Annotated in this window: 56 protein-coding genes (2 of these 56 cut by a window edge); 21 read left to right on the top strand and 35 right to left on the bottom strand. The window is 64.0% G+C overall.

Annotated elements, in window-relative coordinates; all coding sequences use genetic code 11:
* Window positions 1-1,312, bottom strand: the 5' portion of a protein-coding gene (locus JQ587_RS18380; protein WP_212426178.1) for a M3 family metallopeptidase. The gene continues 770 nt to the left of window position 1, outside the view; 1,312 of the gene's 2,082 nt are visible here — the first part of the coding sequence; it begins with the start codon at window positions 1,310-1,312; its stop codon lies beyond the left edge, outside the window.
* A 136-nt stretch (window positions 1,313-1,448) separates the two neighbouring features.
* Here JQ587_RS18380 and JQ587_RS18375 point away from each other — a divergent pair, with 136 nt between their 5' ends.
* The 6 genes from JQ587_RS18375 (at window position 1,449) to JQ587_RS18350 (ending at window position 7,973) form a co-directional block, all read left to right on the top strand.
* Window positions 1,449-1,703 (top strand): hypothetical protein, encoded by a 255-nt coding sequence (locus JQ587_RS18375; protein WP_194477991.1) that lies wholly within the window; start codon window positions 1,449-1,451, stop codon window positions 1,701-1,703.
* Between the two features lie 675 nt (window positions 1,704-2,378).
* Complete coding sequence (locus tag JQ587_RS18370) at window positions 2,379-3,521, top strand: type III PLP-dependent enzyme (RefSeq protein WP_212426177.1); 1,143 nt, start codon at window positions 2,379-2,381, stop codon at window positions 3,519-3,521.
* Between the two features lie 129 nt (window positions 3,522-3,650).
* A complete protein-coding gene (locus JQ587_RS18365; RefSeq protein WP_212426176.1) occupies window positions 3,651-4,238 on the top strand; it encodes a GNAT family N-acetyltransferase in 588 nt (195 codons plus the stop codon).
* 145 nt (window positions 4,239-4,383) lie between these two features.
* A complete protein-coding gene (locus JQ587_RS18360; protein WP_212297256.1) occupies window positions 4,384-4,773 on the top strand; it encodes a RidA family protein in 390 nt (129 codons plus the stop codon).
* Window positions 4,774-4,821: 48 nt separating this feature from the next.
* Entirely contained in the window at window positions 4,822-6,264 is a 1,443-nt protein-coding gene (locus JQ587_RS18355) for a homospermidine synthase (RefSeq protein ID WP_212426175.1), read from the top strand.
* 101 nt (window positions 6,265-6,365) lie between these two features.
* Window positions 6,366-7,973, top strand: a complete 1,608-nt coding sequence (locus tag JQ587_RS18350) for a lyase family protein (protein WP_212297258.1) — start codon at window positions 6,366-6,368, stop codon at window positions 7,971-7,973.
* A gap of 42 nt (window positions 7,974-8,015) precedes the next feature.
* Here the strand turns inward: JQ587_RS18350 and JQ587_RS18345 are convergent, their stop codons facing one another.
* The 12 genes from JQ587_RS18345 to JQ587_RS18290 form a co-directional block, all read right to left on the bottom strand.
* Entirely contained in the window at window positions 8,016-8,756 is a 741-nt protein-coding gene (locus tag JQ587_RS18345) for an acetoacetate decarboxylase (RefSeq protein ID WP_212297259.1), read from the bottom strand.
* Window positions 8,757-8,871: 115 nt separating this feature from the next.
* Window positions 8,872-9,210, bottom strand: coding sequence for a hypothetical protein (locus tag JQ587_RS18340; protein WP_212426174.1), 339 nt, complete (start codon window positions 9,208-9,210; stop codon window positions 8,872-8,874).
* Between the two features lie 99 nt (window positions 9,211-9,309).
* On the bottom strand, window positions 9,310-10,026 hold the full coding sequence (locus JQ587_RS18335; protein ID WP_212426173.1) for an MgtC/SapB family protein: 717 nt from the start codon (window positions 10,024-10,026) through the stop codon (window positions 9,310-9,312).
* Between the two features lie 30 nt (window positions 10,027-10,056).
* A complete protein-coding gene (locus JQ587_RS18330; RefSeq protein ID WP_212426172.1) occupies window positions 10,057-11,076 on the bottom strand; it encodes a WD40 repeat domain-containing protein in 1,020 nt (339 codons plus the stop codon).
* Complete coding sequence (locus JQ587_RS18325) at window positions 11,076-12,119, bottom strand: CobW family GTP-binding protein (protein WP_212426171.1); 1,044 nt, start codon at window positions 12,117-12,119, stop codon at window positions 11,076-11,078. The genes JQ587_RS18330 and JQ587_RS18325 overlap by 1 nt, the downstream gene beginning before the upstream one ends.
* Window positions 12,120-12,176: 57 nt before the next feature.
* The gene (locus JQ587_RS18320; protein ID WP_212426170.1) at window positions 12,177-13,040 is read right to left on the bottom strand and encodes a metal ABC transporter solute-binding protein, Zn/Mn family; all 864 of its coding nucleotides are present in this window, start codon (window positions 13,038-13,040) and stop codon (window positions 12,177-12,179) included.
* 2 nt (window positions 13,041-13,042) lie between these two features.
* Window positions 13,043-13,912: a metal ABC transporter permease gene (locus tag JQ587_RS18315; RefSeq protein WP_212426169.1), complete on the bottom strand. Its 870-nt coding sequence runs from the start codon at window positions 13,910-13,912 to the stop codon at window positions 13,043-13,045.
* 6 nt (window positions 13,913-13,918) lie between these two features.
* A complete protein-coding gene (locus JQ587_RS18310; RefSeq protein WP_212426168.1) occupies window positions 13,919-14,671 on the bottom strand; it encodes a metal ABC transporter ATP-binding protein in 753 nt (250 codons plus the stop codon).
* 2 nt (window positions 14,672-14,673) lie between these two features.
* A complete protein-coding gene (locus JQ587_RS18305; protein WP_212297266.1) occupies window positions 14,674-14,922 on the bottom strand; it encodes a hypothetical protein in 249 nt (82 codons plus the stop codon).
* A gap of 155 nt (window positions 14,923-15,077) precedes the next feature.
* The gene (locus JQ587_RS18300; protein WP_212297267.1) at window positions 15,078-15,578 is read right to left on the bottom strand and encodes a hypothetical protein; all 501 of its coding nucleotides are present in this window, start codon (window positions 15,576-15,578) and stop codon (window positions 15,078-15,080) included.
* Window positions 15,575-16,186 (bottom strand): permease, encoded by a 612-nt coding sequence (locus JQ587_RS18295; RefSeq protein WP_212426167.1) that lies wholly within the window; start codon window positions 16,184-16,186, stop codon window positions 15,575-15,577. Before JQ587_RS18295 ends, JQ587_RS18300 begins: the two co-directional genes overlap by 4 nt.
* Window positions 16,187-16,444: 258 nt before the next feature.
* The gene (locus JQ587_RS18290; protein WP_014491764.1) at window positions 16,445-17,041 is read right to left on the bottom strand and encodes a superoxide dismutase; all 597 of its coding nucleotides are present in this window, start codon (window positions 17,039-17,041) and stop codon (window positions 16,445-16,447) included.
* 236 nt (window positions 17,042-17,277) lie between these two features.
* On the opposite strand from JQ587_RS18290, the gene JQ587_RS18285 reads away from it, so the two are divergent.
* Together JQ587_RS18285 and JQ587_RS18280 are read left to right on the top strand one after the other, a co-directional pair.
* Entirely contained in the window at window positions 17,278-17,805 is a 528-nt protein-coding gene (locus JQ587_RS18285; RefSeq protein ID WP_212297269.1) for a GNAT family N-acetyltransferase, read from the top strand.
* Window positions 17,806-17,907: 102 nt separating this feature from the next.
* Entirely contained in the window at window positions 17,908-18,348 is a 441-nt protein-coding gene (locus JQ587_RS18280) for a DUF2147 domain-containing protein (RefSeq protein WP_212426166.1), read from the top strand.
* Here JQ587_RS18280 and JQ587_RS18275 read toward each other — a convergent pair whose 3' ends face one another.
* The gene (locus JQ587_RS18275) at window positions 18,349-19,503 is read right to left on the bottom strand and encodes a DUF3095 domain-containing protein (RefSeq protein ID WP_212426165.1); all 1,155 of its coding nucleotides are present in this window, start codon (window positions 19,501-19,503) and stop codon (window positions 18,349-18,351) included.
* A 231-nt stretch (window positions 19,504-19,734) separates the two neighbouring features.
* Between JQ587_RS18275 and JQ587_RS18270 the strand changes: the two genes are divergently transcribed.
* Window positions 19,735-20,115, top strand: a complete 381-nt coding sequence (locus tag JQ587_RS18270; RefSeq protein ID WP_212426164.1) for a hypothetical protein — start codon at window positions 19,735-19,737, stop codon at window positions 20,113-20,115.
* Between the two features lie 11 nt (window positions 20,116-20,126).
* Here JQ587_RS18270 and JQ587_RS18265 read toward each other — a convergent pair whose 3' ends face one another.
* From JQ587_RS18265 to JQ587_RS18245, 5 genes are all read right to left on the bottom strand, one after another.
* A complete protein-coding gene (locus JQ587_RS18265; RefSeq protein ID WP_212426163.1) occupies window positions 20,127-20,342 on the bottom strand; it encodes a hypothetical protein in 216 nt (71 codons plus the stop codon).
* A 127-nt stretch (window positions 20,343-20,469) separates the two neighbouring features.
* Window positions 20,470-21,192: an SDR family NAD(P)-dependent oxidoreductase gene (locus JQ587_RS18260; RefSeq protein WP_212426162.1), complete on the bottom strand. Its 723-nt coding sequence runs from the start codon at window positions 21,190-21,192 to the stop codon at window positions 20,470-20,472.
* Window positions 21,185-22,567 (bottom strand): class I adenylate-forming enzyme family protein, encoded by a 1,383-nt coding sequence (locus JQ587_RS18255; RefSeq protein WP_212426161.1) that lies wholly within the window; start codon window positions 22,565-22,567, stop codon window positions 21,185-21,187. The genes JQ587_RS18260 and JQ587_RS18255 overlap by 8 nt, the downstream gene beginning before the upstream one ends.
* Window positions 22,554-22,799: an acyl carrier protein gene (locus JQ587_RS18250; protein WP_212297276.1), complete on the bottom strand. Its 246-nt coding sequence runs from the start codon at window positions 22,797-22,799 to the stop codon at window positions 22,554-22,556. Before JQ587_RS18250 ends, JQ587_RS18255 begins: the two co-directional genes overlap by 14 nt.
* Before the next feature lie 152 nt (window positions 22,800-22,951).
* Window positions 22,952-24,766: a long-chain-acyl-CoA synthetase gene (locus tag JQ587_RS18245; protein WP_212426160.1), complete on the bottom strand. Its 1,815-nt coding sequence runs from the start codon at window positions 24,764-24,766 to the stop codon at window positions 22,952-22,954.
* A gap of 224 nt (window positions 24,767-24,990) precedes the next feature.
* On the opposite strand from JQ587_RS18245, the gene JQ587_RS18240 reads away from it, so the two are divergent.
* Window positions 24,991-25,971 (top strand): Bug family tripartite tricarboxylate transporter substrate binding protein, encoded by a 981-nt coding sequence (locus JQ587_RS18240; RefSeq protein WP_212426159.1) that lies wholly within the window; start codon window positions 24,991-24,993, stop codon window positions 25,969-25,971.
* Between the two features lie 70 nt (window positions 25,972-26,041).
* Here JQ587_RS18240 and JQ587_RS18235 read toward each other — a convergent pair whose 3' ends face one another.
* Window positions 26,042-26,326 (bottom strand): DUF3551 domain-containing protein, encoded by a 285-nt coding sequence (locus JQ587_RS18235; RefSeq protein WP_212426158.1) that lies wholly within the window; start codon window positions 26,324-26,326, stop codon window positions 26,042-26,044.
* A gap of 428 nt (window positions 26,327-26,754) precedes the next feature.
* On the opposite strand from JQ587_RS18235, the gene JQ587_RS18230 reads away from it, so the two are divergent.
* Window positions 26,755-29,889, top strand: coding sequence for an efflux RND transporter permease subunit (locus tag JQ587_RS18230; protein ID WP_212426157.1), 3,135 nt, complete (start codon window positions 26,755-26,757; stop codon window positions 29,887-29,889).
* Window positions 29,890-29,901: 12 nt separating this feature from the next.
* Here the strand turns inward: JQ587_RS18230 and htpG are convergent, their stop codons facing one another.
* From htpG to JQ587_RS18210, 4 genes are all read right to left on the bottom strand, one after another.
* Window positions 29,902-31,776, bottom strand: coding sequence for a molecular chaperone HtpG (htpG, locus tag JQ587_RS18225; RefSeq protein WP_212426156.1), 1,875 nt, complete (start codon window positions 31,774-31,776; stop codon window positions 29,902-29,904).
* Between the two features lie 124 nt (window positions 31,777-31,900).
* A complete protein-coding gene (locus JQ587_RS18220; protein ID WP_212297282.1) occupies window positions 31,901-32,332 on the bottom strand; it encodes a hypothetical protein in 432 nt (143 codons plus the stop codon).
* Between the two features lie 251 nt (window positions 32,333-32,583).
* Window positions 32,584-33,183: a nuclear transport factor 2 family protein gene (locus tag JQ587_RS18215; RefSeq protein ID WP_212426155.1), complete on the bottom strand. Its 600-nt coding sequence runs from the start codon at window positions 33,181-33,183 to the stop codon at window positions 32,584-32,586.
* 150 nt (window positions 33,184-33,333) lie between these two features.
* Window positions 33,334-34,140, bottom strand: a complete 807-nt coding sequence (locus JQ587_RS18210; protein ID WP_212426154.1) for a response regulator — start codon at window positions 34,138-34,140, stop codon at window positions 33,334-33,336.
* Window positions 34,141-34,357: 217 nt separating this feature from the next.
* Here JQ587_RS18210 and JQ587_RS18205 point away from each other — a divergent pair, with 217 nt between their 5' ends.
* A complete protein-coding gene (locus JQ587_RS18205; RefSeq protein WP_212297285.1) occupies window positions 34,358-34,591 on the top strand; it encodes a NepR family anti-sigma factor in 234 nt (77 codons plus the stop codon).
* Window positions 34,591-35,139 (top strand): sigma-70 family RNA polymerase sigma factor, encoded by a 549-nt coding sequence (locus JQ587_RS18200; protein ID WP_092288831.1) that lies wholly within the window; start codon window positions 34,591-34,593, stop codon window positions 35,137-35,139. Before JQ587_RS18205 ends, JQ587_RS18200 begins: the two co-directional genes overlap by 1 nt.
* A gap of 88 nt (window positions 35,140-35,227) precedes the next feature.
* Here JQ587_RS18200 and JQ587_RS18195 read toward each other — a convergent pair whose 3' ends face one another.
* From JQ587_RS18195 to JQ587_RS18160, 8 genes are all read right to left on the bottom strand, one after another.
* Entirely contained in the window at window positions 35,228-35,926 is a 699-nt protein-coding gene (locus JQ587_RS18195; RefSeq protein ID WP_212426153.1) for a nitroreductase, read from the bottom strand.
* Between the two features lie 112 nt (window positions 35,927-36,038).
* Window positions 36,039-37,283 carry an acyl-CoA dehydrogenase gene (locus JQ587_RS18190; protein WP_212297287.1) on the bottom strand — a complete coding sequence of 415 codons (1,245 nt, stop codon included), beginning with the start codon at window positions 37,281-37,283 and terminating at the stop codon, window positions 36,039-36,041.
* Window positions 37,284-37,400: 117 nt separating this feature from the next.
* Window positions 37,401-38,645, bottom strand: coding sequence for an acyl-CoA dehydrogenase (locus tag JQ587_RS18185; protein ID WP_212426152.1), 1,245 nt, complete (start codon window positions 38,643-38,645; stop codon window positions 37,401-37,403).
* Between the two features lie 121 nt (window positions 38,646-38,766).
* On the bottom strand, window positions 38,767-39,894 hold the full coding sequence (locus tag JQ587_RS18180) for an acyl-CoA dehydrogenase family protein (protein ID WP_212426151.1): 1,128 nt from the start codon (window positions 39,892-39,894) through the stop codon (window positions 38,767-38,769).
* A 113-nt stretch (window positions 39,895-40,007) separates the two neighbouring features.
* Window positions 40,008-41,879: an AMP-binding protein gene (locus tag JQ587_RS18175; protein WP_212426150.1), complete on the bottom strand. Its 1,872-nt coding sequence runs from the start codon at window positions 41,877-41,879 to the stop codon at window positions 40,008-40,010.
* A gap of 44 nt (window positions 41,880-41,923) precedes the next feature.
* Window positions 41,924-42,730, bottom strand: coding sequence for an enoyl-CoA hydratase/isomerase family protein (locus tag JQ587_RS18170; RefSeq protein ID WP_212426149.1), 807 nt, complete (start codon window positions 42,728-42,730; stop codon window positions 41,924-41,926).
* Between the two features lie 162 nt (window positions 42,731-42,892).
* The gene (locus JQ587_RS18165; protein WP_097657345.1) at window positions 42,893-43,651 is read right to left on the bottom strand and encodes an SDR family NAD(P)-dependent oxidoreductase; all 759 of its coding nucleotides are present in this window, start codon (window positions 43,649-43,651) and stop codon (window positions 42,893-42,895) included.
* 56 nt (window positions 43,652-43,707) lie between these two features.
* On the bottom strand, window positions 43,708-44,370 hold the full coding sequence (locus JQ587_RS18160) for a TetR family transcriptional regulator (protein ID WP_212297293.1): 663 nt from the start codon (window positions 44,368-44,370) through the stop codon (window positions 43,708-43,710).
* Window positions 44,371-44,527: 157 nt separating this feature from the next.
* On the opposite strand from JQ587_RS18160, the gene JQ587_RS18155 reads away from it, so the two are divergent.
* Both JQ587_RS18155 and JQ587_RS18150 read left to right on the top strand, forming a co-directional pair.
* A complete protein-coding gene (locus JQ587_RS18155) occupies window positions 44,528-45,700 on the top strand; it encodes an acetyl-CoA C-acetyltransferase (RefSeq protein WP_212426148.1) in 1,173 nt (390 codons plus the stop codon).
* A gap of 167 nt (window positions 45,701-45,867) precedes the next feature.
* Window positions 45,868-47,412, top strand: coding sequence for an acyl-CoA synthetase (locus tag JQ587_RS18150; RefSeq protein ID WP_212426147.1), 1,545 nt, complete (start codon window positions 45,868-45,870; stop codon window positions 47,410-47,412).
* A gap of 3 nt (window positions 47,413-47,415) precedes the next feature.
* Here the strand turns inward: JQ587_RS18150 and JQ587_RS18145 are convergent, their stop codons facing one another.
* Entirely contained in the window at window positions 47,416-47,958 is a 543-nt protein-coding gene (locus JQ587_RS18145) for a methylated-DNA--[protein]-cysteine S-methyltransferase (protein ID WP_212297296.1), read from the bottom strand.
* A gap of 139 nt (window positions 47,959-48,097) precedes the next feature.
* On the opposite strand from JQ587_RS18145, the gene JQ587_RS18140 reads away from it, so the two are divergent.
* The 5 genes from JQ587_RS18140 to JQ587_RS18120 all read left to right on the top strand — a co-directional run bounded on the left by JQ587_RS18140 (window position 48,098) and on the right by JQ587_RS18120 (window position 52,933).
* Window positions 48,098-48,916, top strand: a complete 819-nt coding sequence (locus JQ587_RS18140; protein ID WP_212426146.1) for an alpha/beta fold hydrolase — start codon at window positions 48,098-48,100, stop codon at window positions 48,914-48,916.
* Between the two features lie 2 nt (window positions 48,917-48,918).
* The gene (locus JQ587_RS18135) at window positions 48,919-49,731 is read left to right on the top strand and encodes an alpha/beta fold hydrolase (RefSeq protein WP_212426145.1); all 813 of its coding nucleotides are present in this window, start codon (window positions 48,919-48,921) and stop codon (window positions 49,729-49,731) included.
* Between the two features lie 157 nt (window positions 49,732-49,888).
* Window positions 49,889-50,566, top strand: coding sequence for a GntR family transcriptional regulator (locus tag JQ587_RS18130; protein ID WP_212426144.1), 678 nt, complete (start codon window positions 49,889-49,891; stop codon window positions 50,564-50,566).
* A gap of 111 nt (window positions 50,567-50,677) precedes the next feature.
* A complete protein-coding gene (locus JQ587_RS18125) occupies window positions 50,678-51,478 on the top strand; it encodes a phytanoyl-CoA dioxygenase family protein (RefSeq protein ID WP_212426143.1) in 801 nt (266 codons plus the stop codon).
* A 141-nt stretch (window positions 51,479-51,619) separates the two neighbouring features.
* On the top strand, window positions 51,620-52,933 hold the full coding sequence (locus JQ587_RS18120; protein WP_212426142.1) for an NAD(P)H-dependent oxidoreductase: 1,314 nt from the start codon (window positions 51,620-51,622) through the stop codon (window positions 52,931-52,933).
* Between the two features lie 238 nt (window positions 52,934-53,171).
* On the opposite strand, the gene JQ587_RS18115 is transcribed toward JQ587_RS18120, so the two are convergent.
* Window positions 53,172-54,950 carry a sulfatase-like hydrolase/transferase gene (locus JQ587_RS18115; protein WP_212426141.1) on the bottom strand — a complete coding sequence of 593 codons (1,779 nt, stop codon included), beginning with the start codon at window positions 54,948-54,950 and terminating at the stop codon, window positions 53,172-53,174.
* Between the two features lie 313 nt (window positions 54,951-55,263).
* Window positions 55,264-55,860 (bottom strand): hypothetical protein, encoded by a 597-nt coding sequence (locus JQ587_RS18110; protein WP_212426140.1) that lies wholly within the window; start codon window positions 55,858-55,860, stop codon window positions 55,264-55,266.
* A 347-nt stretch (window positions 55,861-56,207) separates the two neighbouring features.
* Between JQ587_RS18110 and JQ587_RS18105 the strand changes: the two genes are divergently transcribed.
* Window positions 56,208-56,353, top strand: the 5' portion of a protein-coding gene (locus tag JQ587_RS18105; RefSeq protein WP_212426139.1) for a GFA family protein. It continues 157 nt past the right edge of the window; 146 of the gene's 303 nt are visible here — the first part of the coding sequence; its start codon is at window positions 56,208-56,210; its stop codon lies off the right edge, out of view.

Here is a 56,353-nt window from a genome sequence, read left to right as displayed (position 1 = left end):
CGCGCAGCGAGGTCATCCAGGCGCCGGAACGTTTTGACGGCCGGGCGTAGTAATCGCCGTAGAACAGTGCCTTGTGCTTGCCGTCGGGGCCCTTCACCTCCCAGACCCGGACGTCGGGGTGCCAGACCGGCACATCCTTGCGCTCGGCGAAGGTGATGCCAAACAGCCGCGTGGCGCAGTCGAAGGCGGCGGCGATCATGTGGTCGAGCGTCAGATAGGGCTTGATCGCGGCGTCGTCGAAATTGGCGCGCTGGAGGCGGAGCTTTTCGGCGTAGTAGCGCCAGTCCCAGGGCGCGAGCTTAAAATTGCCGCCCTCCTCCGTGATCAGCGCCTGCATCTCGTCGCGATCGGCAAGCGCTCGGGCGCGAGCCGGCTTCCAGACCCGCTCGAGCAGGCCGCGCACCGCATCCGGCGTCTTGGCCATGGAGTCTTCGAGCCGGTAGGCGGCGAAAGTCGGGTAGCCCAGGAGCTTGGCGCTTTCCTCGCGCAGCTTCAGGATCTCGCCAATGGTCGTGTTGTTGTCGTTGGAATTGCCGTTGTCGCCGCGCGCCGTGAAGGCCTTGTAGACCTTCTCGCGCAGGTCGCGCCGAGCCGAGCTCTTCAGGAACGGCTCGGTCGAGGAGCGCGACAGCGTCACGATCGCCTTGCCCGCCATGCCGCGGTCTTCTGCTGCAGCCTTGGCGGCGGCCACAAGACTCTCCGGCAGACCCTGGGTGTCAGCCTCGCCGAGCTCCATGAACCAGTCCTGCTCGTCGCCGAGCAGATGGTGGCTGAACCCGGTCGCGAGCTGGGCCAGCTTCTCGTTGATCTCGGCCATGCGCGTCTTGGCCTCGTCGGACAGGCCGGCGCCGGCGCGGTGGAAGCGGGTGTAGGTGCGCTCCAGGAGGCGGAGCTGCTCCGGGTCCAGGCCGAGATTGGCACGGTTCTCGTGCAGCTGGGCGATGCGACCAAACAGCACGGCGTTCATCATGATCGGATTCCAGTGCCGCGCCATCCGCAAGGAGACCTCCTTGTCGATGTCCAGGATCGCCGGGTTGGAATGCGCCGAGACCAGATCGTAGAAGACCGCGGCAACCTTGTTCAAAAGCTTGCCGGACCGCTCCAGCGCCGTGATCGTGTTGGCGAAGTCGGGCGCGGCCGGATCGTTGGTGATCGCGGCGATCTCCGCGGAATGATCGGCGAAGGCCTGTTCGAAGGCCGGCAGGAAGTGCTCCGGCGTGATCTCGTTGAAGGGCGGGGTCGCAAATGGCGTCACCCAGGCCTTCAGCAGCGGGTTGATCTCGGAGTCCGTAGTTTGGCGGGTTTCTGACATCACAAGTCCCGATTTTTGAGCCGATTTGTTGGGGTCAGCTATAGCACGCGATGGGGCTTTTTTGGGCCATTTGGCCTTGCTCCCGCCCGCCTTTTCGGGGAGATTGCGGCCCTCGAAACTCCGGACCCAGATGCCCATGAACGCGCCCTCCTCGTCCTCCCGTCAGATCGTCTGGCCGAGCGTCATCACCGTCGTCAGCGCCGCCATCCTGATCGGCGCCGAAGTGTTCGGCGCGGCGTTTGCCGGCGGCTGGGCGCTCGCAATTCTGTTCGGGCTGGGCGATCAGGGCGCGCACATCTTGCAGGCCGTGCTGTTCGCACTCGGCGTGCTGGTGATGACCGCCTTCATCCGCGCCGCTCAGCGCGTCGAGCCGTTCTTCAAGCGCGGCTGACGCTTCGCGCGCCAGAGACGCGTGCACCCTGGCTGAAAAACTTAACGCCTGTTCATCTTCCGCGTCGCTCGCGCAACACTGCGCAAGCAGACGTTAGGCAATTCTGTTCGCAGCCTAAAAAAATTCTTGCGAAGCAGAGTCAAAACGCTTATGTGCGCTCTTGCCCAATTTCGCACGTGCCTGTGGTCGTGTGTCAGTCGGTAGGTATCCGGACAAGAGGCCGGACAGCCGCCAAGGGGTGAAGAAGCCGAGGGGCTCTTCGGAAGTGCGGAAGTCAAAGACCCAAAGGTCGAGCGACTGAAAGCAAACCCGGAGCGTCCAGCATCTCTCTCAAAGAGATGCCTTGTCGAAGGTGACTTCGCTCTTTGCAACCGTGACTGGCAGCCGGAGGCGAACCGGCGCACCCCGCTCTCAACGGGGGACGCGACTTAAAGCAACGACGGATCGGGCTTTTTTGGTCTCTACCGGCATTCCACCGCCGGCGCGGGCTACTGAAAAGGCTTGTCCTTCATTGCCAGGTGAGCGGGCGGGAAACTCTCCCAACCAATCCACGGCAGCACAGTCTGGTTTGAGTCTCTTGGCCTCGACGCGCCTCCATCGCGCGATGTGGCCGAAGCGCTCTTATCCGACGTCACGTTGATGCGGATCCCGTCGCTGGGACCGTTGGAGAGTGCCATGACCGAACGTATCCAGGAATTCCTGCGCAACCGCCGCAAGGAAGGTCTCGACACCGAGCCGTGCCTCGTCGTCGACCTCGAGGTCGTGCGCGACAATTACCAGACCTTCGCCAAGGCGCTGCCCGACAGCCGCGTGTTCTACGCCGTCAAGGCGAACCCGGCGCCGGAAGTGCTGACACTGCTGGCTTCCATGGGCTCCTGCTTCGACACCGCGACCGTCGCCGAGATCGAGATGGCGCTGGCCGCCGGTGCGACGCCCGATCGCATCTCCTTCGGCAACACGATCAAGAAGGAGCGCGACATCGCGCGCGCCTTCGCGCTCGGCATTCGCCTGTTCGCAGTCGACTGCGTCCCCGAGGTCGAGAAGATCGCCCGTGCCGCTCCCGGCGCGAAGGTGTTCTGCCGCATCCTCTATGACTGCGCCGGCGCCGAGTGGCCGCTGTCGCGCAAGTTCGGCTGCGACCCGGAAATGGCCGTCGAGGTGCTCGACGCCGCCAAGCGCCTGGGCCTGGAGCCGTGCGGCATCTCCTTCCATGTCGGCTCGCAGCAGCGCAAGGTGAAGGCGTGGGACCGCGCGCTGGCGATGGCCTCGCAGGTGTTCCGCGACTGCGCCGAGCGCGGCATCAACCTGACCATGGTCAACATGGGCGGCGGCTTCCCGACCAAGTACCTGAAGGACGTGCCGCCGGTTGTCACCTACGGCCGCTCGATCTTCCGCGCGCTGCGCAAGCACTTCGGCAACCAGATTCCGGAGACCATCATCGAGCCGGGTCGCGGCATGGTGGGTAACGCCGGCATCATCGAATCCGAGGTCGTGCTGATCTCGAAGAAGAGCGACGAGGACGAGGTGCGCTGGGTGTACCTGGACATCGGTAAGTTCGGCGGTCTCGCCGAGACGATGGACGAGTCGATCCGCTACGCCATCCGCACCCCGCATGACGGCGCAGACATGACCCCATGCGTGCTCGCAGGTCCGACCTGCGACAGCGCCGACGTGCTGTACGAGAAGACCCCGTATCCGCTTCCCGTCACGCTCGAGATCGGCGACAAGCTGCTGATCGAAGGCACCGGGGCCTATACGTCGACCTACTCGGCGGTGGCGTTCAACGGCATCCCGCCGCTGCGCACCTACCACATCTGATCCGCCTCTCGTTCTGAGGCCTGACGAACCCGGGAGCCGGCTTGCCGGCTCCTCACCCGACATTGCCATTCTGACGACGCTTGAACCCGCGTGCCTTCGTGCGCGGACTCACGCGGGGACTGACGCGCCATGACTGCTCCTCGGAAGCCACAAATTGCCCTCTCTTCGGAAGCCGCTCCGTTCGCGATCCGTGCGGAACGTGCTGCCGACGTCACGATGCGTGAAGCGCTGCTCGATGCCTGCTTTGGCGAGACCCGCCACGGCCGCACCTGCCAGCGCCTGCGCGACGGACGTGCGCCCGCCACAGGCCTAGCCTTGTCGGCGATGCGCGAGGGCAAGCTCGTGGGAACCGTGCGGTTGTGGCACGTCAGCGCCGGAGGCAGGCCCGCCCTGGTCCTCGGACCGCTGGCGGTCGACCCTGCCTGCCGCGAACTCGGGATCGGCGCCGCGCTGATGAATCAAGCGTTGGCCGCCGCCCGGGCGCGTGGGCACGCCGCCGTCATCCTGCTCGGCGATGCGCCCTACTATGCCCGCTTCGGCTTCTCGGCCGAGAAGACCGGTGCGCTCGCCCTGCCCGGCCCGTTCGAGCGCGACCGCCTGCTGGCGATCGAGTTCACCAACGGCGCGCTCGATGGCGTCGAGGGAATGATCGTCCCGACCGGGGCTGCGCTGTCCAAACGGAGGGCAGTTCGCAGCCTCGAGGCGCGCGCGGCCTAAGGGATAGCCTTGATGGCGGCGGCCAAGCCGCGCCACGCGGCAACGCCCGGCCGCGCTGCGCTAAGCCCGTTCCTTTGGGGTTGCGTGAGCCCCGGAAACGCCGTTTAACGCCACGAAATCCCCCCATTCAGCCGAGGCCGAACCCATGTCCCGTCGCCTGATTTCCACCGGCTCCCCCTTCGAGAAGACCGCCGGCTACAGCCGCGCCGTGATTGACGGCGAGTTCGCCTTCGTCGCGGGAACCACCGGCTACGACTACACCACGATGACGATGCCATCGGATGTCACGAGCCAGTCACGCAACTGCTTCAAGACCATCGAAGCCGCCCTGAAGGAGGCCGGCTTCGAGATGGCCGACATCGTCCGCGTGACCTACTACCTCACCGACATCAAGGACGCGGACGCGCATTTCGCCATCTGCGGCGAAGTCCTCGGCGAGATCCGCCCGGCCGCCACGCTCCTCGTCGTCTCGGCGCTCTACAAGCCCGAGATGAAGGTCGAGATCGAAGCCACCGCCAAGCGCCGCAGCGCCTGATCCAACCCTCACCAATTGTCCGCCAGCACGTTCCGGAGAAACCATCCCATGAGCCCCCCCTCGCAGATCTACGCGAAGATCACCGGCCCCATCGTCATGGTCGGCTTCGGCTCCATCGGCAAAGGCACCCTGCCGCTGATCGAGCGGCATCTCGATTACGACAAGTCACGGGTCACCGTGATCGATCCCAAGGACGAGGGCCGCAAGGCGCATTGCGAGAAGCACAATGTGCGCTTCATCCAGAAGGCCGTGACCAAGGACAATTATCGCGAACTGCTGACCCCGCTGCTCACCGAAGGCGGCGGCCAGGGCTTTTGCGTCAATCTCTCGGTCGACACCGGCTCCACCGACATCATGGAGCTCTGCAACGAGCTCGGCGCGCTCTATATCGACACCGTCAACGAGCCCTGGCTCGGCTTCTATTTCGATGCGTCGAAGGGCCCGGAAGCCCGCTCCAATTACGCGCTGCGCGAAGTGACGCTGGCCGCCAAGAAGGCGCGTCCCGCGGGCTCGACCACGGCCGTCTCCTGCTGCGGCGCCAATCCCGGCATGGTCTCCTTCTTCGTCAAGCAGGCGCTGCTCAACGTTGCCGCCGATCTGAAGCTCAATGCGCCCAAGCCGAAGACCAAGGCCGAATGGGCGGATCTGATGCGGCAGGCCGGCATCAAGGGCATCCACATCGCCGAACGCGACACCCAGCGCTCCAAGACGCCGAAGGAGCCGGACGTCTTCGTCAACACCTGGTCGGTGGAAGGTTTCCTGTCGGAAGGCGTGCAGCCCTCCGAGCTCGGCTGGGGCACCCACGAAAAGTGGATGCCGGAGAATGCGCGGACCCACGAAGCCGGCTGCGGCGCGGCCATCTATCTGATGCAGCCCGGCGCCAACACGCGCGTGCGCACCTGGTGCCCGACCCGCGGCGCGCAATATGGCTTCCTCGTCACCCACAACGAGTCGATCTCGATCTCCGATTACTTCACGGTGCGTGACGTGTCAGGCAAGGCGATCTACCGGCCGACCTGCCACTACGCCTATCACCCAGCCGACGACGCCGTGCTGTCGCTGCACGAAATGTTCGGCCGCGCCGCGAAGATGCAGGAGAAGCACCACATCCTGGACGAGAACGAGATCATCGACGGCATCGACGAGCTCGGCGTGCTGCTGTTCGGGCACGACAACAATGCCTATTGGTACGGCTCGCAGCTCTCGATCGAAGAGACCCGGGCGCTCGCGCCCTATCAGAACGCCACCGGCCTGCAGGTAACCTCCGCCGTGCTCGGCGGCATGGTGTGGGCGCTGGAGAATCCGAACGAAGGCATCGTCGAAGCCGACGAACTGGATTTCGATCGCCTGCTGGAAATCCAGCTGCCGTATCTGGGCCCGGTGAAGGGGTTCTACACCGACTGGACGCCGCTGACGGATCGTCCGGGACTGTTCCCGGAAGACATCGACACCAGCGATCCCTGGCAGTTCAAGAACATCCTGGTGCGCTGACAGGCGCACCTGTCCGGGCCGCGATGAACGGGAGGCTAATAGCCTTCCGCCAGCCCGGATGCTAACCAACCGCCCGGTCGCACGGCAACCGGGAGGTCCGCATGAAGAATATCGCCTGCATCGCGGGAGGCGTCAGCCTCCTGATCGCGTCCCACGCATTGGCCGCGGATACCGGTCAGTTGCCCTGCAAGACCACGCAGGAATGCAACGAAAGCGCCGCCAAGATCGGCGCCAACGCCCCCAGCGGCGCGCAACCCTCGACCAGCAAATCGGACGCAGCCGAGGACCAGTTCTACTGGCTCAACAAGATCAACAAGGCCTCCACCGTGATGCTGGTGGAGGAAGGCATCTTCCCGAAAAACACCGGTCAGCTGATCGCCGGGGGCGTGGACTACACGATCCGCCAGGCGCGTGAGCCCGATGGCAAGCGCCCGAGCGACGTCCTTCAGATCGAGAAGATCATGACCGACAAGGTCGGCGAGGAGGCCTCCGTCATCCACGCCGGGCGCAGCCGTCAGGACATGTACGCGACCTATCGCGCTGCCAAACTGCGGAACCAGACGCTGGATTTTGCCGAAGCATTGCTCGGCTTGCGTGCCAAGCTGCTCGCCAAGGCGGCTGACAATCTCGATGCATTGATGCCCGGCTACACCAACGGTGTGCAGGCGGTGCCGATCACCTATGGTCATTACCTGCTGGCCTATGAGGAATCGTTCGAGCGCGACCAGCAGCGCGTCAGCGAGGCCTATCGCCGGCTCAACCTCAGCCCGATGGGCGTCGGCGTCATGTCCGGCTCGATCTGGCCGCTGAACCGCACGCGCCTCGCCCAGCTGCTCGGCTTTGACGGCGTCGTCGAGAATTCGATGGACGCCAACCAGGTGATCCCATTCGACAACCAGCTCGAGGCCACCGCGATCGCCAATTCGGCCGCCATCCGCATCGGGGTGATGATGCAGGATCTGCATACGCAATACGCCGAGGTGCGACCGTGGCTTTTGCTGCAGGAGGGCTCGACCTACACCAGCAGCTCGATGCCACAGAAGCGCAATCCGGGTCTGATCATGCAGGCGAGGATCGCAGCTTCAGATGTGGTGGGGCTGTCGGGGGCAGTGTCGATCAGCGCCCACAACGTCATGTCGGGCATGGTCGATTCCAAGGCCCAGTCCGAGGATATCGGCCTGTTCCCGCGTGCCATCAAGATGGTCGCCGCGACCGACCGGGTGTTCGATGCAATCGTGGTCAACAAGGTCCGCGCCAAGGAAGAGCTGGAGAGCGACTGGACTTCGACAATGAACCTCGCCGAGCTGCTGTTGCAGGCGCACCAGATCCCGTTCCGCGTCGGGCATGGCTTTGCATCACAGATGGTCAGCTATGCGCGGCCGCTAGACCTCACGCCCAAGACCATACCCTTCAGCGAAGTGACCGACCTCTTCGCCAAGACGCTTGCCAAATTCAACATGCCGGCGAGACCCTTCCCGATGAGCGAGGCCGAATTCAGGGAGGTGATGTCACCGGAATGGATCGTGGCGCACACCAAGGGCGTCGGCGGTCCGCAGCCGGAGGAGACTGCACGTATGCTCAAGGTGGCCCAGCAGCGCCTCGATGCCGACAAGCTCTGGCTTGCCGCCCAGCGCGACAAGCTCGCAAAGGCCGATACCGCACTCGATCAGGCGTTTGCGGCGCTCTTGCCGAACGACGCGGTGCATTAATAGCGGGCCGGGGCGCGTCATGCCGCGCCCCGCCCACTCACGTCACTTCGCCATGTAGTCGAACGCCACGCTGCCGAGTCCCAGCGTCAAATCGGCTTTGAAGTGCAGCGCCGAGACCACCTCGCGCACCGGCAGCCGGGCGACATCGCAGAGCGCGTGAGGGAACAGGCCGAGCGCGGCGGGGCCTGTCCAGGCTTCCTTCAGCGTGATGTCCTCGAGATGGAAGCGCACCAGCTCGCAAATCCGCGTTGAGCCGTCGACGTGTGGGATGATCTTCAGGATAAAGTTCGGCGCCGCCATCGACTGCAGCACCACGTCATGGTCGACCTTGCGGTGCTTGTAGCCCATGGTCGCGGAGGCACAGAGCACCGAACCATAATGCAGCGAGCCGACCAACACATCGCTCTCGACCTCGATCTTCGGCCGCGCCAGCTTCTTCGGAAAGCCCCACAGCTCGCGGCCGCCGGCGATCGGCCCCTCGTCGTCGAGATACATCGCGTGGGTGTAGGCGCCCAGCTCGCCCTTGAACCGGACCGGGATCACCTGCCCGGTCTCGGTGTAGTCGCCGAAGCCGGTCGAGTCGGGCATGCGGATGAATTCGTATTTCACCACCGGCTCCGCTACCTCGAGTGGCTCGGGCACGATGGCGGCGAGGGCTTCGGGATCGGTCCGGTAGGTGATGATGAAATATTCGCGGTCGAAGAAGCGGTATGGCCCCGGCGGGAAAGACGGGTTGGTGAGCGGCATCGAATATGCGGTACGGCGAACGTCCTCGATCTTCATGGGAGCCCCATCTGTCGTTGGTTCGGCGGATTATGGAGCGAGCCGCGCGCCGAGGCGAGATCGTTAAATCGGTATCAGTTGTCACATACGTGTCAGAATAGGCTGGCCGTCGCGGCTACTTGTCCTTGATTGGCGGCGCGACCTTTTCGGCCGGGGCCGGTGGCAGCGCCGGCTTGGCCGCACCTGCCGCGCCCTGCGTCTGCGGATCGGGGCGCGCGGGTTCGGGCGCCGGCGTGGTCGGGCGCTCACCGCCGGGTTTGGCCTCGGCGGGCGTCTTGTCCCGATCGTTGGACGGCGTGCCCTGCAAAGGCTGTGTTGCCTGTGCCAGCTCCACCCTGTTCTGGGCGCGGATTTGCGCCAGTGACATCGCTGACACCACAACGCCTGCCGCGAACAGCGAACAGGCAATCGTCAGGTCGAGCTTCAGATTTCGCTTGTCGTTTGGGCCGGGCATGTCGATCACCGCCTTTGTCCGCGGGATCAACGAATTTCTGCGACGGCGGTTCCGCACCCGGCGAAGCGGGAACCGCTCAGTCGCGCCAAAAGGCCGCGTTTATTCCGTCGTGCTGACTTCCCAGGTGGCGTGGCGCACGCCGGGCAAGTGCTGGAGATCGGTCGCCAACGCGTTCAGCTCGTTCGGATCGACCGCGGTTGCGACCAGCTTTGCCACGATCTCCAGAATGTCGTCACCGATCTCGACGACATCGACATCGGCCACCGGATATTTCGCGACCTCGAGCTTGTCGACCAGGCGGTCGCGCATGTCGGGTAGCGCATCGGCCGCAACCGCGAGCTTGAAGTAGTAGGTCGCTTCGATCGCCTTCTCGTTCAGAGGGATGCGGTTGATGGCATTGACCAGCGGACGCAGCATGGTGTTGCCGGCGATGACAAACACGGTCAGCGCGACAGCCTGCGCAACCATGTCGGCACCGGCGCAGGAGCCGACCGCGGCCGAGGCCCACAGCGTCGCCGCAGTGTTGAGCCCGCGCACGTCCATGCCTTGCTTCATGATGACGCCGGCACCGAGAAAGCCGATGCCCGACACGACATAGGCGATCACCCGCACGGCACCGTCCGCGCCGTCCAGATGCATGGCGAGATCGACAAAGGCGGCGGCGCCAACCGCGACCAGCACATTGGTACGCAGGCCGGCTGTACGCTGGCGATACTGCCGCTCGGCGCCGATCAGCGTGCCCAGCACGAAGGCTGTGGTCAGGCTGACCAGCGTGTCGGCAAAATCAGCAAGCTGGAAAGTCGTCAGGAATCGCATGATTCCCTATACGGCCGGAATGATGACGGATTAAAGCTCCAGAAGTCCACCGTCCCCATTTTCGTCAGCGAACGCCAGCAGCGAGCCCTTGGCATTCCAGGCAAGCGCCGCGACGGGGGGCGTACCATTGCGGCGGACCAGAATCTCCGCGCCGTCCTCCATCCTCACCATCAGCACGGTGCCGTCGCTGTAGCCGGCGGCGAGGATGTCGTTCTTCGGATGGCAGGCGACGACAGACACGCGGGCCTGCAGCGGCGCGAGCATCGCGGGCTCCTTGCCCATCGGGCCGTCCTTGCTGCCGAACGGCCAGATGATGACGGTGTCGGCGCCCGAGGTCGCGAGCCCCTTGCCGCCCGCGCTCCAGGACATCGAGCGGACGCGGCCGGGATAGCCGGTCATGCGCATGTGCCTGTTGTCGGCGAGCCGCCAGCCGTGCAGCGCCGCCTCGTGCATCGAGGTGACCAGAAACTTGTTATCGGGGCTGAAGGTGACGCCGAGATGTGAGCCGGCCCAGGGCAGGAATTCGGCCGATCCTTCCATGTTCGGAAACCACAGCGTCGCGCCGTTGTAATGCGCGATCGCAAGCCGAAGTCCCTTCGGCGCGAAAGCGAGACCACCGACAGTCGAGGGCACCTCGAGCGACTTTTCGTCGTTCTTGCCGCTCTTGACGGTCGCCGTCTTGCCGGCCGACCAGGCGAAGGCGCCGTCGGCGTGCAGCGCCACCGCGTCGATCCAGCGCCGCTTCGGGTCGGTCGCGAGCAGCGCCACCTCGCCCTTGGCGTCGAGCGAGACGACCTTGCCGTCGTCGCCGCCCATGACAAGGCGCTTGCCGTCACTTGCCGTCGAGAGAATGCCGCCGCTGTGCACGGCAACCGTGGTGATCTCGCCCTTGGCGTCGACGAACGCGACATTCTCCTCGCCGCCGACGAAGGCGGCGCGGGGGCCAAGGAAATGCACCGAGGTCACGCCCATGCCGAGCGTAACCGGCTTGACCTTGTCGGTGACGGAGACGATCGAGGCGGAATCGGGGGCCGGCGTGAACTCTTTCATCACGAGACGATGCAGCTCTCGAAACCTTCGCGAATGGCCTTTTCCGGCAATTCACGGCCGATGAAGACGAGGCGGCTCTCGCGCGGCTCGCCCTCCTTCCACTTCCGCTGATGGTTGCCCTCCAGCATCATGTGGACGCCCTGGAAGACGTAGCGGTCGTCGTCGTCGTGGAAGGCGAGGATGCCTTTGGAGCGCAGGATCTTGCCGCCCTCGACCTGCACCAGGTTCTGCAGCCAGGGCATGAACACGTTCGGATCGAGCGGCTTGTCGGTCTTGAGCGACAGCGACTGCATGTCCTCGTCGTGATAGTGCTTCAGGCCATGACTGTGATCATGGTGATGATGGTCGTGATGATGGTGATGATCATGGTCGTGGTCATGATCGTCGGCCTCCAGGAAGTCGGGCTCGATGTCGAGGATACGATCGAGATCGAACGCGCCGCGGTCGAGCACATCCGCCAGCGCCACCGAGCAGCGCTCGGTGCGGTGGAGTTTCGCGTAGGGGTTGATACCGCGAATGCGGGCCTCAACCTCGGCAAGCTCGGGCTTGGTGACGAGATCGGTCTTGTTCAGCACGATGACGTCGGCGAACGCGATCTGGTTCTTGGCCTCGGGCGCGTCCTTGAGCCGGTCGGACAGCCATTTGGCGTCGGCCACCGTGACCACCGCATCGAGGCGGGCGTTCTTCTGCACGTCCTCGTCGACGAAGAAGGTCTGGGCGACCGGCGCCGGATCGGCAAGGCCGGTGGTCTCGACGATAATGGCGTCGAACTTGCCCTTGCGCTTCATCAAGCCGTCCATGATGCGGACGAGGTCGCCGCGCACGGTGCAGCAAATGCAGCCGTTGTTCATTTCGAACACTTCCTCATCGGCGCCGATGATGAGGTCGTTGTCGATGCCGATCTCGCCAAACTCGTTGACGATGACGGCGTATTTCTTGCCGTGGTTCTCCGACAGGATGCGGTTGAGCAGCGTGGTCTTGCCGGCACCGAGATAGCCGGTCAGGACGGTCACGGGGATTTTGGAGGCGGTCGCTTCAGACATAACAACTCCGGATCGGGCTTTTCCGCGCGACGCGAGGCGGCGGGGTGGCCCCCTGCCCTAATGGTCAAGCGCGCTGGTCAGGGCCTTTATATTGTGCCTGACCATGTCAATGTAAGTGGGTGCGGCCCCCTTTTCGCCGGTCAAACCGTCCGAAATCAAGGTCCCGCCGACCTTGGCGCCGGTCTCGGCCGCGATCCGGCGGATCAGGCGGTCGTCGTTGATATTTTCCAGAAATACCGCCCGGATTTTTTGGGTCTTGATCTGGCCGATGATGGCGGCGATGTCCCGCGCGCTGGGCTCGGTTTCGGTGGAGACGCCCAGGGGGGCGACGAACTGGACACCGTATTCGGCGGCGAAATAGCCGAAGGCGTCATGGGTCGAGATCACCTTGCGCCGTTCCGGCGGAATTTTGGCCACGGCGTCCCGGACCTCGCGGTCGAGGACTTCGAGCTTTTCCAGATAGGCCTTGGCCTGGGTGTGAAAGAACTCGGCATCATCCGGGTCAGCGGTGGCCAGCGCGTTGACGATGTCGGTCACGTAGACCTTGGCATTGGGCACGGACTGCCAGGCGTGGGGATCGGCCGCCGAGCCGAGTTTTAGCGGCGCAATGCCGGCGCTCGCCGTGACCACCTGAGCCTTGCTGCCTGCGGACTGCACGAGACGCGGCAGCCAGCCCTCCAGCCCGAGCCCGTTGACGATGACAAGCCTCGCCTCCGCGACCCGCTTCGCATCGGCCGGCGCCGGCGTGTAGACGTGGACGTCGCTGTCAGGACCGACCAGTATTGTCAGATTGATGCGGTCGCCGCCGACCGTACGAACGAAGTCGCCGAGGATCGAGAAGCTCGCGATGACATTGAGCCGGTCCGCGGCCTGCAGGGGCGAGGCGATCAGCAGCAAAGCAAAGAGCAGCAGGAAACGCACCGTCACGCCTCCAGATGCCGGCCGGGAAACATCTGCCTGACGATGCCGCCGACGCGGCCGAACAGGATGGAGACGATGTAGAACACCGTCGCCACAAGAATAATCGCAGGGCCCGAGGGCACGCGGGTCTGGAACGACAGCACGAGGCCGGCATAACCGGAGACAGCCGCGGCGATCACGGCGATGCAGATCATCACCGTGAGATCGCGCGACCAGAACCGCGCAATGCCGGCCGGCAGGATCATCAGGCCCACCGCCAGCAACGTGCCGAGCGCCTGAAAGCCGTTGACGAGGTTGATGACGACGAGAGCGAGGAAGGCGAGATGCGCAGGCCCGCCGGCGCGGCTGACGGTGCGCAAGAACAAGGGATCAACGCTCTCGATCACCAGAGGCCGATAGATCACGGCGAGCACCAGTAGCGTCACCGTGGCGTTGAAGGCGACCACCAGCAGCGTCTGGTCATCCATCGCGAGAATGTTGCCGAACAGCACATGCAACAGGTCGATGTTGGTGCCCTTGATCGAGACGATGGTCACGCCCAGCGCCAGCGAGGCCAGATAGAAGGTCGCGAGCGAGGCGTCCTCTTTCAGCCCGGTCGAGCGCGCGACCACGCCGGCGAGGATCGCCACCGCAAAGCCCGCAATCAGCCCGCCGGCCGTCATCGCGAACAGATTGAGGCCGGACAGCAGAAAGCCGATGGCCGCGCCGGGCAGGATCGCGTGCGCCATGGCATCGCCGACGAGACTCATCCGCCGCAGCATCAGGAACACACCTATTGGCGCGCCCGCCAGCGACAGCGCGATCACGGCGGCAAGCGCCCGCCGCATGAACTCGAATTCGGTGAACGGGCCGATCAGCGCATCATAGATCATCGGATATCATGCCGCCCGCCGGCGTCCATCCTCGGCGCAGGCCGTGGCACTGTCGTCAAAAGCCTCGCACATCCGCATCGCGACCATCAGGTTCTCCGGCGTCAGCACCTCCACCGTCGGTCCCCACGCCACGGGGCCCCGCGCCAAAATCAATGTCTCGCTGAAGTGCGCGCGCACCATCTCCATGTCGTGCAGCGCGGCCAGCACGGTGCGGCCCTCGGCGTGCCAGTGCTTCACCAGCGCGAGCAGATCGGCCGTGGTCTTGCTATCGATGGCGTTGAAGGGTTCGTCGAGCACGATCAGGCGCGCATCCTGGAGCAGCACGCGGGCGAAGAGAACGCGCTGCATCTGCCCGCCCGAGAGCGTTCCGATCGGGCGGTTCTCGAAGCCGTTGAGCCCGACGGAGGCGATCGCGCGCAGTATCTTTTCGCGCGCGGCCCTGCCGATGCCGCCGAACAGGCCAGTCCCGCGCCACAGCCCGGTGCCGACGAAATCGAATACCGAGATCGGGAAGGTGCGGTCGATGTCCGCGCTCTGTGGCAGATAGGCGATGTCGCGGGCGTCTAACCCGCCGAGATGGATGCTGCCGTCGAGCGGCTTGAGGATGCCGACAATGCCGCGCAGCAGCGTCGACTTGCCGGCGCCGTTGGGGCCGATCAAGGCGACCAGCGCGCCCGACGCGACCTCGCCGTTGAGATGGTGCACGGCCGGATGACGGTCATAGCCGAGTGTGACGTTGCGGAATGCGAGCTGTGCCATGGTCATCTCATCGCCAGCCATACGATGCCCCAGAGCACGGCGCAGACGGCCATGGCGGCCGCAAGACGGCCGGCCATGGTCATGCGCAGGATCGACCAGGGCGCGTCCTGGGCCGGATGCGGCGAGGCCGCGTCGTGGACATGGGCGTGGGTGTGGTCGTGCCCGTGCGTATGCCCATGGTCGTGGGAGTGACCTTCGGAATGGCCATGAGCATGGTCGTGGTGGTGGGCGTGGGACGCGGCGGGAACCATGCCAGAGACGTTATATTATAACATTACATCTGTCCACGACCCAGCGGCGTCATTCCGGGGCGCTACAGAGTAGCGAACACGGAATCTCGAGATTCTCCGGTGCGCAATTGCGCACCATAGGTCGATGCCTTGCATCGCAAGCGTCCACGCCTCGGTCAGGGCCTGCCGATCAGCATGGCGATGGCGGCGGCCACGAACGGGAACGGCACCGAGACGGCGCAGCGGAACCAGACGAAGCGGGCCGGCATGAACGGGATTTCCCACAGAATCACCCGCTGGAAGGCAAACAGGGCCCAGGCGACGACATAGGCGACCACCTGGGGTACCCCGCCGCCGGATTTCAGGGCGACCGTGCCGATCGAAAAGCCGATCACGGGACCGCCGGGGGTGGCCGCGCCGGCGACCACGGCTGTCGCCACCCCGAGCCAGCCGCTGTCGGGCCCCAGCCAGCCGGTGATCACCTCCTGCGGAATGATGGCTGCGATATAGCCGGAGCCGATCACGCCGAGTGCGATCCGCGGCACGATGTTGATGAAGTCCATCGAGCCTTCGCGCAGCGAGGCCTTGAACACCGGGGGACCACGGCGGAAGGCAATCAGGCCGACGCCGAACACCGAGCCCCACAACAGGATGTCGATCAGGAGCGCCGCGCTCATGCGGCATCCTCGTCGCTGTCGCGCTTCGGGTAGAGCCGGACATAGACGAAGCGACCGAGCGCGCCGGCAAGCACCGGCAGCGGCAGCGAGATCACAATCCGCCACAGCGTGAAGTCGGTGCCCATGATCGGGATTTCCCAGGCGACTGCGCGGCCGTAACCGATCAGGGTCCAGCTCACGACCATGGCGATGGTGGCGCCGAAATCGGCGCCGACCGCGAGCAGCGCGCTTGCCACCGGATAGGCGGTGAAGGGACCACCAGGCAGGATCGCACCAAAGGCGGTGCCGATCAGAAGGCCCATCAGGCCGGATTTCGGGCCGAGCGAGCGCGAGACTTTTTCATGCGGCAGGATCTCCGAGATGAAGGCGCCGAGCAGGCATCCCGCCAGCACACGCGGCAGGATGCCTCCAAACAGCGAGAGGTCGTGGGTGAGGATGTCGAGAACGCCATCGGCGCCGTCACGCCGCCAGACCAGTCCTGCGCTCACGGCCACCAGCACTGCGATGATGATCGTCGACCAGCCGATCGGCGTGCGAACGCGCCCCGGCCGCGGCTCGGACTCCGCGTCCTCGGCAGGCGCCGGACTGTTCGGGGAAGGTTCTGACAATGGGTGTGGAAGCTCGAGGGGGATGCCCGTCCTGATTAAGGGCGCGCCCGAGGTGATGCAAACGATGTGATGACAGACCCGTGCCCGCGCCACGCAGGGCTGGTTCGCACCAGCAAAAGGCGGCCGCGTGAGCGGCCGCCTTTTTTACTTCCGTCATTCCGGGGCGGCGAAGCCGAACTCTGGTGCGCCGTTGCGCACCTGAGAATCTCGAGATCCCGGGTTCGATGCTGCGCATCGCCCCGGGATGACGACAGCGCCTTACGCCTTGTCGAACAGGGACTCGACGTATTCCCAGTTCACGAGGTTCTCGACGAAAGCCTTGAGATAGTCGGGGCGGCGGTTGCGATAATCGATGTAGTAGGAGTGCTCCCAGACGTCGCAGCCGAGGATCGGCGTGGCTCCGTGCACCAGCGGGTTCTCGCCGTTCGGGGTCTTGGAGATCTCGAGCTTGCCGTTCTTGACCTGGAGCCAGCACCAGCCGGAGCCGAACTGGCCGACGCCGGCCGCCTGGAAGTCGGTCTTGAACTTCTCGAAGCCGCCGAGGTCCTCGTTGATCTTCTTCTCGAGCTTGCCCGGCAGCTTGGTACCGCCGCCATTGGGCTTCATCCAGCTCCAGAAGTGGATGTGGTTGTAGTGCTGGCCGGCGTTGTTGAACACCGCGGGATTCTTGCCGAACGAGCCCTTGACGATCTCCTCAAGGGATTTGCCTTCCCATTCGGTGCCCTTGAGCGCGTTGTTGCCGTTGGTGACGTAGGCCTGATGATGCTTGTCGTGGTGGAATTCGAGCGTTTCCTTCGACATGAACTGGCCGAGGGCGTCATAGGCGTAAGGGAGAGGGGGCAGCGTGAATGTCATGGGTTCTTGTCCGCAACTGGTGGGGAACGTTCTAACGGTCACCCCTTATAGAAGGTTCCTGCGCCGTTAAATACCGCCAATTTGCGAAAAGGCGCGATGCGATCGCGTGGATTGATTGCACAACTTCGCCGCAGGCAAGTGGATGTTGACCCAAGGGTGCTGCAAAATATCATTGCCTTTGAAGCGCTTATGACAGAACGAATGCACCACGCAGCCGGGGACCGCAAGGCAGAGCCATGAGCATCGAGATCGACATTTTGAACGGCGACGCCTCATGGCCGATCGCACAACCGCTTTTCAAGGCAGTCTATCCGAGCGATGTGGTAGAGAAGCTGCCCTGGGGCCATATCAAATGGGCGAATCCCGATCTCCGCGTACTGATCGAGACGCCTGAGGACGGCCTCGTCTGCCATGCCGGCATCTATTTCCGCACCATCACCTGGAATGGACAGAAGGCGCATGTCGGCGGCATCGGCGGCGTCTGTACGCGCGAGGATCGCCGCGGCCGCGGCTATGCTACCATGGCGATCGACGCAGCCGTGCATACCATGCGCGCCAACGAGGCGGTCCGCTTTGCGCTCCTGTTCTGCGAGCCGCACAATGTCGCGTTCTACGAGGCCCGCAAATGGCAGTCCTTCAAGGGCGAGGTCTATTGCGAGCAGCCGGAGGGGCGCGTCCGCTTCGATTGCACGGCGCCCTACGTGTTCGACATCGTGCGCGCGCCGACGCTCGGCACCATCGACCTTTGCGGCCTGCCTTGGTGAGACGTTCTCCGGGGCAAATGAACGCAGCAATGTGATTCCATCCAGCGTTGCACTATCCTGCTGGGCTGCTATGGAGGCGCCTCCATTTTCGGGGCTCTCTCCATGTTCGACCGATTCGCCATGCTCTCCGTCCTCCTGGTTGCTCTCCTCGGCGCGACCGTCGCGCATGCGCAAAGTGCCGATGCGAGCGGGACCTGGCTGACCCAGGCGGGCGATGCGCGCGTGAAGATCAGCAAATGCGGCGGCGGTATTTGCGGTGTCATCGTCTGGCTGCGCGAGCCGCACGACACCGCGACCGGCCAGCCCGCGACCGACAGCAAAAATCCCAATCCCGCACTCGCCAAGCGTCCGATGATCGGACTGCCGCTGTTCTCCGGCATGCAGCCTTCGGGCCCGAACAAATGGTCGGGCCAGATCTACAATGCCGACGACGGCAGCACCTATGCGAGCAGCGTCTCCCTCACGGGCGCAGAGACCTTGAGGGTCGAAGGCTGCGTCGGCGCGCTCTGCGGCGGCGAGACCTGGTCGCGGGCAGGACGCTAATTAGCTCGCGGCCGCCGCCATCGCCTTCAAGGCCGTCGCCGCCGAGGCGTAACCGCCGCGCGCGCCGTCGATGAAGTGCACGTGGTCGCTGCGCAGCGCCGAGGGCGTGAAGCAGGTCATCATCGCCGCGTCCTGCTGATAAAGGCCGTAGCGCACGATGCCCTCGCGGGCCGCCGTCGCGAGACGATCGCTCAGCGTACGCTCGAGCTCCGGCGTGCAGTCGAGGATCATGCGCAGGCCGTCGTCATATTTGCGAAAGTCGGAATTCTCGACCACCTGGCGCTTGTAGACCTTTGGCAGGAAGCCGCCGACCTTGATGTCGAAGCGCATCAGGACATAAGCGAAAAACGTAAAGGCGAGCAGGCTGGCGCGGCGCTTGAATAGCGACCCGCCACGGATCGCCCGGGCCTCGTAGTCCAGGCCTTGCGGCGGCCATTTCAGCGGCGGCCCCTGCGGCGGCACGGGACGGCCGGACTCCGGACTGCGCTCGACGAGATGGATGATGTCCTCGATCACCTTGCGGAACGCCAGCGGATCGGCGCCCGCCGCCGGCATCACCAGCACCGACAGGATCAGTCCGCGCGAGGCCGGAATCACCTCGAAGCGGCAGGACAGGCCCGAGAGATCGGGCTGCGTGCCCCGCGGCGCCTCGGTGACGGCGAACTCACCGCGCTTCATCGCGGCGTCGGCCCAGGCGAGCCCTCCGCCGGAGAACATCGCATAGGACAGATTGGCCGACGGGCCGAAGCGAGCGACGCGCACGTCCAGGCCCTGCGCGCGGATGGCGCTCACAGGCACCAGCGCAACACGCATCTTCAGATCGAGATCCTCCCGCACCCAGGTCGCGGTTGCGGCCAGCGCCTCGCGCGCAGCGTCGAGATCGCCAGGCGCGATCGCAAAACTTGCACCGTCGCCGCCGAACACGAAGGGAAATTCGCGCCCTCCCAGCGCGTTGGTCACGGCCGCGATCACGGCAGCGCCAGCCATGTTGACCGCCTTGTAGCGCTGCGCCGCGATCGCCTTGGTGGAATCGACGATGTCGGCGACGCCGATGCTCCAGTCCTCCGGCAGCGGGGAATAGAGCTTCGGCTCCATCAGGCTGGTGAAGCCGCGGAAGACAGGGATGCTGCTGTAAAAGGACTTGCCTGGGATCATCGCCTGATGCCGGATGGTTGGGAAGCGCGACCGAACGAGATACGTGGCAGGATCGATCCGGGTTCGCCGGGCGCCTCCTTTTCGAGGCCCGATCATTGGCCGAAATGATGCCGGACAACAAGGTCCCGCCGCGCCGCAATGCCGCACGTCGTTCTTGATCGGCATCAAACAGCCGGCCGGCAATCGCGCTTAGGGTTAAATCTTCTCAGAGGCTTGCACGGGACAATCGAGGTGTCTGACTTCGGCAGCAAGGATTCCACACCTCCGGTACGTCGACGTACCGACCTCGACATCATCAGTGCCGTCAAGATGCCGGAAGGGCTGACTGCGGCCGTGGATGCCTGGGCCGAGGCGCAGCATTTGTCGCGTGCGGGTGCGATCTGCAAGCTGGTCGAGCTGGGTCTCAAGATCGCCCCGGCGACGCCGACGTCACCACACGTCGCGGTCGCATCGGATGCCGCCAGGATCGAAGAAATCGCCGTGCACGAGCTCGAGGGACTGCTCGATCCCGCCCTGCCAGCCGACGAACGCGAACGCCGCATCCGCCGCTTGACCGAGGGGCCGCCGGAATTCTCGCACGAGCGGATTGATCTGCCGAAACCCCAGACGTAGGCGCCTGCGCGCTAGTGCAGCTTCTCATCCTGGCGCTTGCGCAAACCGGGTGCCGGCGCATCATGACAGCCGATCAGCCGCACGAATTGCTGCGGATACATTTCGTGGCCGTGGCTGCCGGAGTTTTGATGCGACATCGGCGGGCAACGGACATCGTCCGATTTCGCCGGCGATGGCTCCGCAGGTGTCCGGCCGTGACCCGCAACGGTCATATGAGGAGGGGCCATAGACTGCTCCCTGGCTTTTAGGGCAGTTCGATTGACGTAACCCAATCGATTACGAGACATCTTACGACCAAATCCGGCTCGATGTCATTGTGCCGGATCAATCCGATTGCGACGGCGGAGTTCCGCCTTAAGCCGTATTGCCTGCATCGATCGTGAACACGGTGCCGGTCACGTTACGGCCGCCATCGCCCAGCAGATACTCCACCATGCGCGCGACGTCGTCGGTCTCCGGCAGGCGGCGCAGTGCGCTGCGGCCGGCGATGCGCTTGCGGCCATCCTCGGAGAGGTTATGCGTCAGCTCGGTGTCGATGAAGCCGGGCGCGATCGCGTTCACGGTGATGCCGAGCTTGCCGACCTCGCGCGCGAGCGAGCGGGTAAAGCCGGTGGCGGCGGCCTTGGTCGCGCCATAGACCGAGAGCCCGTTATAGCCCGTCGTCGCGATGATCGACGAGATGCTGATGATGCGGCCGGCGCCATCCGCCATCATCTGGCGGGCGACATATTTGGTGAGGATGATCGGCGACAGCACGTTGAGCTGCACCAGCGCCTCGATCTCGGAATTGTGCATGGTGGCGAGCAGGCCCTCGGTACCAAGGCCCGCATTGTTGACGAGGCCATAGGTCGGGCCGAACTCGTTCCGCACAAGCTTTGCGAAAGCCGGGATCGCGTCGATCACGGCGAGATCGCAGGCGCGGAAATGCAGGCGTCCCCCGGAAGCGGCAATCGCGGCCTTGAGCTCGTCGCTCTCGCTCCGCGCCGCTGCAATCACGTTGTAGCCGGCGTCAACCAAGCGCTTGCCGATCGCAAGACCGATGCCGCGGCTGCCGCCGGTAACCAGGACATTATGCATCGGTGCGCGCCAGTTTGCCGGCCGGGGTGACCTCGAGCGCCTCGACGAAGCGGATCACCGCAGGCACCTTATGCGAGGCGAGCTGCGCGCGGCACTGATCCAGGATCTGGTCGCGGATTTCCTTCGCTCGCGCCTGGTCGGTGCCATCGGCGAGGACCACGTCGGCGACGACGATGCCACCCGTGATCGGGCTGCGCCGCGATTTTGCCCGCGACATCCGCACGTCGGGATGGCGGTTGATCGCCGCTTCGATCTCTTCGGGATGAACCTTGAGCCCACCGATATTGATGATGCCGCCACGGCGGCCGACGAAGTAGTAACGGTCACCGCGCAATTCCACGATATCGCCGCTGTCGACGAACCCGTCGCCGTCGGTGAGTGCGGCCGCGTTGCGGCCGATATAGGCATGCGCCGTTCGCGTCGAGCGGATGCGCAGCGAGCCGTCGACGACCTTCATCTCGACGCCGTTGCGGTTGCCGAGATAGTTGGCCGGAAAGCCTTCGAGCCCGTCATTGACGGCGAAGCCGACGCCGGCCTCGGTCGAAGCATAGGCATGGCCGACGGAGGAATTCGGGAATGCGGCCTTGAGGCCGTCGAGCACGGCCTGGTCGGCGATCTCGCCGGAGAGGCGAACATAGCGTGGGGCGAATTGCGCCGCCGAACCGCTCATCAAAAGCTTGCGCCAGTGCGAGGGCGTGCCGGAGATGTGGGAGACGCCGCGTGCATTCAGCCGGGCGATGTGGTCGGCAAGCGCCTCGTGCGGGTCCGACAATACCATCGAGCCACCCGAAAGGATCGCGCGGAGGAAAATCTGCAGGCCGCCATAGCGGCGGATGTCATAGAACGTGGCCCAGACCGGCGCGGGCCCCTTGGCGGGGCCTTCGGCAACGATCGCGCCGGTGAGTGCCTCCAGCGTATGACCGACGATCTTCGGCACGCCCGATGTGCCCGAAGTGAGCATCAACCATTCGGTCGCGCGCTCGGTCTGCGGGGGTGGCGTGGCTTGAAGCGGCAATTGTGCGGTGACGACCAGCGACACGCCGGTCGCGGCCCAGCGATCGGGCTCGTCGGTGACGACGGCATCGATCCCGGCATCCGCGATCAGCGCGTCCAGATGCGCGGGATTGAGATCCGGCGGGCACAACAGCATGCGACGTGCGATGCCGTCGAGCTCGATCATGGCAATGCCAGACCTGAGCTGGTCTGACAGCCTCAGCAAGACGGCGCGGCCGGACAGATCGCGCAAGCGGCCACCCAGCACGGTCCGCGACAGGATATCAGTCAGCGACACCACATGGTGCGCGTCCGACAGCGTACGGCCCTTTAGCTCCGCGCCGAGATAGTCACGGAGCGCAAAGATCTCACGCGGGGACATTTTCGTAGGCCCGCACGAAATCGCCTACGGTGGCGGGGAACGCAGCGTCCTCGGAAATGGTGAAGGGATCGACGCCGGTTTCGTCCTCGAGACGCGCGACCAGGATCGCGAAGGCGAGCGAGTCGAAGCCCGTTTCGTGCAGCGACAGATCGTCCGAGAGTGCGGGAAGCTTGACGTTCTGCTCCTTGGCGATCTGCTGGATCGCTTCGATGACCTTAGACCTTACCGACATGGCTTGCTCGCCTCTTGCTTAGTTAATCGATCGTATTTTCTTGCGGCGGCTCATGAAGACCGCCTCCCATGGCCGCTTGTTTACGCGACAGAAGTAAATGGCCTCTTCGACAATTCAGATAAAATTGGACCTATCTCTTGATTTTGCCGCGGCTACAGCCTGATCGTGCCGTCCAAGATCTGCGCATACGTCCCGGGATCGAGTGCGACATAGGCGCCGGAGTCCGGATCGCGCATGAACATCGGATCCGCCACCGCGCCCGGGTCAAAACCTTCGCGGGCGAGCTCGCCCTTCTTCTGCTTGAAAGTCTCGGTCGCATCGAGCTCGCGCGAGATCCGGACGAAGACGGGGCGGGCATAGACCGGCAGCCGCTGCGCGAGGTGCGCAGACAGTGCGGCGATATCAAATCCCTCGTTCACGACGATCGCGCTCATGCCGGCGCGGCCATCAGTGCCGGGAATGCTGACACCATAGGTGGTCGCATCGACCACACCGGTGAAATCGCGCACGGCGTCGTTGACCTCCGATGTCGCGACGTTCTCGCCCTTCCAGCGGAAAGTGTCGCCGATGCGATCAACGAAATGAAAGAAGCCCCCGTCGTCGAGCCGCATCAGGTCGCCGGTGCGGAACCAGGCATCGCCCTTGGCAAAGACGTCGCGCAGGATCTTCTTTTCGGTCTCGCCGGCGTCGGTATAGCCCTCGAAGCGGCCACCGCCCTCATCTGCCCTGCCGATGCGGCCGATGGCCTCTCCGGCTTCTCCGCGGGCGCAGGAGATGCAAAAGCCCTCGTCGTTACGCAGCGGCGCGCCGCTGTCCGGATCGAGCCTGACGAGCCCTGCAGGAAAGCGATGTGCAAGCAGCGGCGGGATACGCCCGATTGCGCCTGGCTGTCCCTCGACGTTGAACAGCGAGAAATTACCTTCGGTCGCGGCGTAGAATTCGAGAACGCGGGGAATAGCGAAGCGGCCCTGGAAATCCTCCCAGATGTCGCCGCGCAGGCCGTTGCCGCAGGCAAGCCGCAGCCGGTGGCGATTTTCGTATTCCGACGGCGGCGCCTTGAGCAGATAGCGACAGAGCTCGCCGATATACTGGAACAGCGTGCAGTCGTGCCGCACGATGTCGGGCCAGAAGTTCGACGCCGAAAACTTCTCGGCGATCACCACCGAACCGCCGGCGGCGAGCATGCTGCAGGGCGCGACAATGCCGCCGACCGAGTGAAACAGCGGCAGGCAATCGTAGAGCCGATCCTGTGGCATCGCGCCGGTGAGGCCCGCGAACCAGAACCCCCAGTTGAGAATGCGGCGATGGCTGATGCTGGCGGCCTTCGGCAGGCCGGTGGTGCCGGACGTGTAGATCAGCAGCGCGCGGTCGTCGATGGTGACCTCGCCGTGCTCCTCCGGCAAAAGCGGTCCGTCATCAAGCGCGGCGAGCGCAACGTCGATCGCGCGCTCACTTCGGGCATCGCCGTGGGTCCAGATCGTGGCCTCCGTCTTCAGATGCGGCGTTGCGCTCGCCAGCGTCTCGGCGAGTTCATGCGCGACGATGATATGCGATGGCTTGGCGACGTCGACGCAATGCGCGAGAGATTTCCCGACAAGCTTGGTGTTGATCAGCGCCACCACGCCGCCGACGCGGCTGATGCCGAGCCAGGCTGCGACATAATCGATGCCATTCGGCATGATCAGGCCGACAGTATCTCCCTTGGCGACGCCGACCGAGCGCGCCCAGCGCGCATAGCGGTTGGTGCGCTTCGACAAACCTTCATAGTCTAGCGTTGTGTTGTCCGTGACCAGCGCGATGCGGTCAGGCTGGCGTCGGGCCCAATCGTCGACGACGTCCGCGAACAGACGGCCTGGCAGCGTCTCGATCCTCGCGGTCAACTCGATCGCCTTCAGCCAGATCTTTGAGGCCGAGGGCGCGCGCGCGGCTTTGGGTTGCTCGATGACGCCGATGGTCATGCCGTTCATTCTTTCGGACGGTATCTGCTTGTGTCGGCAGATTAGCTCGCTCGTCCTGCGCAGGTGTTAAGAGACAAGGTAAAACTCGGTTAGCTCTCGATTAACTGCAATCATCCTTTACCAAGCCGACCGGAACGACGTGCGACCCGGCGCAATTCTTGCGATAGCAAATCCAGTCAGTCAGGTGCGCTGCGCGTGCCCCTCGCTCCGCGAGAGACGAACTGGAGGCCACGATGATTACCAGGCGACATTTCCTCCAGACCGCTGCGTGCGCCGTGGCGACACTTGCGGCGCCTCGCGCCTTTGCGATCGGCAACCCATCCTATCCGTCGCGGAGCGTGAAATGGGTGGTGCCCTATGCGCCCGGCGGGGCCACCGACGTATTGTCGCGGCTGATCTGCCAGCGCCTGTCCGAACGGCTCGGGCAGACCTTCGTGGTCGAGAATAAACCCGGCGCCGGAAGCAATATCGGCACGCAAGCGGTGATCACCTCCGCACCGGACGGCTACACGTTGCTGCTGACCTCGACCGCGAATGCGATCAACGCCTCGTTCGATCCGGCACTGCCTTACGATTTTGCCAAGGGCATCGCACCGGTTGCCGGCGTCGCGCGCATCCCCCTGGTGCTGGTCGTCAGCAATGACTTGCCGGTGAAGAGCGTCGCGGACTTCATCGCTTACACCAAGGCCAATCCCGGCAAGGCGTCGATTGCCTCATCCGGCATCGGTACCTCGCTGCACCTTTCCGGCGAGCTGTTCAAGTCGATGGCCGGCGTGCAATTCACCCATGTGCCGTATCGCGGCTCGGCGCCGGGCCTGACCGACGTGATGAGCGGCCAGATCCAGGGCATGTTCGACAATGTCACCTCGTCCTTCGAGCTGGTGCGCGCCGGCAAGCTGCGCGCGCTCGGCGTCACCACGCGCGAACGATCGGAGATCTTGCCCGAGGTGCCGCCGATCGCGGATTCGTTGCCCGGTTACGAGACGAGCTCGTTTTACGGCGTCGGCGCCCCCTACGACACGCCGCGCGAGATCGTCGACCTCCTCAATCGCGAGGTCGACGCGGCGCTGTCCGATCCCGGGATCAAGGCCCGCATCGCCGAGCTCGGCGCGATCCCGCTGCACGGCAATGCCGGCGAGTTCGGCGGCATGCTCACCGCCGAGACCGAGCGCTGGCGCAAGGTCGTGGAGCTGTCGGGGATCAAGAAGGATTAGCCTGCGGCCTCTGCACGGCAGGAGAACCGATTACCCTCACTAGGTGATCGCGCGGCACTAGCCGCTGCGGTCAGTACACCTTCTTGTGACGCTTGCGCGGCGGGGGCGGCGCATCAAAAGCGTAGTAGGGATTGACGTCGCAGCTGGCCGCGAGGCCCGATGCCGTCGCACGGCACTGCGGCAGCGATGTGAAGGAGCAGTCGAAATAATTGCCGCCACCAGCGCCGAAGCCACCGCCGCCGCCCGTGTAGACGTGCATGCACACCGGGTAGCGCGGATCATAAGTCTGAGCGCTGGCATCTGCCGCGACGAACAGCGTCGCAATGGCGGTGAGGGTCAGGAGGGGGACACGCATCGGACAAGTTCCTCGAATCGGTAACAACGGCAGGCGTTATGTCATTTCGATATGGCACAGCAGCGCGGAAGAAGCGACCGTTCCTACTCATACCTCTCCCGCTTGTGACAGGCAGCAAAAATGATGCGACACAGCGCCGTAACGATCCGAAACCGGGAAGAGGCTCCGCGTTCGACCTGCATCGAACGCATATCTTGCCACGTGCCATCCTTCGACAAAGGTCGCAGGCAGTTGACGCAGGAAATCGTTCGCAGGCCTGAGCGAACCGACTAGTCTTTCGACCACAACGCCGGCTCCGGACCGATGACGTTCCGGGGCGATCAACAAGCATATGGGCTGAAGGAAACGCACATCCGCGCTCGAACTCTCGAGCGCGGCTCCGCCGTGGGCGGCGAGAAGATGCGCTGGCCGGTCTGTGGTTTCAGGGCATGCAAGAGAGCATCTCGTCTCCGTTCATCCGCTATCCCATCGGCACCTCATTGCTGATGGCCGGCATCCTGTTCGTAGGTCTCGTGGCCTACCCCCTGCTGCCGGTTGCACCGTTGCCGCAGGTCGACTTTCCGACCATCCAGGTTTCCGCGTCGCTCCCCGGCGGCAGCCCCGAAACCATGGCCTCCTCCGTGGCGCAGCCGCTCGAGCGCCAGCTCGCGCAAATCCCCGGCATCACGCAGATGACCTCGACGAGCTCGCTCGGCTCGGCATCGATCACCATCCAGTTCGACCTCAACCGCCTGATCGACGCCGCCGCCAACGACGTGCAGGCCGCGATCAACGCGGCGAGCGGCCAGTTGCCGAAGAACCTGCCCTCGCCGCCGACCTACCGGAAGGTCAACCCGGCAGATTCGCCGATCATGATCCTGTCGGCGACATCGGAGACCCTGCCGCTGACGACTGTCAGCGACCGCACCGACGCCCAGCTCGCGCAACAGATCAGCCAGATTCCCGGCGTCGCCCAGGTGTTCGTCGGCGGGCAGCAGAAGCCCTCGGTGCGCATCCAGGTCGATCCGACCAAGCTGGTCGCCAAGGGCCTGTCGCTGGAGGACGTGCGCAGCCAGATCGCGATCGCGACCACGGACAGCCCGAAGGGCAATATCGACGGCACGAGGCGCGCCTACACGGTCTACGCCAACGACCAGCTGCTCGAGGCCGGTCAGTGGCAGGACGTCATCATCGCCTATCGCAACGGCGCACCTTTGCGGATACGCGACATCGGCGAGGCAGTGTCGGGACCGGAGGACATGAAGACCGCGGCCTGGGCCGACGGCAAGCGCGGGGTGTTCCTGGTCATCTTCAAGCAGCCCGGCGCCAACGTCATCGAGACGGTCGACCGCATCAAGCAGAAGCTGCCGCGGCTGATCGCGGCAATTCCGCCCGCGATCAGCATCAAGATCATCAGCGACCGCACCATCACCATCCGCGCCGCAGTCGACGACGTACAGATCACGCTCATGATCACCATTGTGCTCGTGGTAATGGTGATCTTCATCTTCCTGCGCAGCTTCTGGGCCACGATCATTCCGAGCATCACCGTGCCGCTGGCGCTGCTCGGCGCCTGCTCGCTGATGTGGGTATTTGGCTACTCCCTGGACAATCTCTCGCTGATGGCGCTGACCATCGCGGTCGGCTTCGTGGTCGACGACGCCATCGTGATGCTGGAGAACATCACGCGCTATGTCGAGCGGGGCGAGAACCCGGTCACCGCCGCCTACAAGGGGGCGGCCGAGATCGGCTTCACCATCGTCTCCATCAGCATCTCGCTGGTCGCCGTGTTGATCCCGCTGCTGTTGATGGGCGGCATCATCGGCCGGCTGTTCCGCGAATTTGCGGTGACGCTGTCGATGGCGATCTTCGTCTCGCTCGTCGTATCGTTGAGCCTGACGCCGATGATGGCCTCGCGTTTCCTGCGTTCCGACCACGAGGCCCGCCATGGCCGCTTCTATCAATGGAGCGAGCGGCTGTTCGAGCGCCTGCTCGGCGCCTATGAACGCGGCCTCGATCTTGCGCTGCGCCACAGCCTCATCACGCTCTGCGTCTTCTTCGCCACCGTCGCGCTGTCGGGGCTGCTGTTCGTCCTGATCCCCAAGGGCTTCTTCCCGCAGCAGGACAACGGCTTCCTCACCGCGGTATCGGAGATGCCTCAGGACATCTCCTTCGCCGAGATGAAGCGGCGGCAGGAGGAGCTCAATGCCATCGTGCAGGCCGACCCGGCCGTCGATTCCATCGCGATGTTCATTGGCGGGGGCGGCACGGCACTGAATTCGGGGCGCATGTACGTCACGCTGAAACCGATCGGGGAGCGCAACGCCAACGCGCAACAGATCATCGCGCGGTTGCGGCCGAAGCTCGCCGAGGTCGAGGGCGCACGTCTCTATATGCAGGCCTCGCAGGACGTGCGGCTCGGCGGCCGCGCCACCCGGACCCAGTTCGAGTTCACGCTCCAGGACGCCAATCTATCCGAGCTGAACACCTGGGCGCCGAAGATCCTCACGGAGATGAAAGGTCTGCCGGAGCTTCGCGACGTCGCCACCGACCAGCAGACCGAGGGCACGACGCTGCAGCTCACGATCAACCGCGACACCGCGGCACGCTATGGCATCCAGCCGCAGCTGATCGACGATACGCTCTACGACGCCTTCGGCCAGCGCCAGGTGGCGCAATATTTCACGCAGACCAACAGCTATCATGTGGTGCTCGAGATCACCCCGGCTCTGCAGGGCAAGCTGGACACGCTCGACAAGCTCTACATCAAGTCACCGCTGACCGGCGACGAGGTCCCGCTTTCAGTCATCTGCAGCTGGAACAACGAACCGGTGCGGCCGCTCGCGATCGCGCATCAGAGCCAGTTTCCGGCGGTGACGATCAGCTTCAACTTGGCCGAGGGCATTGCGCTGGGACAGGCGACCGCCGCCGTGGTACACGCGGCAGGCGAGATGGGGGCGCCGCCGACGCTGTCCATGAGCTTCCAGGGGACCGCGCAGGCATTCCAGCAATCGCTCGGCACCGTGCCGATGCTGATCCTCGCCGCACTCGTCGTGGTCTATCTGGTGCTGGGGGTGCTGTACGAGAGCTACATCCACCCGCTGACCATCCTGTCCACGCTGCCGTCGGCCGGCGTCGGCGCGATCGCGATCCTGATGATCTTCGGCTTTGATTTTAGCCTGATCGCCTTGATCGGCGTCATCCTCCTGATCGGCATCGTCAAGAAGAACGGGATCATGATGGTAGACTTCGCCATCGCCGCCGAGCGCGAGCAGCACCTGACGCCGGAGCAATCGATCCGCCAGGCCGCGCTGCTGCGCTTCCGGCCGATCATGATGACGACGATGGCGGCCCTGCTCGGCGGCGTCCCCCTGATGCTCGGCACCGGCACCGGCGCCGAGATCCGCCAACCGCTCGGCTACGCCATGGTCGGCGGTCTCGTCGTCAGCCAGGCACTGACCTTGTTCACGACGCCCGTCGTCTATCTCTACCTCGACCGCTTCTCCAACGCGCTGTCACGCTGGATGGAGAAGAAGCCGGAGGCGCAGGTTGAGGACGAGGAGCAGAAGGACGCGGCGGAGTAGGCGCGACTCGCGTCAGCCCAGCCCCTGCAGCACCAGGCGGTTCAGCCGCGCCGCGAACGCCGCCGGATCCTCCGGCAGCTCGCCGTCCAGGATCTGCGCCTGTTCGAGCAGGAGCAGACTGAGGTCGTCGACCGTGTTCGAGCCGGCCTGGGCCCTGGTGATCGCAGTGACCATCGGGTGGCGCAAATTGATCTCCAGGATCGGCTTGGTGCGCATGCCGCGGTTCTGCTGCGCCAGGATGCGCTCGAGCTCGCGGCTCGGGCCCTGGCTGTCGGCGACGAGGCAGGAGGCAGAGCTGGTGAGGCGGGTCGAGGCCTTGACGTCGCTGACGCGCTCGCCGAGCGCCGCCTTGATCACCGCGATGGTGGCGGCTTCATCCGCCTCGGGCTCGTCCTTCTTCGCCTCGTCCTTGTCGTCGACGCGCGGGATCAGGTCGAGATTGAGATCGCCCTGGCTCAGCGACTTCAGCGGCTTGCCCTCGAACTCCGTCGGCATCGAGGTCCAGAACGCATCGACCGGATCGGACAGCAGCAGCACCTCGATGCCGCGCGCGGTCGCAGCTTCCAGCCGCGGACTGGACTTCAGCCGCTCGATGCTGTCGCCGACGAGATAATAGATCTCGGTCTGGTTCGGCTTGAAATCGGCCACGACATCCTTCAGCGCGCGCTTCTCACCGGTCGTGGTGGTGAAGCGCGATAGCGCGAGCAGCTTTTCGCGGCGCTCGAAATCCTCGTAGATGCCCTCTTTCAGCACAGCGCCGAAGGCGTCCCAGATCTTTGTGAAGTTTTCAGCGTCCTTCTCGGCCAAGCTTTCCAGCTCGTTGACGACGCGGGTCGCCACGGCTTTGCGGATCTGCGCCAGTTGCGGATTGTTCTGCAGCATCTCGCGCGAGATGTTGAGCGGAAGATCCTCGCTGTCGACGACGCCGCGGATGAAGCGGAGATAGCCCGGCAGCAGATCCGCATCGTCGGTGATGAAGACGCGGCGGACATAGAGCTTGACGCGGCCCTTGCGGTTCGGCTCGAACAGGTCGAACGGCTTCGTCGACGGTGCAAACAACAGCACCGCGTAGGAATAGCGCCCCTCGGCGCGGTAGTGCAGCGTCATTGCCGGGTCGTCGAAGGCGGACGCGATCTGCTGATAGGCCTTCTTGTAGTCTTCCGTCGAAAGCTCGGACTTCGAGCGCTGCCACAGCGCGCTCGCCGAGTTGATCTGGCGCGGCTCGCCCTCTTCCGGCACGAGCTCGATCGGGAACAGGATATTGTCGGAGTAGGCGCCGACGATACGCTCGATCTCGTATGTTTCGAGATATTTCTTGGCGTCGTCCTTCAGGTGCAGGACGATCTCGGTGCCGCGCGTCACGCGTGCCGCGTCCTCGTCGCTTGCCCGCGCGATCTCGAAGCCGGAACCGCCGGATGACGTCCAGGTCCAGACATCGCTCTCGCCGGCGCGGCGGCTGATCACGACGATCTTTTCGGCGACCATGAAGGCGGAATAGAAGCCGACGCCGAACTGACCGATCAGACCGAGGCCGTCCTTGGCCTCCCTCAGCTTCGACACGAACGCCTTGGTGCCGGAGCGGGCGATGGTGCCGAGATGGTCGATCAGCTCCTGCCGCTCCATGCCGATGCCGTTGTCGGCGATCGCGAGCGTCGTGGCCGTCTTGTTCGGAATGATGCGGATCTTGAGGGCGTCGCCCTCGCCGAGCAGGGCCGGATTGGCGATCGCCTCATAGCGCAGCTTGTCGCAGGCGTCCGAGGCGTTGGAGACGAGCTCGCGCAGGAAAATGTCGGTCTCCGAATAGACGGAATGCACCATCAGGTGCAGCAGCTCGGAAACCTCGGCCTGGAAAGGCTGCGTATGCGTGGCCGTATCGGACGTCGTCATGCGTTTACCCGCTCAATCGGAAATGGAGAAAGCCGGGATATAGCGAGATGGGATAGGGGATCAAGTGGACGCACAAAGCCGCCCTCCCGAAAGGAGCGCGGCTTTGCATGAGGGCCGACGCGGATCAGGTCACGCAGCGGCCGGGCTGGAGCAGTTTTGCGACCTCGGTCAGGGAGCTGACCATCGGCTCGCAGGCAATCGTCGGCTTGCGGCCCGGCTTCAGCAGCGTCGGAGCCGGCTTCGCGTTGCCGGTCTCGATGACCGCGGGAACGCGCAACAGCACCGACGTATCCGGCAGGTCGTTCAGCCGCATCGAGACGGTGCGGGTGGGAACCGCAGCCGGCTTCAGGTCGCCGAGCCGGTCGGACTTGCTGGTGCGATTGACGTTGTGAGTTGCGACGTTGCGGCCGGGGATTTGGTTCGGCTGGTCGACGACAGCTTGCCAGCGGTCGGCCAGATCATGGCCGGAGGCCAGTTGCACGGCGCCGACCTGTACGGCGCCAAGCGTCGCAGCAATTGCGACGGCACCCAAAAATACCTTTTGAATCTGTGACATGATTGCTGGTCCCTCGCCCCATGGCGATCGCGGGAACAACGCGAGGGGAGGACCGGAGTTTCCCAGACGTTAAGATCACTTAACCGTGTGCCAAATTCACTGCACCCCGCACAAAAATATTTGCAACCGCCTGGAACGACTCCCGCACCTGGGAGTCGTTTCAACAGCCGGCTATTCCCCCCTGCCCCATAAGCCGGTGACGTAGGGCGCGACTGTGGTGATGCCAGTCGCGCCTTACTTTTGTCTGGCGTTCACTTCGCCTTCCCCGCGAGCCAGTCCCGCCCTTCGCCATAGAGCTTCTCGACCTCTGGCCCGATCAGGCCCGGCATGTCGCGCTTGACCTTGTAGCCGATCAATTCTTGCATGTAGGCGAGGTGGCGGTAGCCTTCCGGCAACGCGGCGAGGGTCTGCTGATCGAGGCGGAGCGTCGCGGCGGGATCGACCGGGTCAATCCGGTCTTTCTCGTAGATCGGCTGGCGGCGGACGATGCCCCACTTGCCCTGCCGCTTCTCCAGGAAATCGTAGAATCGGCCGGTGCAGACGACGTCGCAGAGCACGTCGTGCACCACGGCCCGCTGCGAGATCGTCATCTTGGTCTGCGCAATGGCCCGCTCGCCCGAAAGATCGATGCTGGTGCCGCCGAGGAAATGCAGGATGCGCACGCCCTTGGCAAAGCCTTCCTGGCTGACGCGCATGAAATCCCGTGCCGGCCCCTGAAACCAGGTGGCGGACATCCGACCCTCTTCATGCCAGACGGTGGCAAAGCGTTCCCAGTCACCAGCGTCGCGCCACACCGCCCAGTTCTCGACGAGGTCGCGAATGGCGAGGCGGTCGAGCAGTTGCTGGTCCATGGGCATCTCTCCAATTCGGGCGATGCGCGAGGTATGGGCGGCGCACGCAGCGCCCGTCAAGCGGGCACGAAAAATCCGGCGTGCCTCGCAGCACGCCGGATCAGATTGCCGAATGACGGATCGTTGCCTGTTACCGCCGCGGGCGCCTTGTTACGCCGCCGGCGCTTTGGGCGTGCGGTTGCGCGAGTTGCGCTGGAAGAACAGCGCCTGGCTCGCCACCGCCGAGACCATCGCGGGCTGGAACGGCTTTGAGATCAGGAAGGCCGGCTCCGGGCGCTCGCCGGTGAGGAAGCGCTCCGGATAGGCGGTGATGAACACCACCGGTACCTCGAAGGTGCGGAGCAGTTCGTTGACGGCATCCAGGCCCGACGAGCCGTCGGCGAGCTGGATGTCGGCGAGGATGAGGCCCGGCCGCCTGTTCTTGGCCAGCGCCACCGCATCAGCATGAGTGCGCGCGACGCCGACGACGTTATGGCCGAGATTCTTCACCAGGCTCTCGAGGTCCATGGCGATGAAGGTCTCGTCCTCGATGATCAGGACGTCGGTTGCGATCTCGGCCGCCATCTCGCGGCCGGCAGCATCGGCCAACCGCCGTGTCTCGGCGACATCGGTCGCGAGAATATAGGCGACTTCCTCTTCCGAAAATCCTTCGAGGGAGAGCAGCAGGAAGGCTTGCCGCGGCAGCGGCGTGATGTTGGACAGCCGCCGCTCCGGCGGCATCGGCAGCGTCGCCACCTCGGAATCGTCGTTCACGGAGACCGAATTCCAGATCTGGGTGAACAGCCGGAACAGGCCGGCCCGGGGTCCATGGGTCTCGTCGAGCACCGACGGATCTCCCAACATGGCCTCCAACATGGCTGCGACGTAAGCGTCGCCGGAGGCCTGGCTGCCCGTCAGGGCGCGCGCATACCGGCGCAACAACGGCAAATGTTCAGCAACGAGCTGTGAACGGGACATCCCCACTCCATTCATCATCGGGCCAACCTTGACGAACCAGATGAGGGGAGGCCCGGGTTCCCCTGCTGGGGCTGATTACGCCTCAGGAGAAGAAAAGTTCCGCGGAGGGGGGAACTTTTTGTCGAACCTGGAATTGAACTCGTCCAGGGAACGGCTCCCGGTTGAGAAAACTTCTCGATTTTGCAGTCACTTAACTCGGGGAAACGTGGAACAGGTCATGAAAGATCTCAAGTCTCAAGCCAGCAAAAGCACGACCCCCGGCAAGGGAGGCCTAACTCCGGAGATTCAATCCCGGATTGGGCACCAACTGCGCGCCATGTACGACGATGTCGTACGGCAAGGGGTTCCGGACCGGTTCGCGGAGCTCATCAAAAAGCTTGATGCGCCGGGAGCTGGATCCCAAAACGAGAGTGGAGCTGGGGGCTCCAACGACAACCATGGGAGGGATTAATGCCTCTCACGAACTCCCTGCGTGACGACATCCTGGCGGCCGTGCCGAGCCTGCGCGCGTTCGCGATCTCGCTCAGCGGCAATGCGGACCGCGCCGACGATTTGGTGCAAGAGACGCTGCTCCGCGCACTCGCCAACATCGACTCGTTCCAGCCCGGCTCCAACCTGCCGGCATGGCTGTTCACGATCCTGCGCAACCTGTTCCGCTCCGACTATCGCAAGCGGCGGCGCGAGGTCGAGGATGCCGAGGGCAATTATGCCAAGACGCTGAAGACACAGCCCTCGCAGAATGCCCATCTCGAGTTCGAGGAGTTTCGCACCGCGCTCGACAAGCTTCCGCAGGACCAGCGCGAAGCCTTGATCCTGGTCGGCGCCTCGGGCTTCTCCTACGAGGATGCGGCCTCGATCTGCGGCTGTGCCGTCGGCACCATAAAGAGCCGCGTCAACCGCGCGCGCTCGAAGCTCGCCGCACTGCTTTATGTCGACGGTGCCGAGGACTTCGGACCCGACGAGACCGTGCGCGCCGTCATCGGCGGCAGCGGCGGATAACGCGTCAATCGACTGAAGGCGTCAGCTGTGAGGACGGCCGTTTGCGCGGCCGTCTTCGCTCGCATGCGGGCAGCTGAACCTCGCGCGATCATTTCTCGACGAACATCACCGTGTCGGCGATCGTTGCGCGCGAGGTGCGATAGCTGTTGACCTTGTGCGCATTGTCGGCATAGCCGAACGAGATGCCGCAGACGACACGGCGATCGTCGGGCAAGTTGAAGTGGCGGCGGATCAGGCCGGAATGGCGGGCGAGCGCGGCCTGCGGAATCGTGCCAAGTCCGAGCGCCTGCGCAGCGAGCATGAAATTCGAGACATAGGCCCCGCAATCGATCGCACCGTAGACGCCGAGCGGCTCGTTGGTATGAATGATGGCGACATGCGGCGCGCCGAAGAAATTGTAGTTCTCCAGCGCCTGCTTGGCGTAGCCGATCTTGTCACCACGGGGAATGCCGAGCGTATTGTAGAGCTGGAAGCCGCTCTCGCGGCGGCGTTCGAGATAGACACCGACATATTCGCGCGGTGGCGTGAAATCATAATCATCGCCAAGACCGCCTGAGGCTTCCTTGTAGATCAGCTGGCGGAAGCGTTCCTTGGCCTCGCCGCTGGCGATGATGACCTGCCAGGGCTGGCTGTTGCACCAGGACGCGGTGCGCTGCGCGGTCGTCAGCACATGCTCGATGGTCGCGCGATTGACTTCCTTGGGAAGGAAGGCGCGAACGGAGTAGCGCTCGTTGAGGAGCTCTTCGAGCACGCCAATGCGATTGTTTTGAGTCACTTTAGCGTCCATGGATTGGTTCTCTTCGTAGGGTGGGTTAGCCGAAGGCGCAACTCACGTCTTTTGTTTCCGCGTCGGCAGAAGAGGTGGGTTACGCTGCGCTAACCCACCCTACGATGCCACATCACCGCCCCTTGGTCGGGATCTTGTTATAAGGCACGTCCTTGTCGACGCGGATGTCGCCCGGCAGGCCCAGCACGCGCTCGGCGATGATATTGCGCAGGATCTCGTCGGTGCCACCGGCGATGCGCATCGAGGGCGAGGACAACAACATCTGCTGGAATTGGCCGTGCACCGTCTCCTCATCGCTGCCTGTGAGCACGCCGGCCGCGCCCTGGAGATCCATGGCGTAGGTCGCGATGTCCTGCAGCATCATGCCCGAGACGAGCTTGCCGATCGAATTCTCCGGACCCGGCCGCTCGCCTTTCGACAGAGCCGAGATCGCGCGGTAGCTGGTGTATTTCAGCCCGCTCGACTTCACTGCCCAGCTCGCGAGCTTTGAGCGCACGGCGGGATCGTCGATCGCGAGCCCGTCTTCAAGCATGAGGTTCGAGCAAAATTCAAACATCTCAGGCACACCGGTTGCGAGCCGCGCGCCAATCGACATGCGCTCGTTCATCAGCGTGGTCAGCGACACGCTCCAGCCCTCGCCGACAGCGCCGAGCCGCTGGCTGTCGGAGATCACGACGTCGGTAAAATAGACCTCGTTGAACTCCTGCATGCCGTTGGCCTGCTTGATCGGCCGCACCTCGACGCCCGAGCTCTTCATGTCCAGGAAGAACATGGTGAGGCCCTTATGCTTAGGCACATTCGGATCGGTGCGGGCGATCAACAAGCCGTAGTCGGAATAATGCGCGCCGGAGGTCCAGATCTTTTGACCATTGACGACCCAATTGTCGCCCTTCTTCTCCGCGCGCGTGCGGAGGCCCGCGACGTCGGAGCCGGCCGACGGCTCGGAGAACAGCTGGCACCAGATCTCCTCGCCCGAGGCGAGCTTCGGCAGATAGCGGCGTTTGGCATCTTCGCTGCCCCAGGCCATCACGGTCGGACCGCACATGCCCTCGCCGATCTGGAACGGCTGCGTCAGCTTGCCGTAGACACCCTCTTCCTGCTGCCAGATCACGCGCTCGATCGGGGTGGCGCCGCGGCCGCCATATTCCTTCGGCCAGTGCAGGCAAGCCCAGCCGCCTTCCGCCTTCTTCTTCTGCCAGGCCTTGCCGACCTCAACCATGTCGTGCTTCGCAAGCCTGATGCGGCCAAGCGAGGATTTCGACAGCTCCTGCTCGAACTCCTTCGGCGCGTTGGCGTCGACCCATTTGCGTGCGGTCTCGCGGAATGCGGCTTCCTGCGGGGTGTCGTCGAAATTCATGGCGGCCTCTCTCTTTGTGTCATTCCGGCGCGCCCGAAGGGCGAACCCGGAATCTAGAGGTTAGTTACTCATTTCGAGATTCCGGGTTCGATGCTTCGCATCGCCCCGGAATGACGGCTAGTTTCTTCCTTTGGTCGGGATCTTGTTGAACGGCACGTCCTTGTCGACACGGATATCACCGGGCAAGCCCAAGACGCGCTCCGCAATGATGTTGCGCATGATCTCGTCGGTACCGCCTTCGACCCGCGTACCCGGCGCACGCAGCAGCATGGCCTGGAAGCGGCCCGCGAGCTCGGCATCATCGCCGCTGACCACGCCGCTCGCCCCCTGCAAGTCCAGCGCGTAGGTCGCGACATCCTGGATCATCGACCCCGCCACCAGCTTGCCGATGGAGTTTTCCGGCCCCGGCCGCTCGCCCCTCGACAGCGCGGAGATCGCGCGCATGCTGGTGTATTTCAGCCCGCTCGCCTTCACCGCCCAGTTCGCCAGCTTCGAGCGCACCGCGCGATCCTCGATCGCCGGACCGTCGTCGAGCATCAGGCTGGAGCAATATTCGAACAGCTCGGGGAAGCCGGTCGAGACGGCCGCACCGATCGCGCTGCGCTCGTTCATCAGCGTGGTCAGCGAGACGTTCCAGCCGTCGCCGACCTCGCCGAGGCGTTGGTGATCGGGAATGCGGACGTTGGTGAAATAGACCTCGTTGAAGTCCGAGGCGCCGCTCGCCTGCTTGATCGGCCGCACCTCGACGCCGGGGCTCTTCATGTCCAGGAAGAACATGGTGAGGCCCTTGTGCTTGGGCACGGTTGGATCGGTGCGGGTGAGCAAGATGCCGTAATCGGAATAATGCGCGCCCGAGGTCCAGATCTTCTGGCCGTTGATCACCCAGTCGTCGCCGTCCTTCTCCGCACGCGTGCGCAGGCCTGCAACGTCTGAGCCGCCGGCGGGCTCGGAGAACAACTGGCACCAGACCTTTTCGCCGGAGGCGAGCGGCGGCAGATATGTGCGCTTATGCTCCTCGCGCGCGAACGCCATCATGGTCGGCCCGCACATGCCGTGGCCGATGATGAACATGCGGGACAGCTGACCGAACGGCCCTTCTTCCTGCTGCCAGATCACGCGCTCGATCGGCGTCGAACCGCGGCCGCCATATTCCTTCGGCCAGTGCAGGCAGGCCCAGCCGGCATCGGCCTTCTTCTTCTGCCAGGCTTTTGCGACCTCGAGAAGGTTGGCGTTCTTGAGCACGGTGCGGCCGAGCGAGGATTTGCGCAGCTCGTCCTCATATTGCCTGGGCGCGTTGGCACCGATCCAGGCGCGCGCGGTGGCGCGGAATTCGGCCTCTTGCGGGGTGTCGTCGAAGTTCATGGTTATTCTCTTCTTCCGTCATTCCGGGGCGATGCGAAGCATCGAACCCGGAATCCAGAGGTTACTGACTCAGATCGGGATTCCGGGTTCGCGCTACGCGCGCCCCGGAATGACGACAACATCACGCCGCGTTCTTCTTGCGCATGCGGTCGATCAGCTGGTCTTCCCAATAGGTGAGACTGCCGAGCCCCAGCGCCATCGCATTAGCGCGGCGGTAATACATGTGGCAGTCGAACTCCCAGGTGAAACCCATGCCACCGTGAACCTGGATGTTGTTCTTGGCGCAGTGCTGGAAGGCCTGCGTTGCGCTGATGCGCGCAGCCGCCGCGGCTTCCGGCAGCTCAGCCGCGTTGGTCGAGAGCGCCCAGGCGCCGTAATAGCTGTTGGAGCGCGCCAGCGTCGCCAAGACGTACATATCTGCCAACATGTGCTTGACCGCCTGGAACGAGCCGATCTGGCGGCCGAAGGCGATGCGGTCGAGCGCGTAGTCGCGGCCCATCTCCAGCGCACGGTCGGAGCCACCGACCTGCTCGAAGGCGCAGAGCACCGCGGCGCGGTCGAGCACTTGAGACAAAATGCTCCAGCCTTCACCGGCTGCGCCGAGCGGCTCGGCCTTGGCGTCCTTGAAAGTGATCTCGGCTTGCCCGCGGGTCGGATCCAGATTGGTGAGATTTTTGACCTCGACACCGGCAGCCTTAAGGTCGACCAGAAACAGCGAGGTGTCGCCGTCGCGGCCGCTCGATCCCGTGCGCGCGGCAACCACCGCGAAGTCGGCGATCGCACCGTCCGGGACCGGCTTCTTGACGCCGTTGAGCACGCCATTCGCAGCCGCGAGCTTGACGGCCTTCGGCGCCGGATTGCCCTTGCCCTCGAACAGCGCCAGCGTGCCGATCGCATCGCCCGAGGCAATCGCGGGCAGCCATTTCTTCTTTTGCGCGTCGCTGCCGGCGATCAGCAGCGCCTCAGCCGCGAGATAGACGGTGGAGGAGAACGGCACCGGCGCGTTCGCCCGGCCCATCTCCTCCGCGATCACGCAGAGCTCGAGATGGCCGGCACCCGCGCCGCCAAATTCTTCGGGGATCGCAACGCCGAGGAACCCCATCTCCGCGAGGCCCTTCCAAAGCTCCTTATCGTATGGCGCCTTGCCATCAAGCACGACACGCACCGCCTTGGGCGAGCACTTCTCAGTGAGGAATTTGCGCGCCTGGTCACGGAGCTGCTTCTGGTCGTCAGAGAAATCGAAGTTCATGGCGGCTTACCCTTGTTTATTCGTTGTTTTCATTGATGCCGTCATTCCGGGGCGCGACAAAGCCGCGAGCCCTTAGGGCCATCCCGGAATGACGAGGTGAGAGAGCTGCGCACTCATCGAAGCACGATCACGTCCTGGTCCGGCGTGTCCGCATACAGCCGCTCCACCAGCGCGGAGCGGCGCTCCAGCCCGGCGCGCTGGTTGATGTAGCCCTTGTCGGTGAGTTCGTTGCCGTCGATCGAGGGCGGCTCGACCATCAGCATGGCGCGCGCGATGATGCGGCTGCTGGCACCTTCGCACTCCTTGTTGTGGGCCTGGAGCCCGCGCTTGAAGCACGCGACGACCTCGGGGTGTTTCACCGCCTCCTCGAAGCTGAGATCGGGATTGCCGACGAGTTGGCGGCAGGCATGCAGGTTCGGCCAGGCGAGAAGGCCAATGAAGGCGCGATCCTGCCCCGCGACCAGCGCGTCATGCACGACAGGCGTCGCGGCAGCGATCGCATCGGTACGCAGCGAGCCGACATGCACGAAGGTGCCGGTGGTGAGCTTGAAGTCTTCGACGACGCGCCCCGCAAAGATGATGCCCTTCACCGGATCGGTGTCGTCGACAAAGATGCCGGCATCGCCGATGCAGTAAAAACCCTCCTCGTCGAACATCTTCTTAGTGAGATCAGGCTGACCGAAATAACCGGGCGTCACGTTGACGCCGCGCAGGCGCAGCTCGTATTTCGAACCGCACGGCACCATTTTCAATTCGACGCCGGGGAACGGCAGGCCGATCAGGCCGACGCGCTCAGTATCCCAATAGGTGCCGGTCGAGGTCGGCGCGGTCTCGGTCGAGCCCCAGCCGGTGTAAAATACGATGCGCTCGCCGGTGGTTTTCACCGCGAGAGCCTGCATGCGGTCGTAGAGATCATCCGGCAGCCGCGCGCCGCCATAGGCCATAATCAATAGGTTCTTGAAGAATGAACGGCAGAGCGCGTCGTCCTTCTCCATGGCAGCGGCGAGCGCGGCATAGCCGGCCGGCACGTTGGCGTAATAGGTCGGCGATATCTCGCGGAGATTCTTGATGGTCTCCTCGAGCTGGCCCGGCATAGGCCGGCCGTCGTCGATAAAGAGCGTGCCGCCATCCACCAGCACCGGGTGGAACGCGGCATTGCCGCCCATGGTGTGGTTCCAGGGCATCCAGTCCAGCACGGTGGCGAGCGGACCGCCCGGCGTGCGCGGCCGCACCTGCATCATCATGGCAGCATTGGCGCACATCATCTCTTGCGTGTTGATGACGGCCTTGGGCATGCCGGTCGAGCCTGACGTGAACAGCAGCTTGCCGACGGTGTGAGGCGTGATCCTTGCGATCGATGCTTCGACATCAGCAGTCACGGGCGTCGCGGCGAGCTCGGCGAAGCTGACGCTCTTGATGTCCTCGCAGGGCCGCACGACATGAACGACGGTAGCGCCGTTGAGATCGAGCGCCTTCAGCGCGTTCTCGAAGATCGGGCCGTCCTGCACCATCACCACGGCTGGCTTGATCAGGTCGAACAGATACTTCAGCTTGACGTGATCGTGGCTCATCAGAGAGTAGGCTGGCGACACCGGCGCAGCCGGGACACGCGCCTGCATCGCGGCCTGCGTCATCAACGCATGCTCGATCGAGTTGCCGGAGAGGATCGCCACCGGGCGCCCGTCGAGCTTGAGGTCGAGCAGCGCCTGCGTCAACGCGTCCACGGTGCGCTTGGCCTCGCCATAGGACACCTTGCGCCATTCGCGGTTGGGCCCGCCGCGCTGCGCGAGCCAGATGCGCTCGGGCGCTTCCTTGGCCCATTTCGCCAGCGAAGCCGGAAGATGCTTTTCGTAGGCCTGCAACGGAATGCGCGACTTCAGCACCACCGTGCCATCGGCGCGCCGTTCGACAGCGATGTCGCGCGCGAGCCACTCGACCTTGCGAAAGGCGGGCTTTGACATCGCCGCCGCCGCGCTTCCACTCATTTTGCGTCTCCCGGAATTATTGTCCTTTGCGGATCTTTGTTGCTTCAGCGCTTGATATAGACAGGCTTTCGCTTCTCAAGGAAGGCCCTGATGCCTTCCGAAAACTCCTCGGAGCGGCTGCACAGGACCTGGTTGCGGTCCTCCATCGCAATCGCCGCTTCCAGCGACCCCGCATCGACGCTCATGTTGAGACATTCCTTTGACAAGCGCAGCCCAACCGGCGAGGCCGTCATCATCGCGTCGACGTAAGGTTCGGCCGCCGCATCGAGCTTGTCCTCGTCGACCACTTCCGAGACGAGTCCGACCGCGAGCGCACGCTCGGCGCCGATGAAGCGCCCGGTCAGGATCAGCTCGGAGGCCACGGAGACGCCGACGAGGCGTGGCAAGAAATAGCTGGTGCCGATGTCGCAGCCGCCAAGCCCAAGCTTGATGAAGGCGCAGTTCATGCGCGCCGACTTCGTCGCGATGCGGATGTCGGACGCGAGCGCGAGCGCAAAGCCGCCGCCTGCGGCCGCACCCTGCACCAGCGACAGGATCGGTTGCGGACAGCGCCGCATCAACATCACGATGTCGGCGATGCGCCGCTGCGAGTCCAGCGACTCCGTGACGCCGGGCGGCTCCTGCTGCCCGGCCCGGCGCGCCATCGCGGCCTTGAGATCGAGGCCAGCACAGAAGCTCTTGCCGGCGCCTTTGAGTACGACGACGCGCGTATCACGGTTGCGTTGAAGACTCTGAAAGTAGGCATTGAGCGCATCGATCAGCGCAGGATCGAGCGCGTTGAGACTGTCGGGACGATTGAGCGTCACCCGGTCGACGCCGGCGTCATGCTCGATCAGCAGCGGTTGGGACATGGACGGCTCCCCATCGTCGTCCTGGACAAGCGAGCAAAGCGAGCGCAGATCCAGGACCCATCACCACAGGCTTTTATTGTTGAACACCGACGCCGATTGAGCGCGCTCAACCAAAGGCGCCGGTGGTAATGGGTCCTGGCTTTCGCCAGGACGACGGCGGAGCTACCGCGGAGCCATGCGGATGGCGCCGTCGAGACGGATCGTCTCGCCGTTGAGCATCGCGTTCTCGACGATGTGCACCGCGAGCGCGCCGTATTCCTTGGCATCACCGAGGCGCGAAGGATGCGGCACCTGGGCCCCTAAGCTCTTGCGGGCTTCTTCGTTCAACCCCATCAGCAGTGGCGTGAAGAACAGGCCGGGCGCGATGGTGTTGACGCGGATTTTCTGGCTGGCGAGGTCGCGCGCGGCGGGAAGTGTCAGGCCGACGACGCCGCCCTTCGAGGCAGAGTAGGCGATCTGGCCGATCTGACCTTCGTAAGCGGCGACCGAGGCGGTGTTGATGATGACGCCGCGCTCTTCACCGACGGGCTCAATCGTGACGAGGCGCTCGGCGAACAGACGCAGGCAGTTGAAAGTGCCGATCAGGTTGACATTGATGATGCGCGCGAACTTCTCCAAGGGATAGACGCCGTCGCGGCCGACGATGCGCTGCGACCCGCCGATACCGGCGCAGTTCATCAGCACGCGGGCAACGCCGTGCGCCGCTTCCGCCTTCGCGATCGCCGCTTTGATCTGCTCCTCGCTGGTGACGTCGGCATGAAGCGCGACGCCCTTCACTTCGGCAGCAACCTTCTCGGCGTTGTCCTTGTTCTGATCGATCACGCCGATCTTGGCGCCCTTGGCCGCCATGGCGCGGGCGGTCGCTTCACCGAGACCCGACCCACCACCGGTGATGAGAACGGCTACGTCTTTCAATTCCATGACAGGCTACCTTTCCTTGGGCGTTTCTTCTCTAGACTTTGGCAGTGGTGGCCGGACTATCCAGCCACGGCGGCGGCCTCCCCGGCTTGCGTGAGGATGCCGCTGCAGATCAGCGTTTCCATGTGCTTGATGTATTGCCGGCAGACGTCATCGGTGACCGGACCGACGCCGGTCGCGCGAGACATCGCGTGCCGACCGAAGAACAGGTGATCGCAGGCGCCGATCAGGCTGGTGTAAAACAGCACCGGATCGGTGGCGCGGAACTCGCCGCGGCTGACGCCCTCGGCGAGCAGGCGGCGATGAAAGTCGAGCAGCGGCGCGACGAAGAATTTCGAGACCTCGTCCGCAGAGCCCGCAACGCTCTCGTGCAGGAGATAGTGGATCAGCCGGTTCATGTAGGGGAACCGGTGATAGGCGCGGATGATGCCGGCGATGTGCAGCTTCAGCTTCGCCGTCGAGGTGATCGGCTGCGCCAGCAGATATTCAAGATTGGACATCTCGGTCGCGGCGTCGCGCGCGAGCAGCGCCAGCAGCAGGCCGTCCTTGTTGCCGAAATGATATTTGACCAGCGCGGCGTTCGCCCCCGATTTCTGAGCAATGTCAGAGAGCGAGATCTCGATCGATGAGCGTTCGATCATCAGCTCGCTTGCGGCCACCAGCAATTTCTCTGCCGTGGAATTCTTTCCGCTCGGAAGCCTGTTCGGTACGCTGGTAGTCACGGAGATCCCTTGTTCTCGTCACGCGAGCGGGCCGCAGATAAGCCCAAGCAGCGCCTCCCCACAAGAGTTAATTGATCGATTGACTAAACGATATCCCGTCCCTTAAATCCGCTCCGACAACCCAACCCTATCAAGAACAATCGTGGGAGAGACCGAAATGGCCGAGGCTTATATCGTCGCCGCTGCGCGTACCGCGGGCGGGCGCAAGGGGGGCCGCCTCGCCGGCTGGCATCCAGCCGATCTCGCCGCGAAGGTGCTAAACGAGCTGGTCGATCGCACCAAGGTTGATCCTGCCCTGGTCGAGGACGTGATCATGGGCTGCGTGATGCAGGTCGGTGAGCAGTCCAACAACGTCGCGCGCAACGCCATCATGGCATCCAGGCTGCCGGAGAGCGTGCCGGGCACCTCGATCGACCGTCAGTGCGGCTCCTCGCAGCAGGCGCTGCATTTCGCGGCGCAGGCCGTGATGTCCGGCACCATGGACGTGGTGATCGCGGCCGGCGTGGAATCGATGACGCGCGTGCCGATGGGCCTGTCCTCGCAACTCGCCGCCAAGAACGGCTTCGGCCATTACAAGAGCCCCGGCATCGAGGCGAGATATCCGAACATCGTGTTCAGCCAATTCACCGGCGCCGAGATGATGGCCGAGAAGTACGGCCTGTCGAAGGATGATCTCGACGAATACTCCTTCAACAGCCATCGGCGCGCGATCGCGGCGACGCAAGCCGGTCACTTCAAGAAAGAGATCGTACCGCTCGAGATCACCCGCGCGGACGGCAGCAAGGACACTCACCACATCGACGAAGGCATCCGCTTCGATGCCACGCTCGATGGCATCAAGGGCGTCAAGCTGATCGCCGAGAACGGCAAGCTCACCGCTGCCAGCGCCAGCCAGATCTGCGACGGCGCCTCCGGCGTGATGGTCGTCAACGAACGCGGTCTCAAGCAGCTTGGCGTGAAGCCGCTGGCGCGTATCCACCACATGACCATGACCGGCGGCGATCCCGTCATCATGCTCGACGCGCCGCTGCACGCCACCAAGCGCGCGCTGGAGAAGGCCGGCATGAAGATCGGCGACATCGACCTGTTCGAGGTCAACGAGGCCTTTGCCTCGGTGCCGACCGGCTGGCTGAAGACCACCGGCGCCGATCCGGCACGCCTCAACGTCAATGGCGGCGCGATCGCGCTCGGCCATCCGCTCGGCGGCTCCGGCACCAAGCTGATGACGACGCTGGTCCACGCCCTGCATCAGCGCGGCAAGCGCTACGGCCTGCAGACCATGTGCGAAGGCGGCGGCATGGCCAACGTGACGATCGTGGAGCGGCTGTAAGCTGCTGCTGCATTGAAGGTGTCGTCCCGGCGAAGGCCGGGACCCATAGCCACAGCAATCTGTGGTGAGGCGAGCTGGAGCGACATCGTGCTTCAACAATCTGGATCGGTGGCTATGGATCCCGGCCTTCGCCGGGATGACACCGTTATTGTTGCGAGATCTCGACGATGACTCACCCTTCTATCTACGCCCGCTCCACGCCCGACAAGATCGCCTACCAGATGGCCGGGACCGGCAAGGCGATCACCTATCGCGAACTCGACGAACTCTCGAACCAGGGCGCAAACCTGTTCCGCTCGCTCGGGCTGAAGGCCGGCGACCACATCGCGCTGCTGATGGAAAACCGCCTCGCCTTCATGGAGATCTGCTGGGCGGCGCAGCGCAGCGGGCTCTATTACACCGCGATCAGCCGCTATCTGAAGCAGGACGAGATCGACTACATCATCAGCGATTGCGGCGCGAAGGTCGTAATCGCCACGCCGAAATGCGCCGACCAGATCAAGGCCCTGATCAAGGGCGCGCCCGGCGAGCCGATCTTCTACATGGTTGACGAGCCGCTGCCCGGCTTCCGCTCCTACGACAAGGAAGCGGCCGCGCAGCCGACCACGCCGATTGCCGACGAGGTTGCCGGCTACGACATGCTCTATTCGTCGGGCACGACCGGCCGGCCAAAGGGAATCAAGAAGGCCTTCGAAGGCAACGCGATCGACGTGCCCAACGCTTTCCTGCGCGTGCTCTGCGCCGACATGTGCGGCATGAATGCCAAGAGCACCTATCTCTCGCCGGCACCGCTCTATCACGCGGCTCCCTTGCGTTTCAACATGATGGCGATCGTGCTCGGCGGCACCTCCATCATCATGGAGCATTTTGACGCCGAGGACTTTTTGAAGCTCGTCGAGAAGTACAAGGTCACGCAGTCGCAGCTCGTCCCGACGATGTTCGTGCGCATGCTGAAGCTGCCCGACGAGATCCGCACAAAATACGACGTCTCGACGCTGCAGGGCGCAATCCACGCCGCCGCGCCCTGCCCGGTCGACGTCAAGGCAAAGATGATCGAGTGGTGGGGCCCGATCCTGATCGAGTATTACGCGGGCTCGGAAGGCAACGGCGTCACCGTCTGCAACTCGCAGCAATGGCTGGAGCATCGCGGCAGCGTCGGCCGCGCCGTGGTCGGCAAGATCAAGATCCTGGACGAGAACGACGAGGAGCAGCCGCTAGGTGAGATCGGCACGGTCTATTTCGCCGACGCGCCCGCGTTCACCTACCACAACGACCCCGAGAAGACGAAGAAGGCCTACAACGCCAAGGGCTGGTCGACGCTCGGCGATGTCGGCTATCTCGACAAGGACGGCTTTCTCTTCCTCACCGACCGCAAGTCCTACATGATCATCTCGGGCGGCGTGAACATCTATCCGCAAGAGACCGAGGACGTGCTCATCAGCCACCCGGAGGTCGCTGACGTCGCGGTGTTCGGCGTGCCGAACGAGGAGATGGGCGAAGAGGTGAAGGCGGTGGTGCAGCCGCACGACATGACCCGCGCGGGCAAGAAGCTCGAGGCCGACCTGATGGCCTATTGCAAGACGCGTCTCTCAGCCATCAAGTGCCCACGCTCGATCGATTTCGAGGCCGAACTGCCGCGCACACCCACGGGGAAGCTGGTGAAGCGGCATCTGCGCGACAGATATTGGCCGAAGACGGCGGCGAAGATTTAAGCCTCAATCAAACAAACTCGGCGTGTGGTTGACCAGCGCGCCTTCGATCTCGAGCATCTTCAGCTTCGTCACCACGCCGCCATTCGCCGAGAATCCGCCGGGCTTGTTCCCTGCAGCGAGCACGCGATGGCAGGGCACGACGATCGGGCACGGATTGTGTCCGAGTGCCTGGCCGACATCGCGCGAGAGCTGGACGCCACCGAGGCGCTTGGCGATATCGCCATAGGTCATGGTCTTGCCGGGCGGGATCGCGCGGGCGATCTCGTAGACGCCGCGATTGAACTCGGGCACGCCATCGAGGTCGAGCGGGATGTCGGTGAGGTCATCGTGCTCGCCCGCGAGCAGCTTCACGATCCGGTCGATCGCGTGCTGCACCTCCGGCGTCGGTTCGGCTTCGCTGGCATCCGCATGGCGCTGGCTGATGCGGGTGCGAATCTTCTGCTCGCCACCCATCGGGAGCTGTGTGCCGTTGATGCCGCGCGGGCCCCAGGCGATGGCGCAGAGGCCGATCTCGGTGTCGAACAGGGCAAAATGCTGGTCGGTCATGGCTAGGTTCCTGGCTTGCGTCCTTCTCGCATGGCCCCATTGTCATCTCGGCCTAAATCTAGGCTTGGAAATAGTTGCGATCCACCCGGTTTCCGGGAATCTTGCACAGGAGTTCCGCACACCTTTCCGCGAGCCCTGAATGCAAAGCCTCCGCGTCAACGGATACGACATGCCCTATCTCGACGTGGGCGAGGACAGAGATAGGCCGCCGCTGGTCTGCGTGCACGGCTCGCTCTCCGACTTCCGGGTCTGGAGCTGCGTGCTCGGGTCGCTGACACAGCGTCACCGGATGATCGTTGTCAGCCTGCGGCACTTCTTCCCCGCACAATGGGACGGCGTCGGCGACACCTATTCGATCGCCCAGCATGTCAGTGACGTCATCGCCTTCATCGAGAAGCTCGACCTCGGCCCGGTCGACCTGATGGGCCATTCACGCGGCGGCCACATCTGCTTCCGCGTGGCGCAGCAGCGGCCGGATCTGCTGCGGCGACTGGTGCTGGCTGAGCCGGGCGGCGAGCTCGATGCGAGCCTCGATCCGGATTACGCCGGCGGTCCCTCGCCGCTGCTGGCGCGGTTCACGGCCTCGGCCGAGAAGATTTCGGCCGGCGACGTCGACGGCGGCCTCGCCGTCTTCGTCGACACGCTGGAGGGCGCCGGCACCTGGCCGCGGCTGCCGGCGATGGTGAAGCAGAATCTGCGCGACAACGCCACCACCCTGATCGGCCAGGTCCGCGACAATCGTCCGCCGTTCTCGAAGGCCGACGCGGAGTCGATCAAAATGCCGACCCTGTTCATCCTTGGCGCACGGACCAAGGGCCTGCTGCCAAAGGTGCTGCACGCGCTCGCCACGCACGTGCCCTACTCCAAGACGGCGATCATCCCGAACGCGACGCATCCGATGTTCGAGCAGGCGCCGCAGAAATATTCCGAAGTGGTCCTGGATTTTCTGGCGAGCTGATCATGCAAAGCTTTCGCGTCAATGGTTACGACATGGCCTATCTCGAAGTCGGCGAGGGCCATCCGCTGGTCTGCGTGCACGGCACGCTCGGGGATTTCCGCACCTGGTATGCGGTGCTCGGCCCGCTGTCGAAGAAGCATCGCGCGATCTCGGTCAGCCTGCGGCACTTCTTTCCCGAACATTGGGATGCCGTCGGCGACGACTACAAGATGGCCCAGCATGTCGCCGACACGATCGCCTTCATCGAGCAAGTGCAGCCCGGCCCGGTCGATCTGATGGGCCATTCGCGCGGCGGGCACATCGCGTTCCGCGTCGCGCAGGCGCGGCCTGATCTACTGCGCAAGCTGGTGCTCGCCGAGCCCGGCGGCGATCTCGACGCGAGCCTACCGCTCCCCAAAGGCACGCCCGCGCATCCGCCGCTGGCTGCGAAGACGATGCGCTCGGTCGAGATGATCCGCGCCGGCGACATCGAAGGCGCGCTGCAGAACTTCTACGAAGGCATCGAGGGCGACGGCTCCTGGCGGCGGGTGCCGGCGGCCGCCAAACAGCAACTGCGCGACAACACGCTGACCTTCCTTGGCCAGATCGACGAGCAGCGCAGGCCGTATACGCTTGCGGATGCGCACGCGATCAGGACGCCGACGCTGCTGATCGGCGGCGGCGCCACCACCGGCAGCCTGTCGGTGCTGTGGCGCGTGCTGGCCGAACATATCGCGGGCGCGCAGACGGCGGTGATCCCCAATGCCGGGCACTGGATGTTCGAGCAGGCACCGCAGGAGTTCGGCGAGGTGGTCAGCAGATTCCTGGCGGAATAGCGGACGAGGCAACTTCCGCGAAAACAACCCCATGCACAGTAGGTCACCCCAATAAAATCAAAGGCTTATCCAACAGAAACCGCCAGCCATTGACGGCTTCCCCCTCCCGCGATACCTTCGAATACGGAATTCCGTATTCCATTTTGGAGCCACCGGCGTGATCCCTCTCGACCCGCTGCCGAACCTGATCGACCAGGTCTATGCCCGGATCCTTGAGGCGATCTCCGACCGCACGCTGCAGCCCGGCCAGCGCATCCGGCAGAACGAGCTCGCCGACAAGCTCGGCGTCTCGCGCCAGCCGGTGTCGCATGCGCTGCATTTGTTGCACCGGCAGGGGCTCGTCGCCGAGAGCGGCCGGCGCGGCTTTGAAGTGACCCAGCTCGATCCGGCGCGCATCCGTCAGCTCTACGAGGTGCGCGGCGCCATCGACGCACTTGCCGCCCGACTTGCAGCTCAGCGCGCCGCAACCGACGGGGCGGGTCGCGCGCGGCTCGACGCAGCGCTCGCCGCCGGACGCCGCATCGATCGCACGACTGCTCTCGCCGAGCTGATCACGCTCGATGTCGAATTTCATCGCGCGATCTATCAGCTCGCCGGCAATCCCGTGATCGAGGAGACGATCACGCCGCAATGGCCGCATATGCGCCGCTCGATGGCAACAGTGCTCTCGGAGCTCGACTATCGCGGCAGCGCTTGGGCGGAACATGCCGATATCGCCAAGCACATTCTCGCAGGCGACGCCAAGGCCGCCGAACGCGCGGCGCTGGCGCATGCGCAGACGGCGGGACGGATGACGGAGGAGAGATTGAAGGCGACGGACGAGGTGGCGGCGTAGTGAGCCGTCATTCCGGACGCGCGACAGCGCGATCCGGAATCTCGAGGTTCCTGGTTCGATGCTTCGCATCACCCCGGAACGACAACAAGAAACAAAACAGGAGGACGCCCCATGAAACTGTCTCAGGAGCAATTGGAGTTCTTCCAACGCGAGGGCTGGCTGTTCCTGCCCGAACTGTTTGCCCAAGAGGAGGTCGATCTCCTCGCCCGCGAGGCGGTCGGCATTTACGACGCCAACCGGCCCGAAGTCTGGCGCGAGAAGAGCGGTGCGCCGCGCACGGCTTTTGCCGCGCATCTCTACAACGAGGCCTTCGGCATCCTGGGCGCGCATCCGCGCATGATCAATCCGGTCGAGCAGGTGTTTGGCGAGCCTGTTTACATGCACCAGTTCAAGATCAACGCGAAATCGGCCTTCACGGGCGACGTCTGGCAGTGGCACCAGGATTACGGCACGTGGAAGCGCGACGACGGCATGCCGGAGCCGCGCGCGATGAACATCGCGATCTTCCTCGATGAGGTGATGCCGATCAACGGCCCCTTGATGCTGGTGCCGCGCAGCCAGAACGCCGGCGATCTCCAGGCCTCGCATGACCTCTCCACCACGTCGTACCCGTTGTGGACGCTGGACGAGGACACCGTGACGCGCCTCGTCAAGCAGGGCGGCATCGTGGCGCCGACCGGCAAGCCCGGCGGCATGCTGATGTTCCACGGCAATCTCGTGCACGGCTCGGCCGGCAACATCACGCCCTATCCGCGCAAGATCGTCTATCTGACGCTGAACGCGGTCTCGAACTACATCCGCACGCCGACGCGGCCGGAATACATCGCCCATCGCGACTTTGCGCCGATCAAGACGGTAGATGATGATGCCTTGCTGCGGCTTGCGCGAGCACCGCGGCAGGCGGCGGAGTAATTTGTCATTCCGGGGCGCGCCCTCTTGGGTGCGAGCCCGGAATCCATCTGGCCGCAGAGATTGTGGATGAATGGATTCCGGGCTCGCGCTTCGCGCGCCCCGGAATGACGAGCTTTGATTGTTGCATTTACGGATTTCCCCATGAACCTCTTCCGCCTCCTCCAGGCCCGCGCATCCGCCGGCAAGCCTGTCCGTGTTGCACTGATCGGTGCCGGCAAATTCGGCTCGATGTTTCTGGCGCAGGTGCCGCATACGCCGGGATTGGAGGTGCCCATCATCGTCGACATCGACCGCGAACGCGCGCGCGAGGCCTGCCGCACCGTGGGCTGGAGCGCCGAGCGGATCGCCGCCACCGTGTTCACCGATGACGGCGCGCGCGCCATCGCCGGCGGCGCGATGGATGTGGTGGTGGAGGCGACCGGCAATCCCGCCGTCGGCATCCGCCATGCACGCGCTGCGATTGCGGCGGGCAAGCATATCGTGATGGTCAATGTCGAAGCTGATGTGCTCGCGGGCCGGCTGCTCGCCGAGGAAGCGCGTAAGGCCGGCGTCGTGTATTCGCTCGCCTATGGCGACCAGCCGGCGCTGACGGCGGAGATGGTCGACTGGGCCCGCGCCACGGGTTTCCGTGTCGTCGCCGCCGGCAAGGGCACGAAATATCTGCCGGCCTATCACGACGTGACGCCTGACGGGGTCTGGCAGCATTATGGCCTGACCGCGGGAGAAGCGCAGTCGGCCGGCATGAATCCGCAGATGTTCAACTCCTTCCTCGACGGCACCAAATCGGCGATCGAGATGGCTGCGATCGCGAACGCCTGCGGGCTCGATGTGCCTTCGGAGGGACTTTTGTTTCCGCCCTGCGGCGTCGACGACCTGCCGCACATCATGCGTCCGCGATCCCGCGGCGGCGTGCTGGAACGGTCGGGCGTCGTCGAGGTCGTCTCCTCGCTGGAGCGCGACGGCCGGCCGGTGTTTCGCGATCTGCGCTGGGGCGTCTATGTCGTGCTGGAGGCGCCAAACGACTACGCGGCCGGCTGCTTCAAGCAATACGGCCTGAAGACCGATGCCAGCGGACGGTTTGCCGCGATGTACAAGCCGTATCATCTGATCGGGCTCGAGCTGAACATCTCGGTGCTGTCGGCCGCCCTGCGGGGCGAACCGACCGGCCAGCCCTACGGCTTCCGCGGCGACGTCGCCTCCGTGGCCAAGCGCAATCTGCGCGCCGGCGAGATGCTGGACGGCGAAGGCGGCTACACCGTGTGGGGCAAGCTGGTGCCGGCGGCCGCGAGCCTCAAGGCAAGCGCCCTGCCGATCGGCCTCGCCCATCGCCTCAAGCTGAAGCACGACGTCGCCCATGGCGAGATCGTGCGCTGGAGCGATGTCGAGTTCGACGCGGGCAACGAGACGATCAAGACCAGGAAGACGATGGAGGCGGCGTTCGAGAAGCAGGAGTGAGGGGGAGATCAGAGCCGAGCGCAACTCTCGTAGGGCGGGCAAAGCGGCTTGTCCGCCGTAGCTCCTAGAGCGAAGGCGGAAGCGTGCTCACCTGTTCTGTCCGCATCCCTGAGATCGTGGGCACGGCGCTATCGCGCCTCTGCCCATCCTCCGGTGCCGAGGGCGCAGCCGACATCCTCATCCCGATCGTCGCCCCAACGCCGCGACCAGGAATCCAGCCGCGGCAGAGCGCGGCGAGCTAGCGAGCTTGCCTGGCGTTGGGCATCAGGTCTATCAGGCCCATATCCACGAGCGTGCGATGGAAACGACGTTTCCGTTCGGAGGTTGAAGCGAAGTAGGCTTCTCTGCAATCGTCCAACAAGCTCGCGCGCGTGGCAAATATCGGGTCAAGCGCAATGCCCGCCCGTTGCAGGGCAACAGTTCCGAGAAAGGCGATATCGAGGTCGGGGCCCCTTCCGGGGCTGAAATGGGGGATGTTCAAGGCTTCGATCGCATAGAACGTACCAAACGGGCGCCGCCCGTCGCCCGGGCGTTTCAGCTGTCGATCGATCTGTTTCGTCAAGACGGGTTGATGGTCGCCATAGTGCACGATGAGAACAGGCCGCCCAGGGAAGCTGCTTGCGAGCCGGGCTCTGAGGCTTCGCCAGGCAGTCGCGGTCTCTGCCAGTCGCGCGTAGTACTCCGCATAGCCGACATCGGGGAAGCTCGCCATGGCAAAGGCGCGCTCCCTCTCGAATTGACCTGATGGCACGAGCTGCCGATGATGCGGACCATGATTGAAGTTGGTCAGCGCATAGAGAAATCTCGGCGCCAGGTCGTCAGCGATCCCTTTGGTATGCGCATCGACGACCGCATCCAGAAACATCGCATCGGAATTTGTGGCCTCGAAGCGTCTCGCATCGAATGGCGGCGGAAGCTCGTCGACGAAGATGCGCTCGTCGATGCCGATTGAGCCGTAGAATTTGTCGTAACTGAGAAACCCGCGGCGACAGCTGGATATGAGCGTGGTCTTGTAGCCGAGCGATGCCAGCGAACGAGGCAAGCTGCTGTGAAAACGGCCGGCGCCCTTCTTGAACAGGTAATAGGCGCTCGAACCGAAGCTGGCACTCGAAAGACCGGTGAGCAGGCTGAATTCGGATTGCCACGAACCTCCGCCAAAGATGTCGACGTTCAGGCGTCCAGATTCCCCATCTGGCGGGGACAGGAAGGCTTCGACGACCGGCTCGATCGGGAGCCCGAAAATGCGCGGATCGAAGACAGATTCGTGCTGGATGACGATAATATCCGGAGAACAGGCCGAACGCGCGGGCGTGGCCTCCCTCAATGGCAGTGGTTCGTTTGCAATATCGCTGAGAGCCAACCCGCCGAACTGTCGCCAGCAATCGGGATCAACCAGCGAGGCCATGAAGGTCGCGTAAAAGCACCGCCCTTGCGTCAGGGTCCGCCGCAAGAGTTCAGCGTCCTTCGACGCCGAGGCCTTTGCAAAGCCGATGAGCGCCGGAATGAACAAGAGAATGCGAGACGCGACTGGAATGGGAGATCCAGCCGCGTAGAGCAGAACCGTGCCCGAAGCAAAGACAAACAGCACGCTTCCCGCCAGAATACCCAGCATCATGCGTGGATATTGCAGTACGAAGAATGGGACTGTGCCTGCAAACGCCAGAGGTAAATCGGAAACGGTCAGCTTGAGCGCGCTGTGATTGAATTTGACGATCGATATGCCGGCGATTGCGACCGCCAGCATGCCGGACAGCAGGACCGCTCTCTCGACATCAGCAAGAAACAGCAGCAGCAAAGCAGCGTTGAAGAGAAGGGCTGCGACCGCAAACGGCAGATGCTCGACGCTCCGTTCCGTTAGCGCAATGATGGCAATCGCCGCGACAATAATAAAAATTGAAATCATCATGGGATCAGGATGCCCCGAGCATTGGAAGTTTTCAATTTGGCTTCTTGAGGAGTGTGTATCGTTCGTTACTGGCGGCAATCGCTTCTGCACCGCAACAAGACACGCTGCCACCCACGTCTCCCCGGCGATACCCTGCGCGGCATCGGCCGATGGCAACGATTCGCTGGCCTGGACCCAGGTGGCCGAACTGAGCTTCGACAGCTTCCTAGACTAGCGCGGATGCGCACCAAGACCTGAGGCGCAGATTGGCAAGGAAGGGTAGAAACGACGAAAGCCCCGGAGATGTCTCCGGGGCTTTTTGTTCTGGGCGATGAAGGTCTCGCAGGGTGCGGCAAAGCGCAGCGTGCCCACCAATGTCCATCGCGATCCGCTGAGAGATCGTGGGCACGGCGCCCTTGCTCACCCTACAGCAGTAGAGAACGCCTCAATTCTGATCGTCACCCAATGCTGCGACCAGCTTGTCGTAATACTTGCCGACGAGATCGATGTTGGCCTTGTTCTCGACCGCGGGCGCCGGCGTCTTCAGGGCCTGGTTGAGCTCGTCGAGCGCCTCCTTCTTGTCCTTGGCCGGCATCTTCTTGTCGGCCTCGACCTGCGCGATCTGCGATTTGATCACGGCATCATTGCCGACGTATTTCTTGGTCGCAGGATCGAAGCCGCCGAGCACCAGGCTGATGTTGTCGACGACGTTGTTGTAGTCGTCATAGCTGGCAAAGCCATGCTTCTTCGCGACACCGTCCAGCTGGGCGATCACCTTCGCGTCAGGCGCGCTGTTCTCCGGCAGCTTCTCCGTAATCGCATCCATGTCCTTCTGCGCAGCGAGCACGCCGTCGAGCTGCTTGTCGGTCAGCGCGATCTGCTTGAGCGCGGGCGCCTGCTGTTGCGCCGGCGCAGCCTGCTGCGCCGGTGCGGGCTGCGGCTTGGCCTGCGCGAACGCCGCGCCCGAGGAGACGAGCGATGTCACGGACACAAGGCACGCGACGCCGAACGCGGAGAGGGCGGGACGAAGCAATGCTGGCATGGAAGTCTCCTCCTGAAGGGGGATGGCTGGTCTTGATGGCGGAAGGGTGTTGGCCGTGGAAGATCTAGACGGTCGAAAGCTAGGGAACTCGAAATGAACTCCACATGAACTCCGCAGGCCCCAGCTAACGGGCGATCATGGCTGAATGATCACAACCCTGTGGTGCCATCAGCGATCACTAAACATTGTTCTGCGAGCAGTTCATCTGTTGTGCGTCTCGCCGATGCTCGCGATCGACAACAACGAGAGTCCACATGTCGACCTATCGCGGTTCATGCCATGGCGGCGCGATGACGTTCAGGCTCGTGTCAGATATCACCTGAAACCGCGACCCGCGATTGCTCCATGTGCAGGCGGAAGAACGCGTTGATGACCAAGGTGCGCGAGAACGCGCTCACTGTGCTGAGTGGGACCTTCTGTCGGTCTACAAATGGAATGCGCATCGCGCGAAGCACTTGTTCTGCTCACGCTGCGGCATCTACACGTTTCACCG

The sequence above is a fragment of the Bradyrhizobium manausense genome, from assembly GCF_018130615.1.
Taxonomy (GTDB): domain Bacteria; phylum Pseudomonadota; class Alphaproteobacteria; order Rhizobiales; family Xanthobacteraceae; genus Bradyrhizobium; species Bradyrhizobium manausense_A.
The sequence above is the reverse complement of the archived record's forward strand: the minus strand, read 5'-3'. Positions and strand labels throughout refer to the sequence as shown.

Bases quoted from the DNA above. Each gene is read 5' to 3' on its own strand.
- JQ587_RS18375 (WP_194477991.1), top strand. From the start codon at position 1,449: ATGAACGCGCCCTCCTCGTCCTCCCGTCAGATCGTCTGGCCGAGCGTC.
- JQ587_RS18370 (WP_212426177.1), top strand. From the start codon at position 2,379: ATGACCGAACGTATCCAGGAATTCCTGCGCAACCGCCGCAAGGAAGGT.
- JQ587_RS18365 (WP_212426176.1), top strand. From the start codon at position 3,651: ATGACTGCTCCTCGGAAGCCACAAATTGCCCTCTCTTCGGAAGCCGCT.
- JQ587_RS18360 (WP_212297256.1), top strand. From the start codon at position 4,384: ATGTCCCGTCGCCTGATTTCCACCGGCTCCCCCTTCGAGAAGACCGCC.
- JQ587_RS18355 (WP_212426175.1), top strand. From the start codon at position 4,822: ATGAGCCCCCCCTCGCAGATCTACGCGAAGATCACCGGCCCCATCGTC.
- JQ587_RS18350 (WP_212297258.1), top strand. From the start codon at position 6,366: ATGAAGAATATCGCCTGCATCGCGGGAGGCGTCAGCCTCCTGATCGCG.
- JQ587_RS18345 (WP_212297259.1), bottom strand. From the start codon at position 8,756: ATGAAGATCGAGGACGTTCGCCGTACCGCATATTCGATGCCGCTCACC.
- JQ587_RS18340 (WP_212426174.1), bottom strand. From the start codon at position 9,210: ATGCCCGGCCCAAACGACAAGCGAAATCTGAAGCTCGACCTGACGATT.
- JQ587_RS18335 (WP_212426173.1), bottom strand. From the start codon at position 10,026: ATGCGATTCCTGACGACTTTCCAGCTTGCTGATTTTGCCGACACGCTG.
- JQ587_RS18330 (WP_212426172.1), bottom strand. From the start codon at position 11,076: ATGAAAGAGTTCACGCCGGCCCCCGATTCCGCCTCGATCGTCTCCGTC.
- JQ587_RS18325 (WP_212426171.1), bottom strand. From the start codon at position 12,119: ATGTCTGAAGCGACCGCCTCCAAAATCCCCGTGACCGTCCTGACCGGC.
- JQ587_RS18315 (WP_212426169.1), bottom strand. From the start codon at position 13,912: ATGATCTATGATGCGCTGATCGGCCCGTTCACCGAATTCGAGTTCATG.
- JQ587_RS18310 (WP_212426168.1), bottom strand. From the start codon at position 14,671: ATGGCACAGCTCGCATTCCGCAACGTCACACTCGGCTATGACCGTCAT.
- JQ587_RS18305 (WP_212297266.1), bottom strand. From the start codon at position 14,922: ATGGTTCCCGCCGCGTCCCACGCCCACCACCACGACCATGCTCATGGC.
- JQ587_RS18300 (WP_212297267.1), bottom strand. From the start codon at position 15,578: ATGAGCGCGGCGCTCCTGATCGACATCCTGTTGTGGGGCTCGGTGTTC.
- JQ587_RS18290 (WP_014491764.1), bottom strand. From the start codon at position 17,041: ATGACATTCACGCTGCCCCCTCTCCCTTACGCCTATGACGCCCTCGGC.
- JQ587_RS18285 (WP_212297269.1), top strand. From the start codon at position 17,278: ATGAGCATCGAGATCGACATTTTGAACGGCGACGCCTCATGGCCGATC.
- JQ587_RS18280 (WP_212426166.1), top strand. From the start codon at position 17,908: ATGTTCGACCGATTCGCCATGCTCTCCGTCCTCCTGGTTGCTCTCCTC.
- JQ587_RS18275 (WP_212426165.1), bottom strand. From the start codon at position 19,503: ATGATCCCAGGCAAGTCCTTTTACAGCAGCATCCCTGTCTTCCGCGGC.
- JQ587_RS18265 (WP_212426163.1), bottom strand. From the start codon at position 20,342: ATGGCCCCTCCTCATATGACCGTTGCGGGTCACGGCCGGACACCTGCG.
- JQ587_RS18260 (WP_212426162.1), bottom strand. From the start codon at position 21,192: ATGCATAATGTCCTGGTTACCGGCGGCAGCCGCGGCATCGGTCTTGCG.
- JQ587_RS18255 (WP_212426161.1), bottom strand. From the start codon at position 22,567: ATGTCCCCGCGTGAGATCTTTGCGCTCCGTGACTATCTCGGCGCGGAG.
- JQ587_RS18250 (WP_212297276.1), bottom strand. From the start codon at position 22,799: ATGTCGGTAAGGTCTAAGGTCATCGAAGCGATCCAGCAGATCGCCAAG.
- JQ587_RS18245 (WP_212426160.1), bottom strand. From the start codon at position 24,766: ATGAACGGCATGACCATCGGCGTCATCGAGCAACCCAAAGCCGCGCGC.
- JQ587_RS18240 (WP_212426159.1), top strand. From the start codon at position 24,991: ATGATTACCAGGCGACATTTCCTCCAGACCGCTGCGTGCGCCGTGGCG.
- JQ587_RS18235 (WP_212426158.1), bottom strand. From the start codon at position 26,326: ATGCGTGTCCCCCTCCTGACCCTCACCGCCATTGCGACGCTGTTCGTC.
- JQ587_RS18230 (WP_212426157.1), top strand. From the start codon at position 26,755: ATGCAAGAGAGCATCTCGTCTCCGTTCATCCGCTATCCCATCGGCACC.
- htpG (WP_212426156.1), bottom strand. From the start codon at position 31,776: ATGACGACGTCCGATACGGCCACGCATACGCAGCCTTTCCAGGCCGAG.
- JQ587_RS18220 (WP_212297282.1), bottom strand. From the start codon at position 32,332: ATGTCACAGATTCAAAAGGTATTTTTGGGTGCCGTCGCAATTGCTGCG.
- JQ587_RS18215 (WP_212426155.1), bottom strand. From the start codon at position 33,183: ATGGACCAGCAACTGCTCGACCGCCTCGCCATTCGCGACCTCGTCGAG.
- JQ587_RS18210 (WP_212426154.1), bottom strand. From the start codon at position 34,140: ATGTCCCGTTCACAGCTCGTTGCTGAACATTTGCCGTTGTTGCGCCGG.
- JQ587_RS18205 (WP_212297285.1), top strand. From the start codon at position 34,358: ATGAAAGATCTCAAGTCTCAAGCCAGCAAAAGCACGACCCCCGGCAAG.
- JQ587_RS18200 (WP_092288831.1), top strand. From the start codon at position 34,591: ATGCCTCTCACGAACTCCCTGCGTGACGACATCCTGGCGGCCGTGCCG.
- JQ587_RS18195 (WP_212426153.1), bottom strand. From the start codon at position 35,926: ATGGACGCTAAAGTGACTCAAAACAATCGCATTGGCGTGCTCGAAGAG.
- JQ587_RS18190 (WP_212297287.1), bottom strand. From the start codon at position 37,283: ATGAATTTCGACGACACCCCGCAGGAAGCCGCATTCCGCGAGACCGCA.
- JQ587_RS18185 (WP_212426152.1), bottom strand. From the start codon at position 38,645: ATGAACTTCGACGACACCCCGCAAGAGGCCGAATTCCGCGCCACCGCG.
- JQ587_RS18180 (WP_212426151.1), bottom strand. From the start codon at position 39,894: ATGAACTTCGATTTCTCTGACGACCAGAAGCAGCTCCGTGACCAGGCG.
- JQ587_RS18175 (WP_212426150.1), bottom strand. From the start codon at position 41,879: ATGAGTGGAAGCGCGGCGGCGGCGATGTCAAAGCCCGCCTTTCGCAAG.
- JQ587_RS18170 (WP_212426149.1), bottom strand. From the start codon at position 42,730: ATGTCCCAACCGCTGCTGATCGAGCATGACGCCGGCGTCGACCGGGTG.
- JQ587_RS18165 (WP_097657345.1), bottom strand. From the start codon at position 43,651: ATGGAATTGAAAGACGTAGCCGTTCTCATCACCGGTGGTGGGTCGGGT.
- JQ587_RS18155 (WP_212426148.1), top strand. From the start codon at position 44,528: ATGGCCGAGGCTTATATCGTCGCCGCTGCGCGTACCGCGGGCGGGCGC.
- JQ587_RS18150 (WP_212426147.1), top strand. From the start codon at position 45,868: ATGACTCACCCTTCTATCTACGCCCGCTCCACGCCCGACAAGATCGCC.
- JQ587_RS18145 (WP_212297296.1), bottom strand. From the start codon at position 47,958: ATGACCGACCAGCATTTTGCCCTGTTCGACACCGAGATCGGCCTCTGC.
- JQ587_RS18140 (WP_212426146.1), top strand. From the start codon at position 48,098: ATGCAAAGCCTCCGCGTCAACGGATACGACATGCCCTATCTCGACGTG.
- JQ587_RS18135 (WP_212426145.1), top strand. From the start codon at position 48,919: ATGCAAAGCTTTCGCGTCAATGGTTACGACATGGCCTATCTCGAAGTC.
- JQ587_RS18125 (WP_212426143.1), top strand. From the start codon at position 50,678: ATGAAACTGTCTCAGGAGCAATTGGAGTTCTTCCAACGCGAGGGCTGG.
- JQ587_RS18120 (WP_212426142.1), top strand. From the start codon at position 51,620: ATGAACCTCTTCCGCCTCCTCCAGGCCCGCGCATCCGCCGGCAAGCCT.
- JQ587_RS18110 (WP_212426140.1), bottom strand. From the start codon at position 55,860: ATGCCAGCATTGCTTCGTCCCGCCCTCTCCGCGTTCGGCGTCGCGTGC.